This is a genomic window from Halocalculus aciditolerans (assembly GCF_014647475.1).
GTDB lineage: Archaea > Halobacteriota > Halobacteria > Halobacteriales > Halobacteriaceae > Halocalculus > Halocalculus aciditolerans.
In genome coordinates, this window is sequence record NZ_BMPG01000003.1 from 1 (window position 1) to 57,671 (window position 57,671).

Annotated in this window: 52 protein-coding genes, 2 pseudogenes and 1 CRISPR repeat array (1 of these 55 running past the window's edge); of the genes and pseudogenes, 31 read left to right on the plus strand and 23 right to left on the minus strand. The window is 64.2% G+C overall.

Annotated elements, in window-relative coordinates; translation table 11 throughout:
• Positions 1–584: 584 nt before the first annotated feature.
• From IEY26_RS11115 to IEY26_RS11125, 3 genes are all read left to right on the plus strand, one after another.
• The gene (locus tag IEY26_RS11115; protein ID WP_188978960.1) at positions 585–1,442 is read left to right on the plus strand and encodes a hypothetical protein; all 858 of its coding nucleotides are present in this window, start codon (positions 585–587) and stop codon (positions 1,440–1,442) included.
• Between the two features lie 520 nt (positions 1,443–1,962).
• Positions 1,963–2,839: a CRISPR direct-repeat array (repeat unit 30 nt; unit sequence GTTACAGACGAACCCTTGATGGGTTGAAGC).
• Positions 2,840–3,307: 468 nt separating this feature from the next.
• Positions 3,308–5,374 (plus strand): hypothetical protein, encoded by a 2,067-nt coding sequence (locus IEY26_RS11120; RefSeq protein WP_188978962.1) that lies wholly within the window; start codon positions 3,308–3,310, stop codon positions 5,372–5,374.
• A 126-nt stretch (positions 5,375–5,500) separates the two neighbouring features.
• On the plus strand, positions 5,501–7,543 hold the full coding sequence (locus tag IEY26_RS11125) for a hypothetical protein (protein ID WP_188978964.1): 2,043 nt from the start codon (positions 5,501–5,503) through the stop codon (positions 7,541–7,543).
• On the opposite strand, the gene IEY26_RS11130 is transcribed toward IEY26_RS11125, so the two are convergent.
• A complete protein-coding gene (locus tag IEY26_RS11130) occupies positions 7,540–8,001 on the minus strand; it encodes a universal stress protein (protein ID WP_188978966.1) in 462 nt (153 codons plus the stop codon). The genes IEY26_RS11125 and IEY26_RS11130 overlap by 4 nt on opposite strands.
• A gap of 159 nt (positions 8,002–8,160) precedes the next feature.
• Between IEY26_RS11130 and IEY26_RS11135 the strand changes: the two are divergent.
• Positions 8,161–9,662, plus strand: a pseudogene (locus IEY26_RS11135) (TrkH family potassium uptake protein).
• A 105-nt stretch (positions 9,663–9,767) separates the two neighbouring features.
• Here the strand turns inward: IEY26_RS11135 and IEY26_RS11140 are convergent.
• The gene (locus IEY26_RS11140) at positions 9,768–9,992 is read right to left on the minus strand and encodes a hypothetical protein (protein ID WP_188978968.1); all 225 of its coding nucleotides are present in this window, start codon (positions 9,990–9,992) and stop codon (positions 9,768–9,770) included.
• Positions 9,993–10,369: 377 nt separating this feature from the next.
• Between IEY26_RS11140 and IEY26_RS11145 the strand changes: the two genes are divergently transcribed.
• From IEY26_RS11145 to IEY26_RS11155, 3 genes are read left to right on the plus strand one after another with little or no spacing between them, the layout of a single operon-like run.
• Positions 10,370–12,817, plus strand: a complete 2,448-nt coding sequence (locus tag IEY26_RS11145; RefSeq protein ID WP_188978970.1) for a ribonucleoside-diphosphate reductase subunit alpha — start codon at positions 10,370–10,372, stop codon at positions 12,815–12,817.
• Positions 12,814–13,803: a ribonucleotide-diphosphate reductase subunit beta gene (locus tag IEY26_RS11150; RefSeq protein ID WP_188978972.1), complete on the plus strand. Its 990-nt coding sequence runs from the start codon at positions 12,814–12,816 to the stop codon at positions 13,801–13,803. Before IEY26_RS11145 ends, IEY26_RS11150 begins: the two co-directional genes overlap by 4 nt.
• A gap of 51 nt (positions 13,804–13,854) precedes the next feature.
• Positions 13,855–14,637, plus strand: coding sequence for a hypothetical protein (locus IEY26_RS11155; RefSeq protein WP_188978974.1), 783 nt, complete (start codon positions 13,855–13,857; stop codon positions 14,635–14,637).
• Between the two features lie 21 nt (positions 14,638–14,658).
• Here the strand turns inward: IEY26_RS11155 and IEY26_RS11160 are convergent, their stop codons facing one another.
• On the minus strand, positions 14,659–15,135 hold the full coding sequence (locus tag IEY26_RS11160; RefSeq protein ID WP_188978976.1) for an acyl-CoA thioesterase: 477 nt from the start codon (positions 15,133–15,135) through the stop codon (positions 14,659–14,661).
• A gap of 63 nt (positions 15,136–15,198) precedes the next feature.
• On the minus strand, positions 15,199–17,235 hold the full coding sequence (locus tag IEY26_RS11165) for an ABC transporter ATP-binding protein (RefSeq protein ID WP_229774046.1): 2,037 nt from the start codon (positions 17,233–17,235) through the stop codon (positions 15,199–15,201).
• A 146-nt stretch (positions 17,236–17,381) separates the two neighbouring features.
• On the opposite strand from IEY26_RS11165, the gene IEY26_RS11170 reads away from it, so the two are divergent.
• Complete coding sequence (locus tag IEY26_RS11170; RefSeq protein WP_188978978.1) at positions 17,382–17,639, plus strand: hypothetical protein; 258 nt, start codon at positions 17,382–17,384, stop codon at positions 17,637–17,639.
• Here the strand turns inward: IEY26_RS11170 and IEY26_RS11175 are convergent.
• The 4 genes from IEY26_RS11175 to IEY26_RS11190 form a co-directional block, all read right to left on the minus strand.
• The gene (locus tag IEY26_RS11175) at positions 17,636–18,193 is read right to left on the minus strand and encodes a hypothetical protein (RefSeq protein WP_188978980.1); all 558 of its coding nucleotides are present in this window, start codon (positions 18,191–18,193) and stop codon (positions 17,636–17,638) included. The two genes, IEY26_RS11170 and IEY26_RS11175, sit on opposite strands and share 4 nt — an antisense overlap.
• Positions 18,194–18,654: 461 nt before the next feature.
• Positions 18,655–20,418 carry a sodium:solute symporter family protein gene (locus IEY26_RS11180; RefSeq protein ID WP_188978982.1) on the minus strand — a complete coding sequence of 588 codons (1,764 nt, stop codon included), beginning with the start codon at positions 20,416–20,418 and terminating at the stop codon, positions 18,655–18,657.
• Positions 20,419–20,697: 279 nt separating this feature from the next.
• Positions 20,698–21,798 carry a LeuA family protein gene (locus IEY26_RS11185; RefSeq protein ID WP_188978984.1) on the minus strand — a complete coding sequence of 367 codons (1,101 nt, stop codon included), beginning with the start codon at positions 21,796–21,798 and terminating at the stop codon, positions 20,698–20,700.
• The gene (locus IEY26_RS11190; protein WP_188978986.1) at positions 21,798–23,018 is read right to left on the minus strand and encodes a CaiB/BaiF CoA transferase family protein; all 1,221 of its coding nucleotides are present in this window, start codon (positions 23,016–23,018) and stop codon (positions 21,798–21,800) included. Before IEY26_RS11190 ends, IEY26_RS11185 begins: the two co-directional genes overlap by 1 nt.
• Positions 23,019–23,243: 225 nt before the next feature.
• Here IEY26_RS11190 and IEY26_RS11195 point away from each other — a divergent pair, with 225 nt between their 5' ends.
• A complete protein-coding gene (locus IEY26_RS11195) occupies positions 23,244–24,005 on the plus strand; it encodes an IclR family transcriptional regulator (protein ID WP_188978988.1) in 762 nt (253 codons plus the stop codon).
• Positions 24,006–24,560: 555 nt separating this feature from the next.
• Positions 24,561–24,926 carry a hypothetical protein gene (locus IEY26_RS11200; protein WP_188978991.1) on the plus strand — a complete coding sequence of 122 codons (366 nt, stop codon included), beginning with the start codon at positions 24,561–24,563 and terminating at the stop codon, positions 24,924–24,926.
• Here IEY26_RS11200 and IEY26_RS11205 read toward each other — a convergent pair.
• A complete protein-coding gene (locus IEY26_RS11205; RefSeq protein WP_188978993.1) occupies positions 24,923–25,297 on the minus strand; it encodes a hypothetical protein in 375 nt (124 codons plus the stop codon). The two genes, IEY26_RS11200 and IEY26_RS11205, sit on opposite strands and share 4 nt — an antisense overlap.
• Before the next feature lie 51 nt (positions 25,298–25,348).
• Complete coding sequence (locus IEY26_RS11210) at positions 25,349–26,497, minus strand: M20 family metallopeptidase (RefSeq protein WP_188978995.1); 1,149 nt, start codon at positions 26,495–26,497, stop codon at positions 25,349–25,351.
• A 115-nt stretch (positions 26,498–26,612) separates the two neighbouring features.
• Between IEY26_RS11210 and IEY26_RS11215 the strand changes: the two genes are divergently transcribed.
• The 3 genes from IEY26_RS11215 (at position 26,613) to IEY26_RS11225 (ending at position 30,443) form a co-directional block, all read left to right on the plus strand.
• Positions 26,613–27,563 carry an oxidoreductase gene (locus IEY26_RS11215; RefSeq protein WP_188978997.1) on the plus strand — a complete coding sequence of 317 codons (951 nt, stop codon included), beginning with the start codon at positions 26,613–26,615 and terminating at the stop codon, positions 27,561–27,563.
• A 198-nt stretch (positions 27,564–27,761) separates the two neighbouring features.
• On the plus strand, positions 27,762–28,664 hold the full coding sequence (locus IEY26_RS11220; RefSeq protein ID WP_229774047.1) for a UbiA family prenyltransferase: 903 nt from the start codon (positions 27,762–27,764) through the stop codon (positions 28,662–28,664).
• A gap of 120 nt (positions 28,665–28,784) precedes the next feature.
• Complete coding sequence (locus IEY26_RS11225; protein WP_229774048.1) at positions 28,785–30,443, plus strand: histidine kinase N-terminal 7TM domain-containing protein; 1,659 nt, start codon at positions 28,785–28,787, stop codon at positions 30,441–30,443.
• Between the two features lie 84 nt (positions 30,444–30,527).
• Here IEY26_RS11225 and IEY26_RS11230 read toward each other — a convergent pair whose 3' ends face one another.
• The 8 genes and pseudogenes from IEY26_RS11230 to IEY26_RS11265 form a co-directional block, all read right to left on the minus strand.
• A complete protein-coding gene (locus tag IEY26_RS11230; protein ID WP_188979002.1) occupies positions 30,528–31,721 on the minus strand; it encodes an MFS transporter in 1,194 nt (397 codons plus the stop codon).
• A gap of 54 nt (positions 31,722–31,775) precedes the next feature.
• Positions 31,776–32,945: an MFS transporter gene (locus IEY26_RS11235; protein ID WP_188979004.1), complete on the minus strand. Its 1,170-nt coding sequence runs from the start codon at positions 32,943–32,945 to the stop codon at positions 31,776–31,778.
• 50 nt (positions 32,946–32,995) lie between these two features.
• Entirely contained in the window at positions 32,996–34,006 is a 1,011-nt protein-coding gene (locus tag IEY26_RS11240) for an NADP-dependent oxidoreductase (protein ID WP_188979006.1), read from the minus strand.
• A 95-nt stretch (positions 34,007–34,101) separates the two neighbouring features.
• Positions 34,102–34,920, minus strand: coding sequence for a DICT sensory domain-containing protein (locus IEY26_RS11245; protein WP_188979008.1), 819 nt, complete (start codon positions 34,918–34,920; stop codon positions 34,102–34,104).
• A 73-nt stretch (positions 34,921–34,993) separates the two neighbouring features.
• Entirely contained in the window at positions 34,994–36,385 is a 1,392-nt protein-coding gene (locus IEY26_RS11250) for a PAS domain-containing protein (RefSeq protein WP_188979009.1), read from the minus strand.
• 202 nt (positions 36,386–36,587) lie between these two features.
• Positions 36,588–37,265 (minus strand): annotated as a pseudogene (locus IEY26_RS11255) (phosphoribosylamine--glycine ligase); the annotation flags it as partial.
• Positions 37,266–37,310: 45 nt separating this feature from the next.
• On the minus strand, positions 37,311–38,387 hold the full coding sequence (locus IEY26_RS11260) for a DUF4238 domain-containing protein (protein WP_188979010.1): 1,077 nt from the start codon (positions 38,385–38,387) through the stop codon (positions 37,311–37,313).
• Positions 38,388–38,507: 120 nt separating this feature from the next.
• On the minus strand, positions 38,508–39,695 hold the full coding sequence (locus IEY26_RS11265; RefSeq protein WP_188979011.1) for a site-specific integrase: 1,188 nt from the start codon (positions 39,693–39,695) through the stop codon (positions 38,508–38,510).
• Positions 39,696–39,811: 116 nt separating this feature from the next.
• On the opposite strand from IEY26_RS11265, the gene IEY26_RS11270 reads away from it, so the two are divergent.
• The 6 genes from IEY26_RS11270 (at position 39,812) to IEY26_RS11295 (ending at position 44,971) form a co-directional block, all read left to right on the plus strand.
• Positions 39,812–40,282 carry a CRISPR-associated ring nuclease gene (locus tag IEY26_RS11270; RefSeq protein WP_229774051.1) on the plus strand — a complete coding sequence of 157 codons (471 nt, stop codon included), beginning with the start codon at positions 39,812–39,814 and terminating at the stop codon, positions 40,280–40,282.
• Positions 40,282–41,319 (plus strand): hypothetical protein, encoded by a 1,038-nt coding sequence (locus IEY26_RS11275; RefSeq protein WP_188979012.1) that lies wholly within the window; start codon positions 40,282–40,284, stop codon positions 41,317–41,319. The genes IEY26_RS11270 and IEY26_RS11275 overlap by 1 nt, the downstream gene beginning before the upstream one ends.
• Before the next feature lie 67 nt (positions 41,320–41,386).
• The gene (locus IEY26_RS11280) at positions 41,387–42,136 is read left to right on the plus strand and encodes a hypothetical protein (RefSeq protein WP_188979013.1); all 750 of its coding nucleotides are present in this window, start codon (positions 41,387–41,389) and stop codon (positions 42,134–42,136) included.
• Positions 42,137–42,192: 56 nt separating this feature from the next.
• Positions 42,193–42,996, plus strand: a complete 804-nt coding sequence (locus tag IEY26_RS11285; protein ID WP_188979015.1) for a DUF429 domain-containing protein — start codon at positions 42,193–42,195, stop codon at positions 42,994–42,996.
• Between the two features lie 114 nt (positions 42,997–43,110).
• A complete protein-coding gene (locus IEY26_RS11290; protein ID WP_188979016.1) occupies positions 43,111–43,461 on the plus strand; it encodes a hypothetical protein in 351 nt (116 codons plus the stop codon).
• A gap of 775 nt (positions 43,462–44,236) precedes the next feature.
• A complete protein-coding gene (locus IEY26_RS11295; protein ID WP_188979017.1) occupies positions 44,237–44,971 on the plus strand; it encodes a hypothetical protein in 735 nt (244 codons plus the stop codon).
• Position 44,972: 1 nt separating this feature from the next.
• Here IEY26_RS11295 and IEY26_RS11300 read toward each other — a convergent pair whose 3' ends face one another.
• Entirely contained in the window at positions 44,973–45,197 is a 225-nt protein-coding gene (locus IEY26_RS11300) for a hypothetical protein (protein ID WP_188979018.1), read from the minus strand.
• A gap of 698 nt (positions 45,198–45,895) precedes the next feature.
• Here IEY26_RS11300 and IEY26_RS11305 point away from each other — a divergent pair.
• From IEY26_RS11305 to IEY26_RS11335, 7 genes are all read left to right on the plus strand, one after another.
• Positions 45,896–47,890, plus strand: coding sequence for a hypothetical protein (locus IEY26_RS11305; RefSeq protein WP_188979019.1), 1,995 nt, complete (start codon positions 45,896–45,898; stop codon positions 47,888–47,890).
• 111 nt (positions 47,891–48,001) lie between these two features.
• Positions 48,002–48,619: a tyrosine-type recombinase/integrase gene (locus tag IEY26_RS11310; protein WP_188979020.1), complete on the plus strand. Its 618-nt coding sequence runs from the start codon at positions 48,002–48,004 to the stop codon at positions 48,617–48,619.
• 134 nt (positions 48,620–48,753) lie between these two features.
• Complete coding sequence (locus tag IEY26_RS11315) at positions 48,754–49,323, plus strand: DUF7342 family protein (RefSeq protein WP_188979022.1); 570 nt, start codon at positions 48,754–48,756, stop codon at positions 49,321–49,323.
• Positions 49,316–49,753: a hypothetical protein gene (locus tag IEY26_RS11320; RefSeq protein ID WP_188979023.1), complete on the plus strand. Its 438-nt coding sequence runs from the start codon at positions 49,316–49,318 to the stop codon at positions 49,751–49,753. The genes IEY26_RS11315 and IEY26_RS11320 overlap by 8 nt, the downstream gene beginning before the upstream one ends.
• A gap of 107 nt (positions 49,754–49,860) precedes the next feature.
• Entirely contained in the window at positions 49,861–50,241 is a 381-nt protein-coding gene (locus IEY26_RS11325) for a hypothetical protein (protein ID WP_188979024.1), read from the plus strand.
• Positions 50,242–50,292: 51 nt separating this feature from the next.
• Entirely contained in the window at positions 50,293–50,562 is a 270-nt protein-coding gene (locus tag IEY26_RS11330) for a hypothetical protein (protein ID WP_188979025.1), read from the plus strand.
• A gap of 50 nt (positions 50,563–50,612) precedes the next feature.
• Complete coding sequence (locus IEY26_RS11335) at positions 50,613–51,656, plus strand: HNH endonuclease (RefSeq protein ID WP_188979026.1); 1,044 nt, start codon at positions 50,613–50,615, stop codon at positions 51,654–51,656.
• Between the two features lie 24 nt (positions 51,657–51,680).
• Here IEY26_RS11335 and IEY26_RS11340 read toward each other — a convergent pair whose 3' ends face one another.
• Together IEY26_RS11340 and IEY26_RS11345 are read right to left on the minus strand one after the other, a co-directional pair.
• Positions 51,681–52,190, minus strand: coding sequence for a PIN domain-containing protein (locus tag IEY26_RS11340; RefSeq protein WP_188979027.1), 510 nt, complete (start codon positions 52,188–52,190; stop codon positions 51,681–51,683).
• Complete coding sequence (locus IEY26_RS11345; protein WP_188979028.1) at positions 52,187–52,492, minus strand: ribbon-helix-helix domain-containing protein; 306 nt, start codon at positions 52,490–52,492, stop codon at positions 52,187–52,189. The genes IEY26_RS11340 and IEY26_RS11345 overlap by 4 nt, the downstream gene beginning before the upstream one ends.
• Before the next feature lie 306 nt (positions 52,493–52,798).
• On the opposite strand from IEY26_RS11345, the gene IEY26_RS11350 reads away from it, so the two are divergent.
• The 5 genes from IEY26_RS11350 (at position 52,799) to IEY26_RS11370 (ending at position 54,909) form a co-directional block, all read left to right on the plus strand.
• Positions 52,799–52,996 (plus strand): hypothetical protein, encoded by a 198-nt coding sequence (locus tag IEY26_RS11350; RefSeq protein WP_188979029.1) that lies wholly within the window; start codon positions 52,799–52,801, stop codon positions 52,994–52,996.
• Between the two features lie 10 nt (positions 52,997–53,006).
• Positions 53,007–53,543, plus strand: a complete 537-nt coding sequence (locus IEY26_RS11355) for a hypothetical protein (protein ID WP_188979031.1) — start codon at positions 53,007–53,009, stop codon at positions 53,541–53,543.
• A 175-nt stretch (positions 53,544–53,718) separates the two neighbouring features.
• Positions 53,719–53,931 carry a hypothetical protein gene (locus tag IEY26_RS11360; RefSeq protein ID WP_188979033.1) on the plus strand — a complete coding sequence of 71 codons (213 nt, stop codon included), beginning with the start codon at positions 53,719–53,721 and terminating at the stop codon, positions 53,929–53,931.
• A 71-nt stretch (positions 53,932–54,002) separates the two neighbouring features.
• The gene (locus IEY26_RS11365; protein ID WP_188979034.1) at positions 54,003–54,659 is read left to right on the plus strand and encodes a hypothetical protein; all 657 of its coding nucleotides are present in this window, start codon (positions 54,003–54,005) and stop codon (positions 54,657–54,659) included.
• 4 nt (positions 54,660–54,663) lie between these two features.
• Positions 54,664–54,909, plus strand: a complete 246-nt coding sequence (locus IEY26_RS11370) for a hypothetical protein (RefSeq protein WP_188979037.1) — start codon at positions 54,664–54,666, stop codon at positions 54,907–54,909.
• 205 nt (positions 54,910–55,114) lie between these two features.
• On the opposite strand, the gene IEY26_RS11375 is transcribed toward IEY26_RS11370, so the two are convergent.
• Positions 55,115–56,836 carry a HEAT repeat domain-containing protein gene (locus tag IEY26_RS11375; protein ID WP_188979038.1) on the minus strand — a complete coding sequence of 574 codons (1,722 nt, stop codon included), beginning with the start codon at positions 56,834–56,836 and terminating at the stop codon, positions 55,115–55,117.
• On the minus strand, positions 56,836–57,671 hold the 3' portion of the coding sequence (locus IEY26_RS11380) for an ADP-ribosylglycohydrolase family protein (protein ID WP_188979040.1). Its footprint extends 73 nt past the window's final position; only the last 836 of its 909 coding nucleotides appear in the window; the start codon falls outside the window, past its right edge; the stop codon is at positions 56,836–56,838. Before IEY26_RS11380 ends, IEY26_RS11375 begins: the two co-directional genes overlap by 1 nt.

Consider the following 57,671-nt stretch of genomic DNA (forward strand, 5'->3'; position numbering starts at 1 on the left):
TCGGACCTAGTAGTCGGAAGCGGCGGGCCTTAAGCCCATCGGCTTCCAAGGTCCGACTCGCCGAAGCGTGTTCGGCGCGACGTTCGCATCTCATCCGAGTACCAGGATACACTTAAGGACATCGTTCCAAGCTCGGTTAGACCGAGCCGGCGTCGACCCCAGCCGGAATGAGTGCGTCGGTAGCGCGGGAGTAGACCCGGCCACCTCATCGTTCGCAACTCATTCGAAGCGTGGGGAATACATAAGGCCTCCGAACCGGCCTCGTGAGAGGCGAGTCGGAGGGGATCCCCGGAATCGGATGCATGCGTCGGTAGCACGGGGTGACCCCGGCCACCTCATCGTTCGCATTTGTTCCGAGTGCCGGGCTACACTTAAGCCGCACGATGTGGATTTTCGGAGGGCCGGAGCGAGTGATACTTATTCGTCGACGTCTACGGCGGCAAGGTCGCGAGAGGAACAGATACAGTAGATAGACGTTCACACGACTGAATGGCGATATTCTGGACCTCTAGTGAGTTCCGAGACGAGTTCGTCGTGATCGATGGTTCAGAAAGCTTTCATAATTGCTGTGTCTCTCAGATAGCATGCGTCGTCGTCAGTTCCTCGCAACTGGGACAGCCCTCCTTTCGGTGTCGCTCGCCGGGTGTGCGCACCCGGCCGTCGTATTGGATATGGATGCGGCGTCGGCAGACGACATCGCGCGCGAGCGCGCGACACCTGTCGATTCGGGATCGGAAGCGTACACCGTCGTCGCCAAGGCGAGAACGAACGGTTCAGCGACCCGGAGCGGGCTGCGTGGCCTGTTTGACGACGGCGAGACGGTCCGAGTCAACGGGCAGTTCTACGACGTCGCGGAGACGCCGGTCGGGAGCAGCGAGGTGACAGTGTACGACGTCCTCGTGGATTTCAACCCTGAAAATTCGACGGCTGAGACGGGCGAGGTCCGCTACGAGGACCTGCCGCGGGTGGATCGAAACCACCTCGAGTCGGTCTTCGCGCACGACACTCACCAGGAGGGGGACGGATTCGACGTCGGCGTGGGCTACGGGCCCGCGGACGACCTCAAGGGTGAATCCGTGTTCGTCCCGACACAGCGATACGATATCCTGATTCGGGACGGGAACCGGTATCGGGTCAAGGTCGAGTCGGAGACAGCGTCGAAGACGACGTACGAGTACGAGGTGACGGAAGTAGCGTCGAGCGTCGAGGCGTATGCGGAGCAGCTCCGCGAACGATACCTGTTCGAACTCACGGAACTCACCGCGGAGGAGCGGTCGGTCGTCGAGGAAGCAATCGACGGTGGCTACTTCGACGATAGTGACGCGTTCCGCTCGGTCGTCGAGACGATTCGGTCCCACGACGGGTTAGACGTCAACGAGTCCTACGGCACGTGGCTCGTAGCGTACGAAAACACCGACTACGTCACGTACACGGAGTGGTGACAGCAGTTCGGGCGAGTCGGTTCGGAATCAAAGCCGACAACCCGACTCGGTAATGCGGTCGCAGTCCGGATTGACGACAGTGGGGACGACTCCCACCGGACGATATCGAGTCCGCTCACCCCAGACGAGATGAACGAACCCGTGCACGCTCGCCCGCCGCGCGACGCACACTACAAGCACGCCGCCGGTGGGACGACCGGCACGTCGAACCAGTCCACTGAACCCAATACGCCATTCGTCGACAGTCAAATCGGCCCGAGTACGTAGTCGAAACCGGTATGCGCAACCGGAACGAGGAGCAGCGGTACTCGCCGTGTTTCCCTCCGAATCCCACGACAACGTCGGACAAACCACCCAGAGCCGCGCACACTGCCGAACGGATTCCAGTCGACCGCGACGGATTCGACTCAGAAAACGACGCATCCGTCGACCCCCCGGGGAAACAGGGGTACCGACGGTCGACGGAAACACCCAAGTGAAAACCGGCTGTAGGAGCGTTGAGTGCCCAGAGCCGGGCACCGTTACAGACGAACCCTTGATGGGTTGAAGCCTCGGTGTGGCCGATGAGGAGCGCGGAGCCCTGCTTGTTACAGACGAACCCTTGATGGGTTGAAGCTACCGGGTATCGGGCCGCTGACGAGCACGCAAACGAGTTACAGACGAACCCTTGATGGGTTGAAGCCGCCCGTGAAGTGGCGCATCGGCGCACCGACCGAGTTACAGACGAACCCTTGATGGGTTGAAGCCCGTGGAAGGCCCGCCATGACACGACAAGAGTTAAGAGTTACAGACGAACCCTTGATGGGTTGAAGCCCGGTCTTTGTCACATCACTGCTGTCTCCCTCGTGTTACAGACGAACCCTTGATGGGTTGAAGCGCCTAAGTGCTCAGACGAGCGATTTTGTCGCAGGAGTTACAGACGAACCCTTGATGGGTTGAAGCCCGGTTCGCGCGGCCGCCGTCGCTGGCGTCGTCAAAGTTACAGACGAACCCTTGATGGGTTGAAGCGCGCAGATGCCGCTCGGCAAAAGTGACGGGAGCGTGTTACAGACGAACCCTTGATGGGTTGAAGCAACGTCTAATCCCATCGGGCCAAAGTACGTCGTCAGGTTACAGACGAACCCTTGATGGGTTGAAGCGACCGCCGCGGCATCGACGTCGATATCGACGTCTTGTTACAGACGAACCCTTGATGGGTTGAAGCCCGCTCTCGACCGGAATCTCCATCACCGCGGCCTCGTTACAGACGAACCCTTGATGGGTTGAAGCGATCTGATCCGCTCGGTAGCCGACTTTCGCCCCGCGTTACAGACGAACCCTTGATGGGTTGAATCCTTCTCGCCGCCCTTCCACGGAACGGTCTTGGTGTTACAGACGAACCCTTGATGGGTTGAAGCCCAGCAACAGCTACGTGAGTAGAAAGGAGAGGGGTGTGTCGAGTGACACGCCCGCCTCACTCAAACCAGTTAGTCGTGAGTCTCGAAGGGACTAATCCTTTTCGCGTTACAGACGAACCCTTGATGGGTTGAAGCGTCATCGATATCGTCGCCTTCGCCGGCCTCACCGTGTTACAGATGTCGTCTCGGATGAACTCGGTCGTTTTCGAACCTGCCACCGCCCGTCAGTGTACTTCCGAATCAAACGGGTCTACGAGGGGAGGAGTCAAGGTCTAGATCCGGGTGGTACGGTTAGCGGACGGTTTGGTTTCTTAGGAAGCAGACGGTCCCGGTCGGAGAAGGGACGGACTACAGACGGCGAGTTCTGACATCGGAGCGGAGCGGAAGTGGCGTCCGTCAGACACCGTCTAGCCGAACGGTGGGAGAGACAAGGATAAACGTCTCGGCGTCGATACATACTCCCAGTAGATGCCGACATGTGACGGCGGCGGGAAGAGGCCGGTGCGGTTCGAGCGCGCCGACGACGGCCTGGGCGTCGTCGTCACCGATACCGTCGAGGAGCGCTCGGTGACGGTGCACACCGACCAGCCGCCGTCGTTCGCGCCGTCGGACCCCGACTCCTTCGTCGCGCCGCTCGACGACGCCGTGACGTTCTACGCGAACGAGCTCAGCGTCGAGGGCGTGAGTTCGGTGTCGGTCTTCGACGAGCGCGGTGATCACGTCCGGGGGCTCGGAGCCGGCGGCGCGGCGTTCCCGCGCGGAACGTACTACCTGAACGTTCAGTCGGAAGTGCAACTGTACATTCGGGTGTTCGACACGGCGATAGAGACGCAAGGGGGGGATGCGGGGACTAGCCAATATATCGACGTCTCTGCCGGCGGGCCGACGCGCGTCGAGGTCGGCGCGCGGTCGCGCCACGAGCGCCCGGCGGCGACGATAACGGTGGGCGACGACCCGGAGGACGCGATGGCGGCCGTGAGCTATCTGGGGTCAGGAATGAAGGAGTGGAGCGCGGAGCGGTCGTGGCCGACGATTCGCGGCCACCCGCCCGCCATCGAGCGCGGCGGGGGGTTGCACGTCCCCGACGACCTCTCGAAGCCGGAGACCGGTGTGAGGGTGTGCGTCCCCAAGTCGCACGCGGCGGTGTACCGGGTCGCGCCGCTCGCATACTATCTCGGCGCGACCGTCGAACCTGCCGACGGCGCGGCGACCGTTCTCTGTCTCGAGAACGGCTACGAGGAGCGACTCGGAACGGGGAGAAGCGTGGAGCGTCGCGTCGACGACCTGCTCGCGCGGTGTCTCTTCCTCGACTCGCTCGTGCGTATCGGCGGCTACTACGAGTTCGAGCGCTACGAGTACGAGACGGTCGGCGGCCGCCTCCCGTTCTATCCGCCGGAGCTCTACGATGCGACGCTCAGCGAGCAGTTGATGGAGTACCTCGACGTTTCGTCGGGCGATATCGAGCCCTACCTGCCGGAGTGGCCGCTCACCGCCGTGCTCCGCGACGCCCCCGCGGACGTCGAACTCCTCCCGTATCTCGTGAACGACCTCGCCCGCGTGCACGTTACGCCGCACGGCGAGGCGACCGGGACCCCGAAATCGTCGGTCCCGCGGTCGATGATCGTGGGCGACAGCAGCACAGAATCGCCCGCGAGAACCGCCGCGCTCAGCGTCGACGCCTACGAGCGAGGGGTGGACGCCGTCATCGGGGAGCGAGCGGAGGTCGTGGTGGTTGCCGCGCCGGAGACCGTCGATCTCGTCGAGACCGTCTCGGCCGACCGCCTCGCCCAGAACCCCAGTGTCGCGTGCGTCGACGACAGAAGCCGAGCTGCCGTCGCCGACGCGCTCGAGCGCGACGCCGACGTCGTCCTCGTCGGCGTAGCCGCGTCGAACGGCACCGTCGCCTGCCGGGACGGCGGGCTCTCCCTCACCAGCCTCGACGTCGACGCGTCGACGGTGGTCTTCACCGACGGCGATGCTGTATCCGCTCGTCGAGCCGTCGACGCCGGCGCGCTCGACGCGGTCGCACTCGCGGGCGACTCCGAACGGGCCGGGCGTGTCGCCGGCTACCTCGCCGCCGGCTGCACGCACACCGACGCGGTCCGGGCCGCGGCCGCGGACGCGCCGTGGTGGCTCGCCGGCGACCCACAGCGAGTCGTCGCGTCCGACGACGAGCAGGTCTGGATGGAGCTCCGGGTCGACTCCGTCGCCCCGGACGAACACGACGTGACGTACACCCCGCTCCCGCGGAAACACCACCGGTTAGGGAGCGTCGTCTGGGTGCAGGACGACGCGATAGCGGACGTCCACAGCCTCGTCGGCGTCACCGTGTCACTGGACGCCCCCGTCAGCACCGAGACCGTCCTCGAACTCACAGCGGGCCCCGAATACCTCCTCACGCTCAACGGCGAGCGCATCCACGACCGCTCGCGCGTGACAGAAGCACTCGTGCGCGACTCCGCGGAGCGAGCGCTCGCCGAAACGGCACCGAACGACGACGGGCCTCGAGAGGAGTCCGAATGGCGGGCGGAGTGACGAGGAGACCGTGACCGCGAAGCGGACGACCGCACCCGAGCGCGCGGCCACATACCGCGATCCCCCACCCGTGCGACCGCACCACAGAAACCCGTAAACCATCCCAATGCCAAAGACACCTTCAGAATGACCAGCGGGCGACACGACACGGGGAACCCCATCACCTTCGCGCGCGCCGACGACGACCACGGCATCGTCGTCACCGACGAAATCGAAGACCACTCCCTCGCCATCCACACCGACGAACCCCCCGCCATCGCCCCCTCCGACCCCGACTCCTTCATCGCCCCCCTCGACGACGCCGTCACCTTCTACGCCAGCGAACTCGAAATCGACGAAGTCAGCTCGGTCTCCGTCTTCGACGAATACGGGAATCACCTCCGAGGAATCGGAGCCGAAACAGTGGAGTTCGAACGGGGAACGTACTATCTGAATATTCTGTCCCCGTTTGTCGGGTATATCAGGCTGTTCGAAACCGAGTTCGAGGTACGAGCTTCCAGCGGACCCGGAGGAGGGCTAGAAGTGACTGTCGCGTGTAGAGGCTCGACGCGAATCGAGGTCGGGGCGCGCTCCGAGCATTCCCAGCCAGCAGCGACGATCACCGTATCTGACGACCTACAAGACGTCGCAGAAGCCATCTCTCATCTCGGTTCTGGAATCAAAGAGTGGAGTTGCGAACGGTCGTGGCCGACCTTACGAGGGCACTCCCCAGCAGTCGAACGTGGGGCCGAGCTACACATTCCAGGTGAGGTCACTAAACCAGATACGGGAATCACAATCGAGGTCCCGAACTCACGGCTCGCCATGTATCGAGTCGCGACGCTCGCAACGTACGTAGGTGCAGAAGTCACGATAGGCGACCGCGACGAGACGACCCTTCGCCTCGAGAACGGGTACAGCGAGTCGCTCGGAGCTGGAGTCGGTGCCGAGTCGAAAATCGACGCCTTGCTCGGAAAGACGTTCTTCCTGGATTCGCTCGTACGCATCGGTGGCTACTACAACTTCGACCGATACGAATACGAGAAAGTCGGAAGCCACCTCCCGTTTTCACCACCCGAACTCTACGATGCTACTATCAGCGAGCAGTTGATGGAATACCTCGAAGTCTCTCTCAGCGATGTCGAGCGGTATCTCCCGGAATGGCCGCTGACCGCAGTTGTTCGCGACACCCCCGAAGACGTCGGTGTTCTACCGTACCTCGCAAACGACCTCGCACGAATCCACACGGTGAGAGGGGAGGACACGACGACCAAGGTTTCACCATCGATGAGTGTCGGATACACGGGCGCAGACGCTCCGGCCGGAATTGCTCAGATCCGTTCGGACTCGTATGAGCGAGGAATCGATGTGCCGATGTCGACCCAGGAGGAAGCGCGGTGCATCGTCATCGGCGCACCTGAAGCGCTGGCCTCGTCGACCGCGGTAGCTGCGAGTCAAACACCGAACGACGTCGAGATATCGATAACGAGCGTTCCACCGAGCCGAGAGGAGGTTCGGTCCGCACTCGAGAGTGTCGCCGACTGCGCCGTCGTCGGTGTTCCGGCGAACGAGGGTATTCTCACCTGCAGTAACGGTTCCCTCTCTCTCAGTGAAGTCGCCATCGAAGTATCGACGGTTCTCCTCACGAATAGCGGCCGTGAGACAGCGTCACGGGCTGTCGATGCCGGCGCACTCAACGCCGTCGCAGTTGGGGGTGACGACGCTGGCACGGGAAGGATTGCCGGGTACCTGCTCGGTGGCTGTACGCTGGCCGATTCGACGAAGCAAGCCGCCATCGAACCACAGTGGTGGTTAGTCGGAAACCCGACTCGAGCAACTATCGTTGGACCCGCCGGACCACCTGGCCGAATCGAAGTCGAATCCGTAACGCCGGACTCGCATCGAGTTGCAGAGAACTTCCGTTACGAAGGCGCACACAGATTTGGCGGGGCCGTACTGGACCGGAATAAGTCACTCCCGGACAAACACTTCCTCATCGGCACAACTATCGACCTGGATATTCCGGTAGAGACGGAGGTGATCACCAAGATGGCCGAGAAACCGGGGACTCTCCTCACGCTCAACGGTGAGCGGATTCACGATCTGTCGCGGGTGACCGAGGAGTTCGTGCGGGCGTCGGCGAGGGAGGCGGTGGCGGAGCGGACCGAGGCGGAGCGGGAGTCGCGTTAGTCGCGGCGGTGTTCGTCGAGGCGGACGGTGAGGACGGGGACGTGGGCTTGGCGGAGGACGCGTTCGGTGGTGCTGCCGAGGGCGGCGCGTTCGGGGCCGCTGCGGCCGTGGGTGGCCATGACGATGAGGTCGATGTCGTTCTCGTCGGCGTAGGCGAGGATTTCGTCGTGGGGGATGCCGGTGCGGACGGCGGTGACGGCGTCGACGTCGGCGCGTTTGGCTGCGCCTTCGATGGATTTCACGGCGGTGTCGGCGTCGACGCGGATGTCGGATTGGACGTCGGGCCAGACGGCGTCTCGGACGATGCTGCGGACGCGGGTGTCGACGACGTAGAGCGCGTGGATACGGGCGTCGTGTTGGGTGGCGAGTTCGATGGCTTGGTCGAGGTAGGGCTGGGTGCCGCCGCTGCCGTCGGTGGGGACGAGGATGTCGTCGTAGGAGAGGTCGGTGTCGGGCACACTGTAGAGTATGCGCGGACGGGGAGTTAGGGTTTTGCGTGACGGTGTCACGGAGCGGCGAAGCCAGTAGGAATAAGCCGCGTGCTCGCGGGCGATAGGGTAGTGAACGTATCGGGAGAGAACGGAGGGGGCGGCCGGGGACGGCCGGTTGGGTCGTAGATGTCGCTCCGCGTGGATTGGCGGGTGAGCGTGGCGCTGATGGGAATGGTCGTGAAGTGGCTGTGGGTGCCGTTGTGTCTGCCGCTGGCGCTCGCGCTCTACGACGGGACGGCGGTGGTGCCGTTCGCGGTGCCGATGGTGGGGGCGGCGGTCGCGGGAGCGGGGTTGGAGCGACTGACCGGGAAGCGCGAGTTGGAGGTGCGAGAGGCGTTCTTGATGGTGGCGTTGACGTGGTTGAGCGTGGCGGTGGTGGGGGCGGTGCCGTTCGTGCTGGCGGGCGTGGGGACGATTGCTGAGCCGGTGAACGCGCTGTTCGAGAGCATGAGCGGGGTGACGACGACGGGGGCGACGGTGCTCGTGGATTTCGACGCGCACTCGCGGGCGGTGTTGTTGTGGCGGTCGACGCTCCAGTGGCTGGGCGGGCTGGGGATCCTGGTGTTGGCGACGGCGGTGTTGAGTCAGCTCTCGGTCGGCGGGGCGCAGTTGATGGAGACGGAGACGCAGACGCAGGACGTCACGCGGTTGACGCCGAAGATCTCGGAGACGGCGGCGTTGCTGTGGAAGCTCTACATCGGGTTGACGGCGCTGCAGGTGGGCGTGCTCTACGCGCTGCATCTGGTCGGGTTCGCGCCGTCGATGACGGCGTTCGACGCGGTGGCGCACGCGTTCACGACGATTTCGACGAGCGGGTTCTCGCCGCGCGGGGCGAGCATCGCGGCGTTCTCGCCGGCGGTGCAGTGGGTCATCATCCCCTTCATGGTGACGGGGGCGACGAGTTTCATTCTGCTCTACGCGGTGACGCGGGGCGAGTTCTCGCGGCTCCGGGAGAGCGAGGAGTTCCGGTTCTACCTCGGGGTGCTCGCGCTCTTCACGCTGGCTATCGCGGGGATTCGCGTGCTGAACGCGCCGCCGGGAGCGGAGATAGGGGTCGAGGCGACGGCGCGGCACACGCTCTTCCAGGTGGTGTCGATAGTGACGACGACGGGGTACGCGAGCACGGACTTCAATCTCTGGACGCCGGGGGCGAAGCACCTGCTCTTCCTCTGTATGTTCATCGGCGGGATGGCGGGGAGCACGACGTGTTCGATCAAGGCGTTCCGGTGGCTCGTCGTGTTGAAGACGTTCCGTCGCGACCTCCTGGTGTCGGCGTCGCCGAGCGTCGTGAAGCCGGTTCGGCTGACGGGGAGCGTCGTCGACGAGGACACGATTCGCGACATCTACTCGTACACGCTCGTCGGGCTGGTGTGTTTCGCGGCGGGTCGATTTTCGTCGTCGTGGACACGTCTCGGTCGGGGCTCGTGGTGTCGGAGTTCGAGGCGATGAGCGCGACGGCGTCGACGTTCTTCAACATCGGCCCGGCGTTCGGGCTGGCGGGCCCGCTCGCGAGCTACGAGCCGTTCCCGCGCTCGACGAAGGTCGCGATGACGCTCATGATGTGGGTGGGGCGCATCGAAATCATCCCGGTGCTCGTGTTGTTGACGCCGTCGTACTGGCGAGGGTGAGAGAGCACGGTCGAGTCGGCTCTTGGCGACGGAATCGGGAGCGTGTAGCAAGAGGGCGTCAGTCGGGGATGGGGAAGGCGTCAGTCAGCGGAGCACGTGCGGCCGTCAGTTGGGCGTGTGGTCGCGGCCGGCGACGAGGGCGAGGACGTTGGCGGCGAAGAGAGGGACGAGCGTCAGCGGGTCGGTCGTACCGGTGAGGGTGAGGGCGAGAACGGCGAACGGGAGAGCGACCGCGCTCCAGAACGCGATGGCGCGGACTGGGCGGAGTGCGACGCGGGCGGTGCGGCTCGCGTAGCGGTCGAGGACGGTCGTGGGTTGGCGGGTCGACATCTGGCGTGTGCCTCCACTTCTGTCCAGGGACCGCGACCCCATATACCCGACAGGCCCTTGAGGTGTTTTCACGGCGAGAAAGCGCGTGAACTCGGCGAGTGAGACGTTTCGAGAGATATTTAGACGCTTTACCGAGCGTTTTGCGGTCTTCTCGTGGCTGGTGCGGGTGTGGCCGTCGATTCGGGCGCGGGTTCGGTGGGGAGGGGACGCCCACGCCGTTAATCAACTAGCGTTGAACTACTGCAACTGTGGTTGGCAACTTTTATGGGTGGGCGGCGCGGACAGGAGTGTACACCCGCCGGGGCGTCGTCCCGGACGGACAGACGGTAGCGAGAGACACGAGCAGCACCGGCTATCGGAACGACGACTACGACACTATGAGCCACGCGACCACCGACAGCGACGCGACCGTCCGGCGACTGCTGGACGACGCACGAACAGCCACCGAGATCGAGATCGAAATCGACGAGCTCGTCGAGGACGCCGAGCGCGGTCTGCCGAGCGACCCGACGCGCGAGCAGCGCTACGAGGCCGCCATCGGCGCGGCGACGGCCCGCGCGGAACGCGGCCCCGCCTACGACGACCTCGCCGCCGCGCTCCACCGACGCCAGTACGAGGAGACGCACTTCGGCGAGCCGCTCTCCGGCTTCGACCGCGATAAGGCGTATCGAGCGGCGTTCGTCGAGAACCTCCGCGAAGCCGACGAACACGGCCTCCTCGACGAGCGCATGCTCGACACCTTCGACCTCGACGCGCTCGCCGACGAGCTGGAACCGGAGCGCGACCACGACTTCGGCTACATGGCGCTCGACACCCTCCACCAGCGCTACTACCTCCGCGAGGGGCCGGACAGCGAGCCCTTAGAGCTCCCGCAGGCCTTCTGGATGCGGGTCGCGATGGGGCTCGCGCTCGAAGAGGACGACCCGCAAGCGCGCGCGGTCGAGTTCTACGGCGTCCTCTCCCGCTTCGAGTTCACGCCCTCGACGCCGACGCTCTTCCACGCGGGCACCGCCCACCCTCAGCTCTCCTCGTGCTACCTCACGACGATGGAGGACGACCTGGAGGGAATCTTCGACGGCTACAAGGGCCACGCGAAGCTCTCGAAGTGGAGCGGCGGCCTCGGGAACGACTGGACGAACGTCCGCGCCGCCGGCAGCCGCATCGAATCCACCGGCGTCGAGTCGACGGGCGTCGTCCCCTTCCTCCGTATCTCGAACGACGTCACGTCCGCCATCAATCGCTCCGGGAAGCGCCGCGGGGCCGCCGCCGCCTATCTCGCCCCGTGGCATCTCGACTACCCGGACTTCCTCGACCTCAAGCGGAACACGGGCGACGAGCGCCGCCGCACGCCGGACATGAACACCGCGGCGTGGATCCCCGACCTCTTCATGGAACGCGTCGAAGAAGGCGGCGAGTGGACGCTCTTCTCGCCGAACGAGGTGCCGGAGCTCCACGAGACCTACGGCGAGGAGTTCCGCGAGCAGTACGAGAAGTACGAGGAGAAGGCGGAGAACGGCGAACTCCGGCAGTACGAGACGCGCGACGCCGAGGCACTCTGGCGGCAGACGCTCACGCGGCTCTTCGAGACCGGCCACCCGTGGATTACGTTCAAGGACCCGTCCAACATCCGGTCGCCGCAGGACCACGAGGGCGTCGTCCACTCGTCCAATCTCTGCACGGAAATCACGCTGAACACGAGCGAGGACGAAACCGCAGTGTGCAACCTCGGGAGCGTGAACTTCGAGACGCACGTCTCTGATTCCGAGCTCGACCGCGAGCGCCTCGCGGAGACCATCGAGACGGCGATGCGGATGCTCGACAACGTCGTCGACCTCTGCTTCTACCCCACCGAAAAGGCCGAGCGCTCGAACATGCGCCATCGGCCCGTCGGCCTCGGCGTGATGGGGTTCCACGCGGCCCTGATGGCCTGCGGGATTCCGATGCGGAGCGAAGACGCCGTCGAGAAGGCGAACCGGTGGCAGGAGTTCGTCTCCTACCACGCCATCCTCGAATCCTCGAAGCTCGCGAAAGAGCGGGGGACGTACGACTCCTACGAGGGGTCGAAGTGGGACCGCGGACTCCTCCCGCAGGACACCGTCGACGTGCTGGAAGAAGAGCGGGGTCGGGAGATTCCGACGGACCGCTCGGAGTCGATGGACTGGTTCGTCGTGCGCGAGCACGTCGCCGAGCACGGGATGCGGAACTCGAACACGATGGCGGTCGCGCCGACGGCGACCGTCTCCACCATCAACGGCACGACGCCGAGCATCGAGCCGGTGTACGCGAACCTCTACGTGAAGTCGAACATGAGCGGCGATTTCACGATTCGGAACGACTACCTCGTCGACGACCTCGAAGAGCGCGGTCTCTGGGACGAGGACCTCCGCGACCGCCTGAAGTACCACGACGGCTCCGTGCAGGAGATCGACCGCGTTCCCGACGACCTCCAGGAGCTCTACCGGGGGGCGTTCGAAATCGACCCGCGCCACCAGCTCCGCCTCACGGCCCACCGGGGGACGTGGATCGACCAGTCGATTTCACATAACGTCTTCTTCCCGAGCACGGACGGGAGCCTGCTCGACGACGTCTACCGCGAAGCCTGGAAGCTCGGCGTGAAGACGACCTACTACCTGCGGACGCTCGGCGCGTCTCAGTTCGAGAAGTCCACTCTCGACATGCACGAGTACGGGAAAACCCAACATCGGGGCGACGACGCGGGAGACGGAAGCGGCGAGACCGCGGCCGACGGCGGCGAGCCGAAGGGCGAGAGCGGGGGGGACGAGCTCTGCCGGGTCGAAGACCCGACCTGTGAGGCCTGTCAATGATTCTGGATCACGACGCCGAACACGACCCGAACAAGATACTGCCCATCGACTACGACTGGGCGCGCGAGTATTACGAGGCGGGCGTGGCGAACAACTGGGTGCCCGCCGAAGTGCCGATGGGGGACGACGTCCGCCAGTGGCAGGGCGACGAGCTCAGCGACGCGGAGCGCCAGCTCGTCGAGTGGAACCTCGGGTTCTTCTCGACGGCGGAGTCCCTCACGGCGAACAACATCGTGCTCGCGCTCTACGAGTACATCACCGCGCCCGAGTGCCGGCAGTACCTCCTGCGGCAGGCCTACGAGGAGGCGATTCACACGGACACGTTCATCTACTGCTGCGATAGCCTGGGGTTCGAGCCGGACTACCTCTACGGGATGTACGACCGCATTCCGAGCATCGAGGCGAAAGACGAGTTCGTCGTCGACCTCACGCAGACCGTCGACGACGACGATTTCACCATCGAGACGGACGACGACCTCCGCGAGTTCCTCCGCGACCTCGTCGGGTTCTACGTCATCATGGAGGGCGTGTTCTTCTACGCGGGCTTCGCGATGATGCTCGGCCTAAAAAGACAAGGAAAGATGGCGGGCGTGGGCCAGCAGTTCGAGTACATCATGCGCGACGAATCCCTCCACGTCGGGTTCGGCGTGGACGTCATCAATCAGATCCGCGAGGAGCACCCGGGCGTCTGGACGGACGAGTTCGAGCAGGAGATCACGGACCTCGTTACGGAGGCCGTGGAGTTAGAGCAGATTTACGCGCGGGAGGCCTGCCCGGACGGTCTCGTCGGGATGAGCGCGGACGGCTTCGCGGACTACGTCGAGTACGTCGCGGACCGCCGCCTCGGCCAGCTCGGCATCGACGAGGCCTACGGGACGGGTAATCCGTTCCCGTGGATGAGCGAGCAGGCCGACCTGAACAAGGAGAAGAACTTCTTCGAGACGCAGGTGACGGAGTACCAGCAGGGCGGCCAGCTCGACTGGTAAGCGCTCGAAAAAGTCCGAACGTTTACGCGGTTCCGCGATGACGGACCGGACGTGCCCGCCCTGAAATACGTCCTCGCTGGCGTGTTCGCCCTCCTCCTCGTCGGCGCGGCCGTCGGCGTCGCCGACCCGTTCTACGCGCCGCCGACCGCCGAGCCCGTCGACGCGAGCGACGCACCCCGCGACATGGCTGTGGACGCCCTCGACGCGACCGCGCACGGCGACTACCGCGTCGACTGGGCCGTCTCCTGCGACGACCGTGACTGGTACGAGCGCGACGGTCAGTGCGTCTTCCAGCGCTACCACGTCGAGCACAGCGAGCGCGAGTACATCGCGGACAACGGCGCGCCGTTCGGCGGCGTCGGTCCCGACGTCTACGCCAGCGAAGCCGGGTACGCCGCGTACAACGCGTCGAGCGGCGAGCACGTCGCGTCGAGCGCGGTCCTCCTCTGGGACAATCGCGTGTTCAACAAGAGCCGAATCGCCGACGCCGTCGTCGCGCTGAACGCCACGGTCACGGAAACCCGAGGGAACGGGACGGTCGTCCTCACGGTGGAGAACGACCGCCTCGTCTACGGCATCGCGTCGAACGCCCTCCCGAACCCGGAGCGACCGCCGGACGGCTTCGAGGGCGCGCTCACGCTCCGCGTCGACGCCGAGACGGGGTGGCTCCAGCGCGTCACGACGACCACCCGCTACCCGACGGAGAACGCCACCGGCTCGACGACGTACTACTACGACCGCTGGGGGAACACGACCGTCGAGCGGCCATCTGGGGCGGACCGCGCGCCGCTCGCGTGGCTGCGCGACGCCATCAACTGGGAGTACCGACCGTAGCGGCGGTGAGATGCAGACGTGTCAGGGGGCGGCGGCGAGGGCGCGGCGGCGGTCGAGGGCTTCTTCGCGGAGGGCGGTCTGGTCGTCGGTGGGGCAGGCGAGGTCGGGGACGCTCGTGGGGTGTTCGTCGGCGTCGAGCGCGACGAAAGTGAAGAGGGAGGCGGCGGCTTCGTGGCGTTCGTTTTCGGCGGGGCGTTCGGCGTGGACGGTGACGAGGACGTCCATGCTGGTGTCGCCGGTGTCGAAGACGTAGGCGGTGACGGCGACGACGTCTCCGAGGTCGATGGGGCCGCGGAAGTCGACGTGGTCCATGGAGGCGGTGACGACCTGTTCGCGGGCGAAGCGGCGGGCGGCGATAGCGCCGGTGATGTCCATCCAGTGGAGGACGGTGCCGCCGAGGGCGCGGCCGAGGTTGTTCGTGTGGTTGGGCATGAGGATGCGCGTCGTTTCGGTGTAGGAGTCGGCGAGAGTCGTCGTGTCGTGGTCGCTAGTCGCCATTGGTCGAGGGCAGGCGCTCGCACCCGATAAAACCACTAGAGTTGAATTAAGTAAAGTGAACTTTTATGATTCGTCGGCGTCGCCGTCCCTCGTTTCCGCGAGGTGGCGGCGGGCGCGTTCGACGAAGTCCGGGGTGAGCGCGTCGAGTTCGCCCACTTGTACTTTCCAGAGGTTCGCGTAGAGGCCGTCGGCGTCGAGGAGCGCCTCGTGCGTGCCGTCCTCCACCACGCGGCCGTCGTCGAGGACGAGCACGCGGTCGGCCTGCCGCACGGTCGAGAGCCGGTGAGCGATGACGAACGCCGTGCGGTCCTCGACGAGGTCGGCGAGCGAGCGCTGGATGAGCGCCTCCGTCTCGGTGTCCACGTGACTCGTCGCCTCGTCGAGCACGAGAATCTCGGGGTCTTTCAGGATGGCGCGCGCGAGCGCGACGCGCTGGCGCTGCCCGCCCGAGAGCTTCACCCCCCTCTCGCCGACCATCGTGTCGTAGCCGTCCGGGAGGTTCTCGACGAAGATGTCCGCCTGCGCCGCCTCAGCCGCCGCCTCCACCTCGGCGCGCGTCGCGTCGAACGACCCGTACCGGATGTTTTCCGCCACCGTTCCGAAGAACAAGAAGGGGTCCTGATTCACGTATCCGACTTGCTCGCGGAGGCTCGCGAGGGTCACGTCCCGGACGTCCTGCCCGTCGACGCGAACACTCCCCGCGTCCGGGTCGTAGAGCCGATTGAGGAGTTTGAGGAGGGTGGATTTGCCCGCGCCCGTCGGCCCGACGACGCCGACCGTGCTGCCGCCCGCGACGTCGAAGGAGACGTCGCGGAGGACGGGCCGCGCCGACTCGTCCTCCCCAGTACTGTCCCGTCTGTCGCTCCGGGACGCATCGGGACGAGCCGACGCGTCAGCCGGCGAGGTATCCCCGCGATACGCGAAGTCGACGCCGTCGTATTCGACGCGGCCGTCGTCGACGTCGAGCGGTTCGGCGTCGGGGGCGTCGGTCACCGCGGGTTCGCGGGCGAGGATCTCGTCGACGCGGCGCGCCGCGGCGTTCGCGCGGCCGTAGTCGTCGACGACGCCGCCGAACTGGATGACCGGCCAGATGAACTGCTGGGCGTAGATGGTGAAGGTCACGAACTCGCCGGGAGAGAGCGACCCGGAGAGGCCGAACGGCGGGCCGCTGACGACCCAGTAGCCGCCGAGGAGGAAGACCGTCGCGAACCCGAGACCGGAGATGAGGTTGATGCCCGGGAAGAACGCGACCTGGACCTTGACGGCGCGGAGCGTCGCGTCGAGGTAGTCGCGCGCCGCCTCCCGCACCCGCCCGGCCTCGTGGGCCTCCGCGTGCTCGGTCTTCACCGTCTCGATGCCCGCGACGTTGTTCTCCAGGCGCGCGTTCAGGTCGCCGACGCGCTCGCGCACGCCGAAATACCGCGGTTCGATGACGCGGAGGAAACCGGCCGTGAACGCGCCGAGGACGAGCACCGGGACCATCGTTACCACGGTCAGCGGCGCGTTCAGGAGGAAGAGCACCGAGCCGATGCCGAAGAAGACCGCGAGCACCTCCAGCGACGAGGAGAGGCCGTCTTCGAGGAAGGCCTCGAGCTGGTCGACGTCGTTGTTCAGGACGGCCATGATGTCGCCCGTGCGGCGGCGCGCGAAGAACGCGAGGTCGAGGTCTTGGAGCGCCTCGTAGGCGTCCGTGCGCAGGCCGTACTGGACGGTCTGTGCGAACACCGTCCACGCCCACGCCTGCACCCACGAGAACAGCGCGCCGAACACCGTCGCGGCGGCGAGCAGGCCGACGACGAGTTCGACCTGCGCCCACGCGTCCGTCGGCGTCGCCGCCGCCGGCAGGAGCGGTATCGAGAACACGCGCTGTTCGAGGAAGATCGCGTCCACCGCCAGCCCGACGAGGTACGCGGGCACGAGACTCAGGAGCCGCGCCGCCACCGTCCCCGCAACGCCGGCGGCCGCCCACCCGGCGTTCGCCCGTCCGTACTCGCGGTAGAGCCCCCACATCGGGTTCGCCGTCTCGGCGGTCGCGTCCGCGTCGCTCCCGTCCGAACCCGCATCGCTTCCGACCGCGTCCCCCGCGTCGTCCGCGCTCATCTATCCCGTACTGCGTGGAGGACGCGTTTCACTATGGGGGTTCCAGCGATTCCCCGACGCGACTCTCGGGAGGGGGATAGAGACGTCCGGAGAGCGCAATACCCCTCCCGAGGAACGCTCTTGGGTGTCGCGTCCGAATCACGGGTATGGGACACGCAGTTGTGCTCACCTGTCCGCGCTGTGGCGCTGAACGAGCGGTCGAGGCCGACGGGACCGCGAGCGCGAAAGCGGGACTGCTCCAGGTCGCCACCGACCACCTCGACGACCACGCCATCCGGGAGACCAAGGCGGCGCTCACGAAGCACGCGATGGTCGGTCGCGCCGACGAGCGCGAGGTCGACGACGCGCGCTTCGGAGAGTGGCTGCCCGGCGACGCGGCGGCGGACACACCGCAGACGGCCTAATCGAGGAAGTTCCCGAGGAGGCGGTCGCCGACGGCGAGAACGATCAGGGCACCGAGGAAGTCGAAGAGCAGGTCGAACGCCGTATCCCGGGTGCCGTAGGGGACGAGAATGGGTTCGACGCCGAAGCGGTCGGCGACGGCGTGAATCGCGAACTCGATGAGTTCCCAGCCGACGCCGACGACGGCGACCGCGCCGATAACGCGTGGTCGTGGGTCCCGCCCGCGGCGGCGCGCCACGACGTGCACGATACCCGCCAGCAGCGTCGCGGAATGCGTGTGCGTCACGTGGTCCCACCACCAGACGTCGTCGTACGGGCCGAGCATCCCCGCCGAGTGCGTCAACATCGCCGCGTCGGCGTACACGCGCTGCCACGGCCGAAACTCGACGCCGAACACCCGCTCGAAGAGCCCGGGGAGGAACGTCGCCGCGAACGCCAGCGCGGCGTTCACGACAGCGCCCGGGCTCCGACGGCGCGCCCCCAGCGCCAACACCCCGAGGATACCGAACCGAATACCGCGTTCGACCTCACGGGCCGCGTCCTCTCTCGACGTCACGTATCACTCGAACGGAGAACTCCCGCCGAGAAATACCTTCGCGACGTATCACCACGAACGCCACAGCCGAAGACCGACGGTGAAGCGTCGACGACGAGCGAGCGAATAGTAGTCAGTTTACTGGGTATTAGTTCTAACAGTCTGTTTCAGTATGATTCTCGGTGAGAGGAGGCGATTCACACGCCTCTGATCGAGAGTGTACTCTTCATAGGCCTCAGTTCGGCTGTATCGGATTCTTCCTCCGTCGTCGTCAAGTGGTTATCGGCGTCGGTCAATAGCGAGAGCGAACGCTGCTGTTCGGGTTTCTAGGTCGGTTTAGCGCCGTTTTCGGTGTGCCTTCGAGGTCGAGACGTAGAAATATAGTTATATAGATAGAACAGTCGTATATACTATCTGTCTATCTGTAGTTTGTGTAGTTACCGGGTGGGAGAGGGGGGACGAGGTGGAGGCGGTGGTGAGGGTCAGTCGTCGCTGGAGGCGGCGGCGGTCGTTCGCGTCCCGTCGACGTCGCCGCGTTCGCGCCAGATGAGGGTGCCGAAGACGACGAAGAGCGTTTCGAGGATGACTGCGCCGAGGATGACCCAGACCCAGATGGGGAGGCCGAAGGCGGCCTGTGCGTTCCAGGATTCGGGGGCGTACCAGGGGACGAGGAGCGCGAGGACGACGGCGAGGCCGACCCAGAAGACTTTGCGCTGGGCGGGGAGGACGTACTCGGCTTCCTGGGGTTCGCCGGGGAACTCGATGGAGTTGTACTCCAGGATGTCGCGGGCGCGTTCGGTCTCGGCGTCGCGGCCGGAGGCGTAGCTCCAGCCGACGAAGACGGCGGAGTTGAGGACGAGGCCGACGATGCCGGCGCTCAGGTCGAAGGGGATGGAGACGCCGGCGGCGTAGAGGCCGACGGCGGTCGCGCAGCCGACGAACATGCCGGCGAGCGCGGGCGTGCTCTTCACGCGGGCGGAGTAGAGGCCGAAGAGGAAGACCGGGGTGGCCTGGAGGAGGAATTCGAACTTGAGCTTCGTCCAGCTCCAGATGGTGCTGTCGGGCGTGAAGGCGATGGCGAGGGCGAGCGCGAGGAAGACGGCGAGGAAGGCGCGGCTCATCCAGATGACGCGAGCGTCGGAGGCGTCGGGGTTGACGAAGCGCTTGTAGGTGTCTTTCGCGACGGCCATGGAGAGGACCATGACGGCCGCGCCGGCGGTAGAGAGCGTCGCCATGATGACGCCGAGGGAGATGAGGGAGGGGAGGAGTTTCCCGCCGGCGGTGTTGACGTACGCGCCGAGGAGGTAGGGGACGAGCTGGTCGGCTTGGACGCCGGAGAGCCCGGGGAAGATGCCCGCGCCGAAGAGGCCGAGCCCCCAGAGGGTGATGGCGGCGAAGAAGAAGATGGGGGCCTGGAGGCGGAAGGTCGTCTTGAGGTCGGCGGCGTTGTCGATGCCGAGGTAGAACTGCTGGATGTGGAGGTAGGTGGGGAGGCCGAGGAGGACGAGGATGACGATGCTGTACCAGCCGCCCATCGTCGACGTCGAGGGGAGCGTGAGTTTCGACGGCGCGGTCTGCCAGATGGTCGTGATCTGCGCGGAGAACCCGCCGAGGGTGCCGACGAGGACGAGCATGAGGAAGAGCGCGAAGAGCATGAGCGCGCCCTGGACGGCGGCGGAGAGCGCGGTGCCGCGGAACCCGCCGAGGCCGACGTAGGCGAGGATGACGAGGCCGAAGATGACGATGACGGCCTGATAGGGGACGAGGCCGCCGGACGCGACCTCGCCGAGGTAGCCCATCGCGAAGAACTGCTCGGTGAACTGGATGAACGTCCCCCAGATCATGAAGAGGAGCGCGACGAAGGCGACCCGGGAGTCGAAGCGGTGTTCGAGGTAGTCGATGGGCGAGGTGTAGTTCCACTTCTGGCCGAGGTTGACGAGCGGCGGCGCGATGATGAGCGCGCCGATGACGCCGGCGACCATGAACTGGGGGTAGGCGAGGAACCACGCGCCCGAGCGGTAGGTCGCGGCGGAGTATCCGAGGAAGGAGTTCCCGCTGTAGGAGTCGGCGAAGATGGAGAGCGAGATGACGATGAACCCGAGCGACTTGCTCGCGGAGAAGAAGTCGTCGAGGTCAGCGCCGACGCTCTTCCGGTAGGAGTACCAGCCGATGCCGAGCATCACCGCGAGCGCGACGGCGGTGAGCGCGACGATGTACCAGCCGAGGGAGACGGTCTGTGGTTCCATAACTAGCTCTCTCTGTGCGTCGCTGTCGGTTCCGTGGCTATCGAGCCCGTGGGGTGTGCCATTCCGTATCCCTCATCATCGTTCTGGGATAAAAACGCTGTGGTGTACTGCCACACGACGCGGTACCACGGACCGCGGGAGCGGTCAAAGCGGAACGCGCAGAGGAAGACGGCGAGCGCGGCCAGAGCGGGGCAGCACGGCGAAAGCGGTGAGAGCGGAGCAGCGCGAGGAGTCCGAAGCGCGAGGAGGCCGGGGGAGAACGAGAGTCGGGCGGTGGGGTTATTGGTCGTCGAGGAGGTCGCGGGCGTCGGCTTCGGGGAGGGGGTTGCCGCGTGCTTCGGCGGCGTCGCGGATGCGGTCGAGCGCGGCGGCGACGGCGTCCTCGGTGGGGTCGACGCCGGCGTCGCGGAGGAGGGCGCGGACGGCACCGCGGCCGGTGTCGGTGCCGAATCGGAGGTCGCGGGTCGCGCCGTAAGTGGCGGGGTCGAAGGGTTCGTAGGTGCCGGGGTCGTCGAGCATGGCGGCGGTGTGCATGCCGCTCTCGTGGCGGTAGGCGCGCTCGCCGAGGACGGGTTTCGCGGGCGGGATGTCGACGCCGAGGGCGTCGTGGACGGCGCGTCCGGCGGGGGCGAGTTCGTCGAGGGCGAGCGCGAGGTCGTCGCCGCGTTCGCGGAGGAGGACGGCGACTTCTTCGAGGGGGGCGTTCCCGGCGCGTTCGCCGATACCGCCGACGGTGGCGTCGACGCGGGTCGCGCCGGCGTCGACGCCGGCGGCGGCGTTCGCGGTGGCGACGCCCATGTCGTCGTGGGTGTGGACGGCGACCGCGGCGTCGTGGCCGACGGCGTCGGCGACGACACCGACGGTCTCCTCGACGCAGGAGGGCGTGCCCGCGCCGGTGGTGTCGGCGAGGGTGACGTGGGACGCGCCGGCGTCGACGGCGGCGCGCGCGACGTCGGGGAGGAAGTCGTGGTCGGCGCGCATCGCGTCCATCAGCGTCACGCCGACGTGGACGCCGCCGTCGAGCGCGCGTGCGACGTTCTCGACGAGCATCTCGCGGGCTTCCGCGCGCGTCTTTCCGAGGGCGTGTTCGAGCTGGCGGTCGGAGGTGCTGACGATGACTTCGACCTCGTCGGGGTCGACGGCGAGCGCGGCGTCGACGTCGCCGGGGACGGCGCGGGCGAGCGCGGCGGTGCGGAGGCCGCGGTCGTCGGCGTGCCGGAACCACTCCTCGCGGGCGTGCGCTCGCGGGAAGGAGACTTCGACGCAGTCGACGCCGAGGTCGGCGAGCCGGTCGAGGACGCGGCGGCCCGCGTCGGCCGAGATCTCCAGGCCGGGGACCTGCGAGCCCTCGCGGAGCGTGAGGTCCTTGAACGCGACCATCAGTCGTCCCCTCCTTCGGCGGCGAGCGTCTCCTGCTCTTCGTCCGAGAGGAGCCAGTCGCGGAGGATTTCTTCCGTGTGTTCGCCGATGTCGGGCGGGTCGCGGTACTGTTCGGGGCCGAAGCGCTCGCCGGAGACGGGGGCCATGACGGTCTGTTCGGGGACGGACTCGCCGTCGTGGGTGGCGTGGAAGCGCGCGAGGGAGCCGGCGGCGTCGAGGCCGGGGTCGTCGGCGAGGTCGGAGGGGTCGTTGACGGGTGCGGCGGGCACGCCGGCGTCGGCGAGCGCGTCGAAGAGCGCCGCGCGGTCGCCGCCGCGGAGGCGCTCTTGGACCGTTTCGAGGAGCGCCTGTTTGTTCGCTCGGCGGTCGGCGGCGGTGGCGAACCGCTCGTCGTCGCGGAGCCCGCGGAGGTCGGCGGCGTCGCAGAACGCCTCCCAGTGGCGGTCGTTCGTCACGCCGACGAAGAGCCAGCCGGCGTCCGTCTCGAAGACGTCGTAGAGCCCCCAGCTCGGGTGGGACGCGCCGAGGGGTTCGGGGTCGTCGCCGAATCGGTCGGCGTAGGTGAGCCAGTACCCCATCCAGTGGGCGGCGGATTCGAAGAGCGTGCCGTCGACGCGCTGGCCCTCGCCGGTGCGGTCGCGCTCGCGGAGGGCGACCATGACGCCGAGGACGCCGTAGATGGCCGCGCCCATGTCGGCGATGGAGGTGCCGACGCGGACGGGCTGGCGGCCGGGTTCGCCGGTGACGCTCATCAACCCGGACATCGCTTCGGCGACGACGTCCATGCCGGCGTAGTCGCCGTACGGGCCCTCTTGAAAGCCCTTGATGGAGAGGTAGATGAGTTCGGGGTTGCGCTCGCGGAGCGTCTCCGCGCCGATACCGAGGCGTTCGGGCGTGCCGCGGCCGAGGTTCTCGACGAAGACGTCTGCGGCGTCGACGAGGTCGTAGAGCGCGTCGATGTCGTCGTCGTCCTTGAGGTCGAGGGCGATGGAGCGCTTGTTGCGGTTGATGGCGTCGAAGATGGCGTCGCCGGTGTCGCCGGACGACCGGATGGAGTCGCCGCCGTCGGGGCGTTCGATCTTGACGACTTCCGCGCCGAGGTCGGCGAGGACGGACGCCGCGAACGGCCCGGCGACGATGTTTCCGAGTTCGAGGACGCGGAGGTCGCTGAGCGGGCCGTTCCGCTCCGCTCCCGCCGCTGGCTGGCGTGAGTCAGTCACACCCCCGTCTCGGGGAGCGCCGGGCATAAACGCTCGGGAACCACACCACGTCGGCCCGAACATCCCCATCGTTCACGATGAGTGAACGCATAGGGGGGGGCGACGGAGCGGCACTCTGTGTGAACGCTACTCATTCTCGGTACCGGTGGCGCGCCGTCGCCGCGGCGCGCGGCAGACAGTTCACTCATAGTGGACTTTATGTGGTGTCACGCGCGAGTGCGTGGCATGGAATCAGGGTCGAATCGAACGGTCGGAGCGGTGGAGACGGCGTTCGCGGTCGTGCGGGAGCTCGAAGCGCGGGGGCCGTGCGGCGTGACGGCGCTCGCGGACGCGATGGACCTCCCGAAGAGCACGGTGCACAAACACCTCGCGACGCTCGTCGACGAGGGGTACGTGCGACGGCGCGACGGCCGGTACCGCGTCGGCTTCAAGTTCCTCCAGCACGGCGGCGTCGTCCGCGACCGCTGCCGGCTCTACACGTTCGGCCGGCCGAAGGTCGAATCGCTCGTCGACGACGTGAGCGAGATGGTCATCCTCTCCATCCGCGAGGGCGACCGCGGCGTCTTCCTCTTCCGGTCGAACGACCGCTACAACCTCAAGGAGTCGCTGCCGATGGGCGCGCGCTTCAACCTCCACTCGAACGGCGCGGGGAAGGCGATGCTCGCCGCGTCGAGCGACGCGTTCGTCCGCGACCTCGCCGACGCCGGCCTCCCCGCGGAAACTCCGGAGACCATCACTGACCCGGACGTCCTCTTCGCGGAAGTCGAGCGCGTGCGAGAAGCCGGCTACGCGCTCAACCACGGCGAGCGAGACAGCGGCGTGCAGGCCGTCAGCGCGCCCATCCGGGACGCCGCGACCGGCGACGTCGGCGCGATCAGCATCTCCGTCCCGAGCGGCTCGCCCGCCGTCGACCACCTCGACGGAGAGTACGCCGAAGCCGTCCAGCGCGCCGCCAGCGAACTCACTCTCCAGCTCGAACACAGCTGAGTCGTCCACGATGGGTGAACGGAATCCGGCAGAAGCCGGCCCGTCAATTACGCGAGTAGGCCTGTAAAGGAGTAGTGAGTGAGGCGAGCTCTCACCGAGTTCGCGAAACGCCCGGCAGTGAAGAATCCTCTACTGAGCAGAATACTCTGATTTGTGACCTTAACGCCGGTCAGGAGATGGCACTCCGCCTGTTTCTCGCGCCTTATACGCCTTCAGTCGTCGAGAAGCGGCGATTCGCCCGGCGTATCGAAAGAGCGCCAGATGCGTCGAGTTTCCCTTTTATAGCCGCCTACAGTCGGTTTCTTCCGGTTTCCTCCGTATAGAGTCCGACGTTGAACTCTCCGGTCAGGATTCACTTCCTATCACATGTCGTTCTTGTTCCGCTGGGCGTCCTCGGGGCGGTCGGCGCTCGCGCTCGTGGCCCCGCGTGACCGGCGTGTCGGCCGCTCAGATGAGAGATAGTGTCAGCGGGTGGTCGCCGGAGTGCTCCGTACTCGGGCGGCGAGTCGCGGCGGGGTTCGAAAGACCGACCTTCGCGGGCGGCGAAGACCGGGTATGGATCTGTCGTCACTGCCGTCGCGGCCGCTCGCGGGGAGCGAGGTCGCGGCGCTCGGGGAGTCGGACGCGTTCGTCGCGGTGCGGCCGGTGGACCGCTTCGAGTTCGAGGCCGTGGAGGAGACGCTCGTCGTCGGCGTCGTGCTCGTCACGGAGCGCGGCGCGCGAGCGGCGCACTTCTCGCCGGCCGACGGCTGGCGCGTCGTCTACCGCGAGGACGTCGAGGGCGTCGAGGGCCTCGCGGACGTCTCGGAGGCGACAATCGGGGAGGCGCAGCGCGAGCTCCGCTCGCTGACGGACGAACTGGAGAGCGAGCGCGGGTTCGGGAGCCGGCTCGTCGACGCCTACGAGAGCGAGCAGAATTAGAAGGGGAGGGCGTCGCGGACGCGGGCGAGGACGGAGCGGTCGTCGAGCGTGCTGGGGTCGGCGAGGCCGAGTTCGACGGCGAGCGCGTCGAGTTCGTCGTCGCCGAAGCGGTGGTCGTCGCGGGCGTCGGCGAGCCACGCGCGCCACTCGTCGGCCGTTTTGACGCCGGCGGAGTCGTCCCACTGGTCGGCGAGCGCGTCAGTATTAGTAAAGGGGATGTCCATGCCGCTGTCGCCCCAGTAGAGCGGGGAGAGGAGGAAGTCGTACTCGTCGTGATCGAGGGGGCGGAACCGGTAGGGGTAGCCGTCGTAGGCGAAGACGTCGTCGGGCGTCACGGTCTCCCCCGTCGGCAGGTCGAGCGTCGCAGTCACGGCTCGTTCTTGGGGCCGAACGCACTTGAGGGATGCGCGAACCGGGATGAGTCAGTCGAGGAGGTCGGCGGCGACGCCGCGGAGGACGTCGTAGCCGGTTTCGAGGTCGTCGAGGGCGACGTGTTCGTCGTAGGTGTGGGCCTGCGCGAGGTTCCCCGGCCCCCACGTGACCGCCTCGACGTCGGCGTCGTTGACGAGGTTGCGGACGTCGGTCGCGGCCTCGATGCCCCACGGGTCGGGGCGGCGGCCGGTCGCGGCGGCCACGCGGTCGCGGACGAGTTCGGCGAGGGCGCAGTCGACGGGGACGCGTGCGGGCTCGTAGCGCTGTATCTCCGCGACGGAGACGGGGACGTCGAGGTCGGCGGCGAGGTCGTCGACCTCCGCGCGGACAGTCGAAATGGATTCGCCGGGGAGGACGCGGCGGTCGAGGACGACCGTCGCGTTTTCGGGGAGGACGCCGAGGTTGCCGTCGAGGCCGGCGGCGTACCGCGTGATGTTGGCGTACGCCGTCCCGACGAGGTCGTCCGCGCGCTCGCGGAGGGCCGCGTCGTAGGTCTCGATGGCGTCGACGAGCGCGCGAGCGGCGAGCACGGCGTTCCGGCCCTGGTCGGGGCGGCTGGCGTGCGAGGGGTCGCCGTGGACGGTGAGTTCGTAGCAGACGAGGCCTTTCGCGCTCGTGGCGACGCGGAAGTCCGTGGGTTCGAGGACGAGGCCGTAGTCGCCGGTGTAGCCGGCGTCGAGGAGGGATTCCGTGCCGGGTTCGCCGGTCTCTTCGCCCATCGCGGCGTGGAAGACGACGCTGCCGCCGCGGGTGTCGGCGTCGATGGCGTCGCGGAGGTCGCGGAGCGCGAGCATCGCGAGCGCGAGGTTGCCCTTCATGTCGGCGCTCCCGCGGCCGTAGAGCCGACCGTCCTCGACGACGCCGGCGTAGGGGTCGTGCGTCCACTCGGCCTCGTCGCCGGCGGGAACGACGTCGAGGTGGCCGTTCAGCACGAGCGTCGGTCCGTCGGGGTCGCCGACGCGCGCGCCGACGCTCGGCCGGCCGGGGTCGCCGACCAGTTCGGCGTCGATGTCCTCGCTCTCGAGCCAGTCGCGGACGAACCGCGCGCACTCGCCCTCCTCGCCGGGCGGGTTCTCGGAGTCCAGTCGGACGAGGTCGCGGGCGAGCGCGACGAGTTCCTCCCGAGCGTCGGTGTCCATACGGAGAGCATGAGGCGAGGCGGACGTAACTCCACGGATACCGCGCGGGTGGGGAGAAGCGGCAAACACCGGAGGGACACCGCGACCTATGCCGCTCGCGGCCGAGGAGTGAGGTATGTCGGACAGGGATGGGTGGACGCCGGCGGCGATGGCGTCGCAGTCGGGGCGAACAGTCGTCGTGACGGGCGCGAACAGCGGCCTCGGCTTCGAGGCGACGGAGGTGTTCGCCGCGAAGGGCGCGCACGTCGTGATGGCGTGCCGGAGCGCGGAGCGCGGCGCGGACGCGAGGCGGGAGATCGAGCGCGGTCTTCCGGGGGCGTCGCTCACGGTGCGCGAACTCGACCTCGGCGACCTCGACTCGGTCGCGTCGTTCGCCGAGTGGTTCGAGTCGACGTACGACGCGCTGCACGTGCTCTGTAACAACGCGGGCGTGATGGCGATTCCGCGCTCGGAGACGACGGACGGGTTCGAGACGCAGTTCGGCGTGAACCACCTCGGGCACTTCGCGCTCACCGCGCGCCTCCTCCCCTCGTTGAAGCGGACGACGGGAGAGGCGCGCGTCGTGACGCAGTCGAGCGCGCTCCACGAGAACGGCGAAATCGACTTCGACGACCTGCAGGGCGAGGCGTCCTACGATAAGTGGGCGGCGTACGGGCGGTCGAAGCTCGCGAACCTCCTCTTCGCGTACGAGCTCGACCGGCGGCTGCGCGCGGCGTCGGCGAGCGTGACGAGCGTCGCCTGCCACCCGGGCTACGCGTCGACGAACCTCCAGCGCCGCGGCCCCGAGGCGGAGGGGAGTCGCGTCCGCGCGCTCCTGATGCGGGCCGCGAACGCCGTGCTCGCGCAGAGCGCGGAGCGGGGCGCGTGGCCGCTGCTCTACGCCGCGACGGACCCGGACATCGACGGCGGCGAGTACGTCGGGCCGGGCGGCTTCCGGAACATGCGCGGCCGCCCCGACGTCCAGGCGTCGAGCGAGCGCTCCGAGGACGAGGCGACCGCCCGCCGCCTCTGGTCGGTCTCCGAGGCCCTCACCGGCGTCGCCGTCGACCTCCCCGATCCGGACTAGATACCGACGTTTCCCCTCGCGACCGGGGGACGAACCCACCGCAGGGAACGTCGAATGATTGATGTGTCCATAAGTATTCTATTCCGACAATTAACGTAGGTGAAAGATAATGAGTGGGTACGCGGCTTCCGAACCGGCGCTGATACGGAAGGCGTGTAACTGACAATGTCTAGTGAAAGCCGACGCCTGTCCGCAACCGTGGACGGGCCGACCCCGTCCGAGTCCAGCATCGCAACCACCCTCTTCGCGACCGGGAAACGCGCGAAAGACGCGTTCGTCTACAGCTCCGCGTACCTCGCCGTCATCACGATGATCGAGGTCGCGCTCGCCTCCGTCGCGCTCTCCGTCCCCTTCACGCCCGCCGTCGCCGTCGGCGGCCTCGTCACGTTCGCCATCTACGCCCACGACCGCGTCGCCGACGCCGACACCGACGCCGTCTCGAACCCAGACCAGGCCGCGTTCGTCCGCCGCCACCAGAACGTCCTCTACAACCTCGCGTCCGCCGCCTACGGCCTCGCCGTCGCCGTCTCCATCCTCGGCGGCCCGCTCGCCCTCGCCACCACGCTCATGCCCGGCGTCTTCGCGCTCCTCTACTCCACGGACGTCCTCGGCGGCCTCGGCACGCCCGTGAAACGCCTCAAGGACGTCCTCCTCGTCAACACCGTCGTCGTCTCCCTCGCGTGGGCCGTCCTCCTCACCTTCCTCCCGCTCGCGTTCGCCGACGCCGCCTTCAGCCCTGCCGTCGCCGTCGTCTTCGCCTACTTCTTCCTCGCCACCTTCGTCAACGTCGAAATCCCGAACGTCCGCGACATCGAGGGCGACATCGCCATCGGCGTCCGCACCCTCCCCACCGTCCTCGGCGTCTCCCGCACCCGTAAGCTCCTCTACGCCGTCAACCTCGTCATGGCCGGCCTCGTCGCGTTCGCGCTCGTCTCCGGCTTCTTCGTCACCGGCATCGTCGCCGCGTTCCTCGTCAGCCTCGCCTACACCATCGGCGTCACCGCGTTCCTCGGCCGAACGACCGACGACGGCCGCCTCACCGCGTACGCCGAGTTCAAATCTATCGTCGCCGCCGCTGCCCTCGTCGTCGTCGCTCTCTGAACACGCGACGACGAATTAGACGATACATCCGTTATAGACCAGCAGACACGTCATCTGAGTGAACGGAATTCGGATGTCCCGGCGGATGTTTCATATACACCCAGCCGATTGTAACGAGTATTGCCCCCCGGGATACTGCTACTCGTCGCGCTCTTCGCCTCCATCGCCGTCGGGACGACGGCGACGTTTCTCGCGTGGCGCGAGCGGCCGGAGCCGGGCGCGCTCCCCCTCGCCGGACTCCTCGCCGGGCAGAGCTGGTGGTCCACCTGCCTCGTCTTCCAAGTGCAGGCCGCGACGCTCGACGCGAAGCTCCTCTGGCTCCACCTCTCCTGGGTCGGTATCGCCGCTATCCCCGTCGCGTGGCTCCTCTTCGCCCTCGAATACACCGGCCACGACGAGTACACCAGCCCGCGGGTCGTCGCCCTCGTCTCCGTCGTTCCCGCCGTCACCGCCGTACTCGCGCTGACCGGGAACTACCACACCCTCCTCTACACGGACGTCTCCGTCGTCCAGCAGGGCGAGCTCACCCGGCTCGCGCGCACCCCGGGCGTCTGGTACTGGGTCGCCGGCGGCTACACCTACATCCTCGGCCTGCTCGGCGTCATCCCCCTCCTCGGACTCGTGACGAGCGACGCGACGACGTTCCGCGGGCAGAGCGCCGCGCTCCTCGTCGGCCTCGTCGTCCCGTGGGCGACGAACGCCCTCTACCTCGCCGGCGTCCTCCCCACCGGCGGCCTCGACCCGACGCCCATCGCCTTCGCCATCTCCGGCGTCACCTACCTCGGCGCGCTCACGCGCTTTCGCCTCCTCGGCACCAGCCCCGCGCCGAACAAACGCGCGCGCCGCGTCGTCTTCGACCGCATGCAGGCCGGCGCAATCGTCGTCGACAACCACGACTACGTCGTCGACATGAACGACAGCGCCGCCGCGCTGCTCGGCGTGAATCCCCGGGAGGCGCTCGGCACGCCCGCCGCGGCGCTCCTCGCAGACTACGACCGCATCCCGGAGCGGGGCTCCCTCCAGGGCTACCTCACCATCGACGGGCAGGCCTACGACGTCACCGTCACCAGCATCGAGAACGCCCGGGGGAGCGGCATCGGCCGCGTCGTCACCTTCCACGACGTCAGCCAGTACCTCCGACAGCAGGAGCGCCTGAAAGTCCTCAACCGCGCGCTCCGCCACAACGTCCGCACGGAGACGAACCTCATCCACGGCTACGTCGACCGCCTCGACGGCGACCCCGAGGACCGACAGACCGTCAAAGACCACGTGTTCCGCATCGCCGAGATCAGCGACAAGGCGCGCGAAGCCATCGACGTCTTCGACGAGGCGCGCGACGGCCGCGACGCCGCCAGCCTCGACGCGCTCCTCGCGAGCGCCGTGGCGACCGTCCGCGACGACCACCCGGACGTCGCAGTCGAGTACGAGACGCCGGACGACGACGCGCCGGTCGCCGTCATCCTCGATACGGCGTTCACGAACGTCGTCGAGAACGCCGCGGAGCACAACACGAGCGACCACCCGTGCGTCCGTGTCACCGCCGAGTGCGACGGCGACTGGGTGCACGTCCGCGTCGCCGACAACGGCCCCGGCATCGACGACTACGAGCGCGCCGTCCTCGAAGAGGGCGACGAGACGCCGCTCCGCCACGGCAGCGGCCTCGGCCTCTGGATCGCGAAGTGGGGCATCGACATCGCCGGCGGCGACGTCGCGTTCACCGAAGGCGACGACGGCGGCGCAGTCGTGACAATCGACGTGCCCGTGATGGAGCGCCCGTGACGGAGCGTCCGTGCGGAGCGCGGTTAGCCGGCGCGTGTGAACCAGTACGCGTACGCGGGCGGACGAGAGGTCGACGACAGCGAATTAGTCGAGGTCGAGTCGCCAGAACGCGGGGAGGGCGACGAGAACGATGCCGGCTTCGAGGGCTGCGGCGGCGAGGAACGCGGGGCCGTAGCCGGCGGCGGCGGTGACGGCGCTGCCGACGAGGAAGCCGGCGAGGAAGCCGAGGTTGCCGAAGACGTTGAAGCCGCCCATGGCGACGCCGCGGTCGGTCTCGCCGGCGAGGTCGGAGACGAGCGCCATCGTGGCGGGGGAGACGAGCGCGCCGAAGACGCCGAGGACGACCATCGCCGCGCCGGCGAGGAAGAGCGTGGGGGCGAGGTAGACGGCGAGGACGGCCGCGCCGTAGCAGAGCGAGCCGGCGGCGACGAGGGGTTTCCGGCCGATGCGGTCGGAGAGCACGCCGAGGGGGTATTGGAGGAGTGCGAACGGCGCGAAGAAGAGGCCGAGCATGAGGCCCGCGCCGCCGGCGTCGAGGGCGAAGGTGTCGCGGAAGTAGACGGTTCCGACGAGCGCGAAGAAGCCGGCGGTGAGGCGGTCCATGAAGCCGAACGCGTAGGGGAAGCCGAGCGCGGGCGTCTCGCGGAGGCGGCGCGCGGCGTCGCGGAGGCCGGCGGCGGTGCGGTCGGGCGCGCGGTCGTCGACGCGCACCGCGAGGAGGCCGGCGCAGAGGAGCGCGCCGCCCGCGACCCAGAGCGGGACGGCCGGACCGATTTCGGTGAGCTGGCCGCCCACGGGCGCGCCGAGCGCGGTGCCGAGGCCGATGGCGATGCCGGCCGCGCCCATGTTCTTCCCGTGGCCGCCGCCGAGGTCCATGAGCATCGTCATCGCGAGCGAGAACGCGGCGATAGTGAACGCGCCCTGGAGGAAGCGGACGACGAGCACCGTCGCGAAAGCGGTGTCGCCGCGGACGCCGAGCGCGGCGAGGACGAGGTAGCCGAGCGCACCCCCGACTGCGCCCGCGGCGATGTAGGGCGCGCGCCGGCCGGTGCGGTCGCTGAGCGCGCCCCAGACGCCGGCGAAGAGCACGAACCCGAGGAATTCGGCGGCGAGGAACCACGTGCTCGGGTCGAGGTCGCCCGCGCCGCCGAGCGCGGTGACGAGGTCCGTGACGCCCGGGTAGAGGAGGACTTGCGCGAAGAGAACGACGAAGACGACGAGCGCGAGTCGCGCGCGGTCGCGGGCCGCCGCGGGTGACTCGGTGGCCGTCGCGGTCATCACTCGGAGGTATCGCGCCGCGAGGATTAGGTGTTGTGGAACGCGGAGTCGGGGTTAGTCGGCGCTGGCGTGTCGCGCGTCCCGGGCGAGGAGGCAGAGGGCGAGCGCGACGAGGACGAGGAGGAGGCTCCAGCCGACTCGCCAGCCGGCGGCGGTGGCGAGCGCGCCGACGGCGACGCTGCCGGACGCGCCGAGGACGCCGTAGGCCGAGCGGACCGCGCCGTAGCCGCTCGTCCGGCCGTCCTCGCCGAGCGCGGCCATGACTTTCGCGCCGACGACGCCGCCCCAGGTCATCCCGAGGCCGACGAGGACGACGCCGGCGAGGAGGGCGAGCGGCGTGGCGGCGAGCACGGTGACGGCGACGCCGACGCCGAGGAGCACGACGGTCGCGGCGAGGACGCGGTCGGTGCCGACGGTATCGGCGAGGCGGCCGGCGACGGGCATGCCGAGAATCCAGACGGCGAACGCGAGGCTGAACCGGGCGTTCGCGGCGGCCGGCGAGAGGCCGTGGGCGGCCTGAAGGTACGCGGGGAGGAAGGAGGTGATGGACTGAAAGCAGAAGGCGAGGCAGGCGGCGAAGAGGACGACGCGGCGGACGCGCGGGTCGAAGAACACGCGGCCGAGGGCGGCGCGGAGTTCGGCGCGGCCGGAGGACGCGGGGGACGCGGCCGTCTCGCTCGGCGCGGGGAGGGCGAGGCGGCAGCCCACGGCGGCGGCGAGCGCGAGGGCGACGCCGAGGAGCGGCGTGGCGCGCCACCCCCAGGCGGCCGTGACGGCGGTGACGGCGAGCGGGACGACGACGCCGGCGGCGTCGCCGCCGGAGATGTGGAGGCCGAGCGCGCTCCCGACGTTCTCGTTCGTCTCGGCGAGGAGCGCGGCCGCTGCGGGGAAGTAGAGCCCGGGGCCGACGCCGAGCGCGACGACGGCCGCGCCGAACGCGAGCGCGGACGGCGCGGCGGCGAGCAGGCCGGACGCGACGGCGGTGACGAGGAGGCCGGAGACGACGAGCGTCCGCGCGCCGTGCCGCGCGGCGAGCACGCCGGCGGGGAGTTGGACGAGCGCGTACGAGAGCCACATCCCCGTGAGGGCGAGGCCGAGCGCGCCCGGCGTCGTCTCGAACGCCGCCACGGCTTCGGGGACGAGCGGGCTGACGAGGAGGCGCGCGGCCATCGCCGCGAAGAACGCCCCCATCAGCGTGAGGAGGACGCGCCGACCCTGGTTCACGCGTCTACTCGAACGGGGCGAGCGCTAAAAGCCCGCGGAAACGGCGAGCGCTACTCGGAGACCTTGACGACCTGTTTGCCGATGTTGTCGCCGGCGAAGAGCCCGAGGAAGGCGTCGGGGGCGTTTTCGAGGCCGTCGACGATGCTCTCGCGGTGGTGGAGTTCGCCGGTGGCGACCCACTCGCCGAGCTGTTCGCTCGCCTGCCCGAATCGGGTGGCGTAGTCGCCGACGAGGAGGCCCTGGACTTTCGCGCGCGGCGCGATGAGCTGCGGGAGTTTCCGCGGCCCCGTGGGGACGCCTTCGTCGTTGTAGTGGGCGATCTGCCCGCAGACGGCGACGCGGGCGTCCACGTTGAGCTCGGTGAAGACGGCGTCCGTGATGGGGCCGCCGACGTTGTCGAAGTAGACGTCGACGCCGCCGGGCGCGGCGTCGTCGAGCGCCGCGCGATAGTCGTCAACGTCCTTGTAGTTTATCGCGGCGTCGAATCCGAGGTCCTCGGTGAGCCAGTCGGTCTTCTCGTCGCTCCCCGCGAAGCCGACGACGCGACAGCCGTTGAGCGACGCGATCTGGCCGACGACGGAGCCGACCGCGCCCGCCGCGCCGGAGACGACGACCGTGTCGCCGGGCTTCGGTTCGCCGACGTCGAGCAGGCCGAAGTACGCCGTGCGGCCCGGCATCCCGAGCACGCCGAGGTAGGCGGGGAGGCCGCCGACGTCGGGGTCGACGGGCGCGGTGTCGTCCGCGTCGAGCACGCAGTAGTCCGCCCACGCGCCGTTCCCGGTGACGAAGTCGCCCTCGTCGTAGCGCTCGCTCTCGGACTCGACGACCTCGCCGACGACGCCGCCCTCGAGCGTGTCGCCGACGTCCCACGGCTCCGCGTAGGATTCGACGTCCCGCATCCGCCCGCGCATGTAGGGGTCGACGGAGAGGTAACGCACGCGCACCAGCACGTCGCCGGGGTCGGGCTCGGGAACCTCGCTCTCGCGGAGTTCGAAGCAGTCCAGGTCCGGTTCGCCCTCGGGGCGCTCGACGAAGTACCACTCGCGGTTCGAATCTCGCATACCCCCGCTTCACGCGCCCGCCCCCATAACGTTCCGCCTCCGGCACGCACCTCCCGAACCTGATGAACTCCCTCGACGTTTACGCGGCGTCGCCGTCAGAGTTCGCGCATGATGTACCGCTCGACGTCGGCGGCGAGGTCCGCGTCGAACGTCCAGAAGCCGTCCCAGAGCCCCGGGTCGTCCTCCAGCGCGAGGAGCGCGACCGGGCCGACCGCCGCGCCGTCCGGTGACGGGACGGAGGCGTCGCGCTGTCCCGCCGCGCTCGCGGACGCGTCAGGTTCCTCGTCCGGGCGGAACACCACGAACCACGAGTCAGTGAAGTCCCGCGAGTACCCGCCGTGCATCGTGACGTCGAACGACTCGGGCGGCACCCAGTCCGGCACGCCGTACACGTGGGTGTCGACCGGGGAGTCCGCGAGCGTCTGATAGACGCGACGCGTCCCGACTTCGTCTTCGAGGCGGGAGAGCGACTGGAAGGACGCCCGGATGCGGCCGCCCGCCGCGCGCCAGGCGACCTGCTCGATGTACCGCGAAATCGCGATGAGGAGGAGTTTCTCCTTGTGGGACTGCGGGTACGCTCGCAGGGAGAACCGGACGTCGTCGAGGTGCGTGAGCACCGCCGGGAGGTCCAGCGTCTCGATGCCCTGCGTCCCCGTGCGGTAGAGGTCGGAGTTCACGAAGAGGATGGTCCGCTGGAGCGCCTCGAACGGCGACGTCGCCACCACTTCGTCGTCCTCCACGAGGAGCACGAGGTCGTCCTCGGCGTCGGGGACGTCTCGCTCCTCGATGTCCACCGACTGGTGCTCGAACGTCGACTGCATCATCTGCGCGAGGGCGTCCGGCCCCGTGCGGTTCACGACGACCAGCGACCGCTCGGCGTCGGGCACGCGGTCGAGGAACCGCGCTAGCGACATCCGGCACCTCCGCGTCCGGCGAGCGAGCGGCCGCGAACGCGACCCGGACGAAACGACGCGGTATCGGCTCCCGTCATACGCGCTGGAGTTCGATGCGGACCACCGCGCCGCGCGGCTCGTTGTCCTCCACCCAGACACGGCCGCCGAACTGGTCGACGAGCTGGTCGACGAGGTAGAGCCCGAGCCCGGTCCCCGAGCTGTCGAGGCCCTGCTCGCCGTACTCGAACACCTCGCGTTTCTGCGCGTCCGAAATCCCGGGGCCGTTGTCCGCGACCGACACCGTGCACGTCTCCTCGTCGACGGCGACGCCGACGTCGATGCGGACCTCGTCGGAGTCGTTGTGGAACACGGCGTTGTCGAGGACGTTCGTGAACACCGAGGAGAGCAGCGGCGTCCCCAGCACGCGGACCGCCGGCATCTCCTCCGGCCCCTCGACGACGAGGTCGTCCGCCTGATACTCGAACGTCGACCGCACCTGGTCGATCTCTTCGAGGAGGACCGCGCCGAGCGAGATCGGTTCGAGCGTCGGGTCCTCGTCGCCCATAATCTCCGTGAGGTCGCGGACGTCCTCCGTGAGCGCGGCGGTGTGCGCGGCGGCGTCGAGCACGCGCGTGAGTATCTCGCGCTGGTCGGCCGACAGCCCGTCGCGTAACTCCCGCCCCCACCCCTGCACGACCGTCATGTCGTTCCGGATGTCGTGGCGGATGATCTGGTTGAGGAGCGCGTACTGGTCGCGTTCCGAGTTGAGCGCTTCCTCGGCGCGTTTCCGCGCGGTCACGTCCTGCTGGAACCCGACCCAGTTCGTCACCTCGCCGGTCGCGTCGCGGAGCGGCGCGATGGTGACGGCGTTCCAGAACTCCTCGCCGTCGGCGCGCTCGTTCCGGAGTTCGACCGTCGTCCCCTCGTTCGCGCGAATCGCCTCCCGGAACTCGGCGACCGCGTCCGGGTCCGTGTCCGCGGACTGGAGGAACCGGCAGTTCCGCCCGAGCGTGTTCACGACGTCGTAGCCGGTGATGCGCTCGAACGCGGCGTTCGCGTAGACGAGTGGGTTGCCCGGCCGCGTGTAGTCCGAAATCGTGATGCCGACCGGCGCTTCGTCCATCGCCCGCGTCTTCAGCGGCGTCACCGTCGGAGACTCCTCGCCGACGGCGGTCAGCGTCGCGAACAGCTCGCCGTCGTGGGTGAACGGGCCGACGCGCAGCCGGTGTGAGTACGCGTCGCTGCTCGCCTGATACGGGAGCGTCAACACGACGTCGAGGTCCGACGCCGCCGTCGGCGAGCGGTCCGCGTCGAGGAGCGTCTGCAGGTACGTCGACGCCGTTCGCGTCACCGAGGGGTCGATGCCCGTCTCTTCGAGGAACGCGCGCCACGCGTCGTTCGCCGTGACGGTCGCGCCGTGCGCGTCGACGACCGCGATGCCGTCCGCGAGCGACTCGAACGCCGGCGTGGTGTACTCACCGGTCATCGTTCGGCGTGTCCGGTCGGGAACATGCTCGCGTAGGCTATACGCAGAGAGTTATTTCAATCTACCTGCGAAACCGACCGCACGACGCCTCCACGAGACATCCGGCCGAGACGAACTCACACGCCCACGGTGAAGGAGCTACAGAAAGTCGACACGAACCGGCATCGAATCGACAGCGAGGGCGACGGGGGAGCGCCGAGCGTCAGTCCCCGCCCGGGCCGAGGTAGCCCCACGCCTGCAGGCGGTCGCCGTCGCCGTCGACCCAGCGCTCACCGATGTCGTCGCGGTAGTACATGTTCGGCATCACGATGTCGTCGATACGGCCGTACGCTTCCTCGCGGGCGGCCTGCATGGTGTCGCCCTTGCCGGTCACGACGATGGGCATCCCGTTGTTGCCGGCGACCCGCCACTGACCGTCGACCTTCTTCGCGTCCTCTAAGTGAATCCCCTCTCGGTCCTCGCTCTCGAAGACGACCGCGGCGTTCCGGGAGTTCTCGTCGTAGGTCTTGTCGTCGTCGAACGGGAACGGCGGGAGCACGATGCGAACGCCGATCTGGTAGCCGTTGTGGACCTTGAGCTCGGGGTCCTTCCCGTTCGCGAGGTCGGAGAAGAACGCGCCCGTGCTCGACTCGAACGACTCCTCCTGGAGCGCGATGGTCGGGTAGCCGAAACGCGGCGTGAACTCCAGCGGATAGATGCCGTTCTCGTTCACGATGCAGTTGATGTCGATGCTGCCGACGTAGCCCTCGTCGGCGAGCCACCCCTCGAGCTTCCCGAGCGTCTCCTCGAAGAGCTCGTTGTGGCCCGCCCAGAACATCGACGTCCCCATCTCGCCCGTCGACGGCCCGATGTTCCCCGGGAAGAGCTTCTTGTGCTCGTATTCGCCCGATCTATTATAGAACGCCGGTCGGTCCGTTGTTAGAAATTAGACAAGACCTCCAAATTGCTCCTCCCAGAATTCTTCTTGTTCCTCAAGAGCACCCTCGACTCTTTCTCGCTGGTATTCGACATTCGATTCTTTCTCGACAAATGGTAATTCAGGACAAAACCGGGGAGCCGATATCTGAGTGTACACCCCGATACCTTCCTCCGTCCGAACCGTTCCTCGGTCGTCTCGGTTTGTGTCTGCGACCTCTTCGAGCTGCTCCCACAGACAATCCATCTCCTCTTGTCGTCCTTCTGTACCATAGAAGACATTATTGTCACAATTAACAATCTGTAGCTTATTCAACTCATTAATTATCGCTGTATCATAAATCTCCCGCACCCCTTCCGAACTACATTCGATTTCATAACATTCCGGATCATGAAGTAGGAGATAATGGTGGCTGGTGAGTGGACAGTAGATCTGGAGTCCTCTGCTCTGCAATCCGATTTCCTGTGGATGGCCTTCCCCGAGAAAATAGGGATTGTGGCGAACAACAGGGTGGTCACTTGTCACCAGCTCGGTGCCTGTTTTATTCACAAGCAATGTCCCCCAAAGATCTGCTAGAAGTGGTGCGCAATGTAGCTGGTAGAGCATTGGGAGCAGTTGCGGACTCTGTTCATGCTCTAACCATACGTTCCCCTCTCTAACCTCTTCCAGAAGTTCCGGATCTAGCTCTCCAGCTTCAATACCCGCTCTGACAAACGTCTCAAACATTACTTCACCATCCTGTTCGATCTCCTCTTTCGAGAGAGCAGTACGTGCCTCCTGAAATGTCAGAAATTGAAGCACTCGGAGCCAATCGGGTTTCAATTCCTTCTCTGTCTGGAATTGGGATACAGACTGAATTGCTAGCAGTTCTCCCAGCCCCTTTGACAGTTCACTTTCAATCGATCCTATTTCCTTCTCAACGTCTGTCTCGTCACTATAGAAATAGTCGCGGGCACAAACCCTCGATATCGGCTCTGTGAATTCTCTGTTCGCCTGCATATTGTACAGCCAGATATTCTGACTATCATCAGAGAAATTCCTCAGGTAGAAGCGGGGAACATAATGTTGGTTCTTGTACTCAACCATATGCTGGTAGCCATCACAACCGGTTCACAAAAATCCGTCCGCTACCAACTTGTGCCAGTATCTCAAAAATGGACCACGTTCTCAAAACAACTCAGAATAATTGAAGCGATTAGTCATGTGTCACTGCATCTTCCCCTCATCAACATTGATACGAGTGCAGTTCGGGATGTGGTCGGAGTAGTCCGATATCGATGAACCACACCATTCGCAGGTTTGTTCTCGCTGGATTGCTGCTTCCTTGTCTATCGTCTGGCGGCAGTGGATGCAGTGGTTCATCTCTCGTGGGGTTTGTTGGTGACATCGAGGGCATTCAACCGGAGCGGTAGCGTCGGGTTCTTCCTCCTCGTCGATCTCTAAGCCGTGGACACGAGCGACTTCTCGGCTGGTATCGTCCGCGAAGACTGAGACGTATCGGGAGGCGACGTCGCTTCCGCGAGTCCACCCGTGGTGATCCTCAATATGTGCCTGATTCAATCCGCGTGAGGCTAAGTGAGACGCGCTAGATTTGCGGAGGTTCGTGAACGTGACCGGTTTGTCCACTCCGGCTCGGTCGGCAGCGTCTTTCACAGCTGTCCGTAGCGCGTTATAACTGGGGGCCTCCGGCTCGGTCAGTTTACTCCAGAGCGGTACCTCAGGGTCGGTGCTAGGATGGGCGGCAAGCCATCGTTGGAGAAATGGGACGCTTGGGATGAGTGGGACGGTTCGCTGCCCCATCTTCCCCTGAACGGTGATTTGGTAGCCGTGTTCGTAGTCGGTGACGTCCCCAATCGTGAGAGCGCGAAGCTCACCGGAGCGCGCACCAGCGTCCCATCCTACCGCGATGAGAGCTGCGTCACGATGGTTACGGGTAGCTTGGATTAGTGGAAGCACGTCCTCCTTCCACTGAAGCATATTGCTTGGTTCCGGAGCCGGGTCGTACGTACTCGGAGTATTCGACGGAATCCATTCAATCGATTCGGGTGGATCGTCTCCATTTTGATCGGTGGCTCGTCGCCCGAATTGCTTCAGTGCGACTCGATAGTCACGATTGGTCTCAGCGTTGTCGTACGTACGGTGAATCCAGCGGACGATCTCCTTTGCAGCTTCCTCACTCTCAAGCGCCTCTACCGGACTACCACCGTGCTCGGCCATTCGCACGTTGTGTCGCAAGAGTTTGAGATGTCGTTGATTCCCGACTTGACTGGGTATGAGGAAGAGTTCGTTACTGAACTCCAGGAGAGCCTCCTGATTTGCTTCATCCAACTCGCGTTCCCCATTGCGAATCTTCTCACGAAGTGTTTCGATTTGATCGTCAGCGTTTTTCGTCATGGACGAACCACAAGAGACTCATGGGAGACAGCGGGCGAATTTTCTGAAATCAGCATGTGACGGTTGAGATTCAGTCACGCGAACACTATTGATAGTGGAGTGACTCTTGTGTAGCAATGGCTCGGATCTGGGTGACCAACGGTACTCCTACTATGCCCGGAATTCTGAATCCGGTGACCGCAGCTTGTGACCGAGGGTACGTCCCGGACGAGGTCTGGGTTCTGTCGAACCCCGGTGTCGCTGAGTACGTCGCTAAAGCCACCGACCGATTCGAAGTAATCGTTGATGCCTATGGTGGTGATACTGATGTCTCTGTTCACGACTTAGACGACGAGACTGATTTCCCCGACATAATCGAGTTCTACCGGTCTACTATCGAAGCTGCTCGGGAGACTGGTGATACGATTGCTGTTGATGTCACGCCCGGTCGGAAGTTCATGTCTGCCATCGCGTTTCAGGCGGGTTTCAAATTCGACGCTGACCACGTCTTCTATTTCCACCGGAAAGCAGGGGGCTACTACGGGCAGTTTTACGCCGAAATCCCGCGAACGGCCACTGACCTAATCGATTTCAAGGAGGTTCTATAATGCAGATCGAACGCCAACGGCTGATGGTTCTCCTCAACGCCCTCTACGATCAGGGCGTCGAATCAATTCGCGTCAAACATCCCTGTGAAGATATTGGCGAGCTCGTCCAGATAAAATTGGAGAACGATGGGCGAGCGACGGTCCGGTTCACGCAGGGGACAATGACGTACCAGGACAACCGTGAAACGATTCCTGCTAAGCATGGTGAACCTGCTTACAACGACCTTCCAGATGCTGAAACATACACCCGGACGATGGTTGCCAGCGGCCATGTCCCACTTAGCAACCACGACGCCGTCGAGGAATTCATCCAACGGCACGGTTACGCAGATCTCGAAGCCGGTCACGACCCTGTCGTGCTCGGATTAGACGCAAACATCATCTCGTGGCGACTGCCAGAAATCCTCGGGATCGACAGTGAAACGGGAGAAACCGACGACCGTGATCGACGACCAACCAACGGATACGCCCTCGCAACAGGCGTCAAAGAAGAATTAGACTGGCATTTCAAGCAATACAACACTCACGAGTTGACGCAGGCCTTCGGTGAGGAATTCGCTCGTCTGGATAATCAGCCCGCCGGAGCCAACCGAGAAGGATTCCTCGGCCTGTACGAATACCGCCGTCTCCGAACCAACCGGACAGCCGATATCGTCGAGTGTGACACCGGAGACGAAGCCATCATCAAGGCCTACCACGAGTTCAACCAGAACAGTCGGAAGCAAGCCATACTCCTCAGCAACGATTACGGATTCGTCGACAGGAGCATCGACGCCGGCGTTCCAGCACAACACATCGAGTACCCAATTGACCTCCCACGGAAAACGACAGGCTCGTGGACCGAAGCAGCTGAATTACTCTATTATCTCGCAATCCTATTCGGCGTCATTCGACTCCCGAAAGTGACAATATACGGAGTTTGGAACGGGAAGGATGGACGTCACTGGCAACACGAACAGGTCGATCTCGACTGCCGAAGCCCCAAAATCGAACCACACCTAGAGCGAGACCTCACCATCCTCGACGCAACGAGCTAGCATGCCCTCGAAACGCCCTCGAACCCCTGAGGTCGAAGTCTCTGAGGATCCGGAGTCCGGCTTCGTAGTGAACATCTACGATGGGAAGCACCTGATTCAGGTTAGCCCGCACGACAATGGGTACCAACTGAGTTTGTCATCAAAGACAGGGATGGGGGATGCAGCGTACCTCCGGACCTATGATCGTCAAGAGCGGTATCGACGGCGACTTGAAGCAGAATATGAGAGGATCGATGCTGACGCTGTGTTCGCGGTGTTAGAGGAACACTTCACCAATGAAGAGTACCGCATTGTGAATCTCAAGGACGGCCCGAAAACCTTCGCTGATCGTGGTGCGCATCTCTATGTCGAGACCGGAGAGACAATCCCGACACTGACCAGTGAGAAGGACTATCGGAACGATCAGTGGAAGGCGGACACGACATACCGCCTAACGATTTGGCCAACGCACGATCTGTGGATTGAAGTCAGAGACACCGATAGCGGTGATTTGATTGATGACTATCGGCCCCACAGCCGGTTGGAAGATATCCGGAAGGAGGAGAAGGACGACCACGAACGGGAACGAGGGCCGACGTCCGTGCCAGGTGTCCATGCGCCCGTCGTCGCTGGCACGTTAGACAATGCACCCGTCGTCCATACCCACGTGGACTGCGCTCATTTGGATCAATTGAATGAGACGCGGTTCAATCCTGTTGGCGAAAAGCCCCCGCAACTTCCTGCTGATGAACTCGGCGAATTGCCGTTACGCTGGTGTTCCTCATGTAGGTATCGTGAACCCACGCCTGAGAAGATTCGACAACAGTACGGTCCCTGAACTGCTGACTGAGTACCCCCGTGTATTTTGCCGTTGTAGTGGGACGGCGAGTTGTAGTGACGAGGGAACCCACCCATTTCGTCGGGGTTGATTGGGCATCTGGCGCATGGGTCACGGTCGTGTACTCCAGTAAGTCGGACAGACCCGATATCGACGTGTTCGATACGATTCGGGAAGTGTGGGACGAATACGGAGAGGCGAGTCATCGCATCGTTGTGGACGTCCCAATCGGTCTCTGCGAATCATTTGACGCCGACGACTGCCCTTGTGAGGTGGCTGACGGCGAGATTTTCCGAGCGTGTGACTCCCTTGCCAGGTCAGTCATTGGTGATCGGTATCGGTCGGTGTTCACATCGCCTGCTCGACAGGCAGCGCGAATGGCCGCGGATGGAGACGCGGGTCACGCTGAGATAACGGAGAAGAACAAAGATCTCACGGGGAAGGGGCTTACCCAGCAGGCTGCTGGTATTGCCAGTGGGATTGTTGCTACTGAGGACCTCCTATTGGGCGATGGGGACTCGGACGTATTGGTCGAAGGCCATCCAGAAGTGTGCTTTCGGGCATTCAATGGGAAGCCCCTGGAGCACAGCAAGAAAACTGCTCCAGGTGTCGATGAAAGACTATCTGCGATAAGTAGTGTACAGGAGTATACCCCCGATGACTGGCGCGTCCTCGCTAAAGACCTGCGAACGGAAGATCGGAGAGTTCAGTTGGACGACCTTCTTGACGCGCTTGTTCTGGCTCTCACAGCGTTTGCCAAGGATGACGAGTACAAACAACTACCACCGGATCCACCGACCGACGCGAACGGATTACCGATGCAAATGGTCTACCGAAGCAGAACTGACCTAGTTGAGTGAAACACCCCCAGCTCTGCTCCTCGTCAGTCATACAGCGGCAAGGAAAACTTCTAGGCGAAATGAGGTCGTCTTGGAGAAACATTCTATGTACGACTGAGCCAATGACTTGACAAGATGCCTGGGTTCGAACATGGATATGAACGAGGTGTCGGGATGATAGCTCAAACTGTTGTTGTAGCACTTCTGATCGGCAAGCTCGTTCCTGTTCTCGTTGAGGCTGGCTACCTCCCCTCTGGACTATTCTGGTGGATTATCCCCACTTCAATCGTGAGTGTCGTGATGACTGTCGATGCATCCCGATTCTGGTCCTTCGGATACCTAGCAGGTGTCTGTATCGGAATTTTCGTTGCACTTCCAATCTTCATCAAAGCGGGGCTCCTCGGCCCACTAGATCTACTAACCTATGGTGGTCTCGCAGTTGCTGCAGTCGCTCTGCGAGTGAAGATCCACAGTTCAAGCCTTTAAACCAGATCCACTGGTCGCTATCTTCCGATGGGTTAGAAGTCTGTAGGTGGAAGGAGGTCACAGAGCACAGGCGCTTGACTGAGAAGCGCGTCAAAGAGCTGTTCAGTATGTCGGTATAGCGCATGGTGCTCATCAACCGTATAAGTCGCGTCCTCGGCGTCCGTACGAGATAGGAACCCATTGTCGAGAAGCAGAGCCAAAACGGTATCTAATGCACGTCCTGATCGGCCGGACTCGACTTCGAGTGTGTGACGAGGGAATCGGGAACGGAAACCACGCGTACAGCAGCTCAACACGTGGGCGCGTCGGTCAGTGAACAACTCGTTCAGTGCAGAACGGTGGGTTCGCGTCCAGTAATCATCGAGCTTAATGTAGGTCTGGACGATTGGAGACAGTTCGTTAAGACTGCCGTTGACGTGAACGATCCCAAGGTCGTTGAGTGCGTGCAGGTCCTGTGTGTCGAGAGACTCACCCAGCGGATGGAGAACGGTCTGGAACGCCTCGTGATACCGTGATGTAAGGAACTCGCCAGCGACGACATGCGCATTGCCGATATTCCTGGTCGGATGGATTGCCTCGTGGTGATCGGGATCACGGTGATCCACGTGGGTTCGAGGATAGGTCATGAGCCACTTCCCACAACGCGGTATCAGGTATTAACATTCCGAGCGCACAGAACTGCGTCTGATTTCGCTGGGAGTCCCAACAGCGCCTATCCTAGATACAAAAATACGAACTGATTCAAGTATAGTTCGTGACTATGCAATAGTGAGCTATGCCGGAGGCACTGGTCAAAGGGGAGACTCACTCCTCGAAGAAGGACAAGCAGGCTCTACTTAATCTGGATTTTACAGAGTACGATGCGGTATTCCGCGAGGGCTATGACAAGGATTACTTCCAGCGAGATATCGACTCTCTCTACGCCTTATTCGCTATCGGACATCTTGTCTATGGTGCGACGTACAGCCGCCTGTACCACTCCGGTGATGAGTTTAAACGACAAGCAAAGCGGCAGGGTCTCCCGGTCCACGACCGGATCGACGCGGCTGTCTACGAAACCTATGAAATGGTACCACGGTGGCAACGTGGCGGACTCTTCCTCATCTCACCGCTGTTTGCAGGACTAATACTGGGTTTCGTTGTCCAGCCTGTGGATTGGGTGCTGTCCCGAGTAGCGCCTGGAATCCTGGGAGAACTGGCTTTTGCCGGTGTGGTTCTCACACTCCTGTGTTTCGGGTTTGTGTGGGCGCTCGCGTACTTCCTTCTTATCGAAAATCGAGCGATGTATGAACGAGACGAGGTGATGGCGCGTGAAATTGTACAGATCGTGGAGACAAACGGGTACGAATCGGTTCTCATCTCGTGCGGCGGAAATCACCGATCCGGAATCAGCTCGTACCTCCGCGAAGAGAGATGGGAGGTGAAAGAAGAGGCCACAGATAGTCTCCTTGGGAAGCTACTGCACTTTCTGTCGATCAAACGTCTCCGTCAGAAGTGGTCCGACCAGTAAGTCACTCATCAGGGTCATTGTGATCCAGAAGCACGAATCCATCTTCAACACGGATCACTACTTCGTCGGTCTCTTTTGGATCGATCCCTTGCTGTTCAAGCTCTTCTGCGGTCAGGAAGATGGGAACGCCGACAGCGCCCCGTTCGCCGGTTCGGTTTACCTTCGCTCGACGGAGATGCTCACTGCTTGTTGACTCCTCGATAGTCGCATCAATATGGCGGGTCATCGGGAGTCACCCCCTGGGATGGTGTTGGCTATTCTTGTTTCAGTCATGGTTCGTTTGTTCATCATTCTCAACTCGGTAATTCGGGGTAATTCGCATCCACTTTTAAAACCTTGTACTGAACTACTCAGCGGCGATTATCTGCTCAATCTGAGACGCGTGCCTACGGGAGCGAAAACGGGCCTCTGGGTGAACTGACCCAGTGGCATGACTTCCTCATCGGCACCTCAATTGTGTGCGTAGGACCACCGACACCTGGCTGATGTCGATGAAACATTGAGAACCGATACACGCTGGGGTGATCTCTGTTGCAGTGGAGTTCTCACCCACAAACATCTTGGGACTCCCACGACACCAATATTCTGCGGTCAGTTTTAACCAAACATCTTGGAAATTCCGCGCAATCCAAACAAGGTAATTTAGTAAATCCGACGATTCTACTTCTGTCTTTACGAAACGTATTCGCTGGTGAGACGGCTTTAGACACCTATTGTCGCTCCATCTGTCAAATCCAATACTAGACAGACGGAATATGTTTTAGAGTGGGTTTCCGGTATAACCTATTGAGGAGCGGCTATTCGGCCTATTCAAAAAGAGTACTATTGTAGGTTGGAAAATCGGCCAGAGACAAAATTTCCAACGCGACTCAGTCTGAGGGCAATTCCTTATCCGTGACTGCAGACTAGTTCTATGCAGCACTCATGCCCGACGGCACCCCAGTTTCGCACACCGATTATGAAAGACCCTCACAGGCACGTGGACGCGGTGAGTACTCTACTCTCATAACGTATGATGAGCATCGACAGAAAACTGGATTTGGATCGGTCGCATCTCGTTTCGACAGCGGCATTGAACTCACTCATCCCGCGCCGGACATTGAGGCACTTCGACAGACTACTCATCTAACTGGTCAACTCCATCAGTACAACCGTGACCGATCAGATCGTGAGTGGCCCTACGCAAACGATGGCACGACGCTATACGATCTCACCGTTCTCGATGTTATGGAGAAAGCGCTTGCTGTCGAGGATCTCTCGCCTGATTCTCTTGATGTTCCGACACGGAGATTCAAAGTTGTCTTTCTCAAGAACGCCCGTCAACCCGCGACGCATAAAGGATTCTACGAATACATCCTTGATTCCGACCCTGTACTCACTGAACTCGGTTACTCTGGGGCGTCGGATCTGCCAGGATATGAAACGCTCCGTGTCGCCTCGGAAGACAAACTACCGAGCGAACTGAGCGATGTGGAGCAGAACGCGTTTGATGCGGCTGTCATTCGCGCGGTGTATGCCGTGTATCGAAACGGGATTGCGGTTCCGGCAACAGTGGGCGACGCGTACGGATTCGAGGCAGTAACTCCACCATTGTCTGAGAGGTCGGTTCGTCGTACAGACAAGAAAACGGCGCTTCGGAATTGGGTTCGGTTACTGTTCGAGGAAACGACCCACCCACTCACGTTCCATCGGTCCCGACCCCGTACTGACTTTCAGCAGTACATAGGGGTCTTCGCTGCTTCTGCGCTATACGGCTGCGGTGTACAGGCCGTCGCGGACGTCGCGGACTACAACTACCCGCGAGACAACATCCCGAAGGGCAGCGGTATTGGGAAGTACATTAGAAGCGACGCTCTCCCACTGAATGACCCTCAGGCTGCTTTAGCAAACACAGAGAATCAAACGATTACGGCACAGTTCGATGCAGTTCACCGTGCGACACTCCAACTTGCAGACAAACGCGGATTCTTCGCAGAACCACGCTCGTTAGCAGTTGATCTATACCGTATCGAATGGACCGGGGTCGAGAACGATGTTACGATCAACCGGCCCCCGAAGTCAGAGAACGACACCCGCTCCGAATGGACGTATGCAGTTCTCGGGATTATTGACACAGAGGCTCGATTCACACTTGGCACGCGGTGGTTGCCGGATAAATCGAAGTACCCGAGTGCCGTCACTGAACTCACACCGGTTGTAGTCGATTTCGTTGACGTTGAAGCGTTGTACGCCGACAGTGAGATGGTCTCAGGGGCATTGATCGATGCGTTCCGTAAGATCGCGGGCTCAAATTGGGCGGTACGTGCTCCGAACCACACCGTGATTAAGCAGCTGAAGAGCTTCACGCCCGAAAATCATACTGGGTACGTTCCAGCGGTAGCCTGGAAGACATCGCCGAAACCCGCTGCTGTTTCATACTCGTACGATAGCAGCAACCCTTCGCTCATTGAGTTCACTGCCCGGGACTTGAAACAAGCCGACCCGGGAGACATCGAAGACCAAACGAATATCTTCGACTTCACGGGGACTGAAGCGTCCGCAGAGGATCTCCCAGCAACACTTACGGAGCAGTTTGATGATCCTGCATCGCTGTCTGGGGTCGGTGATACTTCAACTCACGCCGCGTACTTGACTGACCGCTCGTTACCTGAACGTTCTGGCGGTGGAATTCACTTCCCGTACTATCAGCGCTGGGCGATTGAGGAGACAATGAATCAGATATCGAATGATTTCATGCCCATGATCAACAGCAGCAACGAGAAACTTCGCCTCTACGGCGTGAATATCTCGATCCTCTTGCAAAACTGGCACACGCTTATCAACCGCGCCCCATCCCCGGAACTCGCGCTTCGACTCGACGTCACACATCAGGAACTACTGCGGGCCATTGAGGATGTCGCGTTCAGCGACCCTGCTTAGTACCTGTATGACGACGGCGTTCTGACTGCCGCTCAACTTTGGAATCTTCTTGTAAACTCCAAAGTTCAAAGGGGGTTGACCCACTATTGCTTATAAGAGAGGTACGTCAGAATGAGTGACTACGCAAATTCCCAAGTTCGCGCGAAAGTATGGGTGGTCCCAGACCAAGTCGAGACACTCCGCTCGACTTGTTATGCTATCGGAGCCGACTATCTGCAGCAACGCAACGAGGCCATCGTGACGACGATGTACGATACTGGACTCCGGGTCGGGGAACTCGTCCAGCTCAATGTCGAACTTCTTCGAAACAATAACTCAGAACTCTACCTTCCAACGGAGATCCAGAAAGACTACCCGAACGAAAACTCACCACCACCTGTAACGCTTGAACTTGCGGAGGATACTGCACGACTGCTCTCTGCGTATCTCACCAATCGTTGGAAAGACACGCCAGCACTCTTCCCCGCTCGCTCTTCTGATCGGATCTCCGAACAAGGTGTCCGAGATATGATCCACAAAATTGCGAACGAAGCAGAGATTCGCCCATTCAAAATCGACGGGAGCAGAGGTACCCCTGACGACGTCACGCCACACGCACTGCGTCACGGTGTCGCCTACCGAATGATGAACACCGAAGATGGGCACACTCTCTACGATGTCCGCAATCGACTCCGTCACCGAAGTATCCAGACTACTGAACGAATCTACGACCACATGCTGAAGGTGTAACTACGACCCCGAACCTGATCTGCCGGTTCGGAACCGAGCTGCACGTTTCAACAGCCACCTGAAGCAGAAATAATTCAGCGTACAACAGATATATGTCTCTTCGGGTGGTACGGGCCGGTGAGAGGGCCTCACGAATGGACATCACGGACATCCCAGACGACGCGTACGCTGGCGACGAAGCACCGCCAGACATCGAGGAACTGGAGTCGCCCGAATCGCTGCTCAAGGGCGGACCGATCCGCGAGCGACTTCTCGACGTCGTCACCGGACTTCGAACCCCCACGAAGGTATCCGCCATCGCGGACCTCGCTGACTGCGATACCGAGACGGCCCGCGACTACCTGGAGTGGTTCGACGAGATGGGACTGGTCCACCGCCACGATGGCCGCCCAGTCCGCTACGTGCGCAACGACGCGTACTTCCAGTGGCGACGCATCGACCGCATCCGCGAAGATTACTCTGAACAAGAGATCGTCGAGGCGCTTTCAGACGCCATCGACCAGATCGAGGACTACAGAGACCAATTCGACGCAGACGACCCCGGGGACGTCTCACTCATCGAAGCCAGCCAGGACATGCCCACTGAAGACGCGTGGGCGGCGCTCTCCGAGTGGAAAACACTCGAACGCAGAGCGACCCTCCTCGATGCGGCGCGGCGCGACCACCCAACCGCTGGGAGCACACCTGGCCACATCGATGCCTGACACCCCGGACGACCCGTCCGGTACGGGCCCTATCGATGCGGAGCTTCTCGACCGAATTGCCGCGCACCTCACTCGAAGCGCTCGCTTCAACGATATCCAAGCACGCCCCCCGTATGCGCCGAATTCTGTCGTTGCGGACTACGACCTCGGGTATTTCCCTGGCGGCGTGACGCGCGCGTATCTTCGGCTCCGATGGTTCGAGACAGACGACTTCAGCATCCACTACTCCGAGCAATACCAGACGGGCGCGTCGTGGGAGTGCCGTTGGGATCGTCATCCGAACGACCACAACACCCGCGAACACTTCCACCCACCACCGGATGCAGTGACACCTGGCGACGACGCGGACTACCCCTCTGAGTGGCGGGACATACTCGCCACCGTCCTCACCCGTCTCGACGAACGGATCGAAGCGTTTTGGGACGAGTAACGGCCCAGCACAGCCGGTTAGTGTGTGGTTCTACGGAACACTGCCTGGCCGAATACGACTCGGATCAGGGAAACTGATTACTGGTATCCTGCTGTACCGACGTATCGATGCCCCAGATATTCGATTTCTACTGTTCGAATCCGGACTGTGGGTTCGAGATGCCGTCCGGCTGGGGGTACTACATGTACGCGGTTGCGGACGACGGCGAACGCGTCCACTGCCCACATCCCGGTGAGATGAGGCGAGCGCGAGAAGTGATTGGCGAGGACGCCTCCCAGAAGGAGATTGACCGTCGCACCGGATTCAATACGCAGTGCTTCTGTATCCACTGTGCAACGCAGGTAGACTTGGACTTGGATCGGGATGAGAAAGCGTGCCCGGAGTGCCAGTCGAACGCGGTCAAAACCATTGATGAACTCGTCGACGAGCAATGCCCGGTCTGTGAAGATGAAACGGTCGTCGCCGAAGACACCGGCGCGATAGCATAGCTGTCGAGCCGTGATTAACTAGTCCAGCGCAGCAATCCGAACAGAGAAACGATGAGAGTCACCGGCAACACAATCTACGAACACGACGAACACGGGGAAGTGCTCGTCATCGACGTTCACCACGTCTTCGACGAGTACGACCTCGAAACCGGACGCGGGGAACTTCATTCGCGCGTCGTTCGATACGCCCCGAGCTGGGACGACTACGGACCGATGCCGGGAAGCATCCAAGTAACATCAACGGCCGACTTCCGAGAGCAGTTAGGTGAACAAGTCAGAACATTCGAACCGCTCGAACCGCAGGCTGAAACAGACGAGTAGCGCGTATCACGCAGGCATTTATTGACTGACAGACGTAATGACGGAGTATCATGCAACACGGGTTTCGGGTTGGGCAACAATACCGCGACACCGGGAGCTACCGGAACCCGGACGACCAGTTCCTCCGGTGGATTCGCGGCCCGCTCGACAGCGGCATCAAGAACACCGGCGGTATCCGCGACCTTGGCGCCGACCGCTCCGACACACCCGCGGCGCTCGTCCTCGTCTCCAACGACAGCGGGATCTCCCAGCACGACGACCCGTGGGAGGACACGCTCGCCGTCAACGCCGGCTACGTGAGTTACTGGGGCGACGCGAAGGCCGACAACCCCTACGACGAGTCCGCGCAGAACCGGAAGATCAAGCACGCCTTCGACGACGCGGCGGCCGGTCGCCGCGAGGACGTCCCGCCCGTGCTCGTCTTCCGGAAGCCGGAGTCCGGCGTCGTCGAGTTCTGCGGGCTCTGCGTCCCCGACCACCTCGAAGTCCGCGCGTACCGCGCCGACGACGGTACCCAGATCCCGAACTACCGGTTCCACTTCTCGATCCTCAATACGGAGGCTGTCCCGGTCACGTGGTTGCACGAGCGCGCCCGGCAGAACGACGACAGCGCGGCCCCGGACGTCTGGCAGCAGTGGGTCCAGACCGGCGAACTCGCGCAGTGGCCGACCGGCGAGCCCCTCGACGCACAGGGACGGATTCGTCGGTACGAGACGGCCGAGACCGTCGTGAGCGACGCCTTTCGAGAGGCGACGTTCGAACGCTACGGGCACGCGTGCACGATTACGGGCATCCACGACGACTCACTCCTCGACCTCGCGCACGTCCTCCCGCGCAGTCAGCGCCCAGACCTCGCAGAACACCCCGAGAACGTCTTCGTCCTGAACGCGCTGCACCATCGGGCGTTCGACGCCGCGCTCTTCACCATCGACAGCGACTACCGCGTCCGCACCAGCCCGTCCTTCGACCCCGCCCACCCGTTCCTCCGCGAGACCATCGTCGAACGCGAGGGCGAACGGATCGCGCTCCCACCCGACGCGCGCGTTCGAGACGCGTTCCTCGACGAACTCAACGCCGGCCTGTCTTGGCTCTAGGATCGACGCCCGTGGAGGGGAAGGCTACTCACGTGGGTCTGATCTGGTCTCGAAGAGTCGCTGCGCGTACCGGTAGATGGGGGCACCGAGCCAGTCGCGCTGGTCGGCAATCGTTTCGAGTGCGTCCGCGGCCACGTCCTCGCGCAAGACGTCGCGCTCGACGAGCGCGCGGAGAACGACCGGGGAGAGCGCGACGTCAGCCGTGACGAGCTGCTGGAGCTCAGGCAGTGCACGGAAGTCGTCCGTGACGAGGAACGCGGCGTCGCGCTCGCGGACCGTCCCGATGCAACTCGCCTCACCGGCGTCGATCTGACTCGTCTCCGGCCCGTGCTCGTCCGGGTCGATGACCGTGTACTGGTCACGGAGGCCGAGCGTCGTGGTGGCTCCCTGTGCGTGGACGTCGTCGTAGTCGGCGGTCGTATCGAGCTCGTCGAGAACGGTCGCGGTCGTCAACACGTCGAACGCCTCGCAGGCCGGTTCGAGCGCGTCGCCGATGGCGAGAGAGATGAACGCGCTCGTGTCGAGAACGATCATTCGTCGGCAGCGAGTTTCGATGCGAGCTCGTCACCGCGGTCAAGGACGTCCCTGGACGCGCGGACGGCTTCGGCGTCTTGGCGACCGACGACGTCGGCGAGGGCGTCGAAGCTGATCTCGTCGTCGAGGTAGAGTTCCACGACGGCTTCCCGGAACCGGTCGTCGGATTCCTTCTCCGCGAGGTACTCGCGGAGCGCTTCGATGAGCACGTCCGTTCGGTTTTTCTGCGTGACCTCCGCCGCGACGTCCGCCTGTGTGAGGAGCTCTTCGGGGATCCGGAAGTTCACGCGCTTCGTGCTCATGATCGTATGTACGTTGTACGTACGTTCGCAAAAGCGTGGTGGTCACGACGATTGGACACACGTTGCGTAGCGCGTAGAGCCTCAGGTTGTCCGTCTCCCAGTTGCAGAGTGGAACGCCGGCAGACGGGTATCTGAATGACACGTCCTCCCGTGCTCGGTACACGAACGTGCCTCAGCGTCCCCGCTCATCGGGCCACTTCGAGTACGCGAAGTCCAAAAAACGCGGCTCTGACACGCGAAGTCGCCGAATCCGCATAGAACAATCGCCCTCGATTATACTCCCCCGGAACATGGGGTCTGACAGCTATGTCGGATGAACTTGGCGAGGCGATTGGAGCGATCCTCGGGCTCGGGCTCGGTGGCGTCCTCCTCCTCAAGATGGCGACGCAACTCAACAGTACCGGGCCGGTGAACTTCACGTTCTGGGGGAGTATCTTTCTTCTAGGAGCAGTACTGGGAGCCGTATTATTGGTGTACGGTCTTATCGGTTCAGTAACGCGGTGAACTAGAGAGAATGTCCCTTATAGACCGACTCGACAAGAGCGACGACGATTCACTCCCGGACGAGGCGATTCTGAACGTGATGCGTCGCGGGGACGAGAAGGTCCTCACGACCGCAGAAATAGCCCGTGAACTCCCCATCACACAGGATTGGACCGGGAAACGGCTCAATAAGCTTGAAACCAACGGACGGGTTCACTCGAAGTCTGCGGGGCAGGGAAGGGTATGGTGGCTAGACGAGGCCGAACCGGCCTCTCACGTGGCGGAGCATATCGGCGACCTCATGTGGTACGCTTCGACCGCCGACCAGTCCGCGGGAAACATCTGGATTATGAGCGTGGGAATGTTCATCGTCTCCGGACTCCTTCTCATCCCGATCCTCCTGCTCGGCCTCTTTCCGGCCCTTTCAGCGATTCCCTTCACTACGACTGATTTCGCCACGGGTGCGATGCTCGGAGCCGTTGGTGGCGCGCTCTTCCTGATCGGGGGAAGTATCCTCAAACTAGCGTCCCTCTGGCTCACGCGGCGATACACGACTGTGTTGGAGTGAGTGTCAACGGGATCGCAGTCCTATCGTATCTAGTCGCGCTCCCAGCCGATACGCGCGTCCGGGATGCGTGCCTCGACGAACTAAACGCCGGCCTCTCGCGGCTGTGACAGACCGTCAAGTTCTAAGAGTGCACGTCGGCCAAATCATTATACTCGAATCTAGCGAACTGTGCTACATGAGCGTGAACGATGACGCGGCGGTTCGAGGCGTCGTACCGACCATAACCGGAGTAGTGACTGCGCTCGTGGCGATCCTCTGGCTATTCGGCACGGGCGGTCTCAGCGACTACTCGATCAGCGCCACGCTCATGCTCTACGTCGCCGTCGCAGCAGTAGTCACTGCCATCGGAATCGGAACCGAACAAGTCACTGAATGGTTGTCGATTTAACGACCCTCTGGCACGACAAAGCACTTAGCGGGTCAGCCTGTCGACGCGAGATAGACGAGGTCGTGACGAGTATGTCGGAACCCGAAATCAGTGAAGACGAAGCGCTACTGTTCCTCTACCTGTTAGAGAAGGTCGAGGCCGACGTGGAACGCGCGTTCGAGGAGGCGTCGGAGAGCGCGTTCGGCGACGAGAACGGGACGTTCGACGAGGAGCGCTGGGGCGCGTCGGCCGGGCAGGTGTACACCGAAGCGTCGCGGCGGAAACTCCGCCAGTTCGTCACGCACGCGCATCTCGACGCCGTCGATGACCTCGACGCGCGCCTCGCCGCGATTCGTGGACCCGCAGACGCCGAACGGGTAGACGTGGCGAGCGACGAGTCAGCGGCGCTCGAACGCGCGCTCGACGGGCTGATCGCAGCGGTGGACTACGCGGAAGACATCGGGGAGAACGAACTGTCACGGCGGATCGCGTCGTGCTACCAGGCCCTTGGGGAGGCCGCCCCGGCGGATCACTGGGAGGATTCGCCGACGTGCTCGGTGTGCGGTGCGGCGAACCCGAGGTACTTCTTCGGTCGCGTTGAGCTCCCTGACCCTGAGTCGGACGGTTCGTACGAGGACACCGGCGAGCGCGTGGACGGGCATCGCGTCACGCGGTGGACTGGCGACTACGTCACGTACGACTACTGGGAATGCGCGGATTGCTACGAGTCAGAGAAGCCGAAGCAGTAGCGACATGGCCCTCACTCACGATGACATCGAGACGATTCGCCTGTACGAACGGTACGACCGCGGCGAACTCACCGAGCGCGAGGCTCGCAACGCACTCGGGAACGAGATTATCGACGGTCTCGCGGAAGAAGCGGCGGCGTTCCGCGCGGCGACGAAACGCGATACAGCCGAGCTACTCGTGGACGGTGAAGCGTTACAGAATTCCGGTGAGACCGAGCGCCCCGATCAGGATCATTCCGAGTCCGGCTAACAGAATCCCGACCTGCCGCAGTCCGACGCGAGCCGTGAGGCGGTGGGTCATATCTTCGTTGTAGCGTCGCGCCGCACTTAACCCCGCTAGTAGAACGGGCGTAATAACCACGGGGGAGGGGGTGCGTCGAGAAAGTCACCCCCCTGTTCGGCCGGCGGCGTCTACAGGCGAACGCGGCGAGTGCTTTCGACACCCGACCGCTGTCTCACCGCAGTCGGGAAATCGCCCACCCAGCTCGGTCGCGCACTGTCTCGTCCAGATCGTTCTCTCGCACGTCCTCAAGGTCCTCGATAGGCACGCTCACGTTCGCATTCCCGATCAGCGTACACACGTTTGCCCGGACGTCCGGACTCGGATCCTGCAACGCAGCCGTTAACCGCTCCTGTTGTGCGCGAATCGCGGCAGGATCTGCTTCACCTGCTCGCTGGAGTGCAATCGACGCGTTCACTCGTGCCTGAATATTGGTATCCTCCAACCGCGCGGCGATCTGGTCAGCGTACTCGATCACGACCGCCGGATGCTCCTGTGCGAGGTCACCGAGCAACCCGACCGCATTATTCCGAACGCGTTTCGCGTCAGCGTCCAGTACCGCCACGAGCTCGTCCACGATGGGTTCCGCGGCGTCCGGATAGTTCGACGCGATCTTCCCGAGCGCCGCTAACGCATTCGTCTGCGCCGTCTCGCCCTCGCTCTGCATCGCCTCAATCAATGTGTCGATGGCCGGCATCACTTCCTCAGGATACGTTTCTGCGATGCAGGACAACGCGTACACCGCGTAACTCTGCGTCGCGTCTGTCTCGGCCGTCGCCGCCGCTTCTAAGGCCGGAACGGCGTCGAGAACGCTCGCCGGGTCAGCTTCCGCCAGTTCCATCAAGCAGTGCGTCGCGGCTGCCTGGTACATCGAATCCTCGCTCGCGTAGGCTGCCAGGTCTCCCACGTGGCCGTTCAGCACTGCTGGGTCGTCCGTCGCGGCTTCGTGAAGTGCTTGGAGCGCCGCTCGGTCGAGTGCTGACGGCTCGTCAGCTAAAAGCGCGAACGTGGTATCTACAGCGAGCGCTCGAACGTCGTCACAGTGCTCTACCGCGATCATCGCTAGTCGGAGCGCTGCACGACGATCCACGCTCGTGGAGTCCGCTACCGCATCGGACAGCATCGTCCGGAGCGTGTCCTCGTCCACTGACGAGAGATCGTCTTGGAGTTGCTCTCGAACCGCCGCGAACGCGGCGCCCGAGAACGGCTCGGCGAGCCGGTCGTACGGCACTGGATGTAACCGCTCGATCTCCGGGAGCCGAACGGAGAACCGCTCGTCGTTCCCGGCTGTCTCGAACCAGAACGCTGGCGGCCCTTTCAGCGGCGTCATCGACGGGCGGTCCGGTTCGAAATGCGTGACCAGATGCGTCTTCTGTTCGCCGTTCGTCCGGTGTGTGAGCTCGAATACGTACCCGTCGGCAAGGACATCTCGAACTGCGTCACCGGATTCAAACCCGCCGTCCGGACTCAGATCAGTCGAGGGTGGTGCTGATACTCCGAGTTCGCCTTGTCGGACGTGCTCGACGAAGTCCCACGCGTGATAGTGGTCCCAGCCCTTGACGTGACTCAAATCGAGGTCGTCGACGACCACGTAGCCGTCGGCGTCCGGGAACAACTCCGCGAGGATTCGGAGGCGCTCCTCGCGCTCGGGCCACCACGCGTACCGCCCGTATTCGTTTTTCTCGCCGAGCGCGTCGATGTGGCCGTCACGCCGCCGGATCGACTCGACCGTCCCCGGGATCTCCGCCTCCTCGACGAGATCCTGGTTCCCGATGGCCCACACCTCGTGGTCGGCCTCGTGCGCCCAGTACCGCACCCACTCAATCGGCACCGTTTCTTGACGTGGATGCGGGCTCACGTCCACCGTCCAGTCCCGGTCGAATGCCAAGACGTACATCACGCCACCTCCACGAGTCGCTCGGTCAGCGCGTCGATTTCCCCGGTTTCGTCGATAGCGGTGAGCCATCGCTCCGGGAGCTGTGCCGCCCCGAACCGCGCGCCCGCAACCGCGCCCGCAATCGCGCCAATCGTATCCGTATCACCACCACGGTTCACCGCGGTCACAATCGCTTCCTCGGCGCTCTCCGCGACCAACCCATCGTGGAGCGCCGTCTGGAGCGAGTGCACGACATACCCCGACGTCTCTAGGGTGTCGGGCGTCTCGCCACGAGCGAGCGGTCGGAGTGCGCCAATGAGTTCGTCCGGCGCGTTCGTCTCGACGTCGTCGAGCGCCTCTCGGAGTGGCTCGTCTGCGTCGTCGAGGAGCCCGGCGATGGTGAGGTTCAGCACAGCGCAGCCGTACGTGCAACGCGGATCGGCATGTGTGATCTGGGAGGACTGCCGACTCACTTCGGTGAGTCGCTCCCAATCCGTCGCGTACGGGACGGCGAGCGGCGCACACCGCATCACGCTCCCGTTCCCCGCGTTCTGTCCTTCGAGACTGTCCTCCCACACCTGCTGGCCCGCTTCATCCCATGCGTCACCGTGTTTGAGGCGGCTGAGCGACCGCATCGTCATCCGCCCGATATCGAACGGGTCGCTGTCGTACCACGCGACGAACCGCTCCGCAACATCCGCCGGATCGAATCCCTGGCGTTCGACGAGACTACGAGCGATACAGAGCGCCTGCTCGGTGTCGTCCGTAATCGTGCCGGCCGGCTGATTCCACGTGCCGTGCCCGACCATCTCGTCGAGCCGACCGTACTCGGCCGCGATAGCCGACGCCGACCCGA

Coding starts and splice junctions, on each gene's coding strand:
- IEY26_RS11115 (WP_188978960.1), top strand. CDS start 585: ATGCGTCGTCGTCAGTTCCTCGCAACTGGGACAGCCCTCCTTTCGGTG.
- IEY26_RS11120 (WP_188978962.1), top strand. CDS start 3,308: ATGCCGACATGTGACGGCGGCGGGAAGAGGCCGGTGCGGTTCGAGCGC.
- IEY26_RS11125 (WP_188978964.1), top strand. CDS start 5,501: ATGACCAGCGGGCGACACGACACGGGGAACCCCATCACCTTCGCGCGC.
- IEY26_RS11140 (WP_188978968.1), bottom strand. CDS start 9,992: ATGTCGACCCGCCAACCCACGACCGTCCTCGACCGCTACGCGAGCCGC.
- IEY26_RS11145 (WP_188978970.1), top strand. CDS start 10,370: ATGAGCCACGCGACCACCGACAGCGACGCGACCGTCCGGCGACTGCTG.
- IEY26_RS11150 (WP_188978972.1), top strand. CDS start 12,814: ATGATTCTGGATCACGACGCCGAACACGACCCGAACAAGATACTGCCC.
- IEY26_RS11160 (WP_188978976.1), bottom strand. CDS start 15,135: ATGGCGACTAGCGACCACGACACGACGACTCTCGCCGACTCCTACACC.
- IEY26_RS11165 (WP_229774046.1), bottom strand. CDS start 17,235: ATGAGCGCGGACGACGCGGGGGACGCGGTCGGAAGCGATGCGGGTTCG.
- IEY26_RS11170 (WP_188978978.1), top strand. CDS start 17,382: ATGGGACACGCAGTTGTGCTCACCTGTCCGCGCTGTGGCGCTGAACGA.
- IEY26_RS11180 (WP_188978982.1), bottom strand. CDS start 20,418: ATGGAACCACAGACCGTCTCCCTCGGCTGGTACATCGTCGCGCTCACC.
- IEY26_RS11185 (WP_188978984.1), bottom strand. CDS start 21,798: ATGGTCGCGTTCAAGGACCTCACGCTCCGCGAGGGCTCGCAGGTCCCC.
- IEY26_RS11195 (WP_188978988.1), top strand. CDS start 23,244: ATGGAATCAGGGTCGAATCGAACGGTCGGAGCGGTGGAGACGGCGTTC.
- IEY26_RS11200 (WP_188978991.1), top strand. CDS start 24,561: ATGGATCTGTCGTCACTGCCGTCGCGGCCGCTCGCGGGGAGCGAGGTC.
- IEY26_RS11210 (WP_188978995.1), bottom strand. CDS start 26,497: ATGGACACCGACGCTCGGGAGGAACTCGTCGCGCTCGCCCGCGACCTC.
- IEY26_RS11215 (WP_188978997.1), top strand. CDS start 26,613: ATGTCGGACAGGGATGGGTGGACGCCGGCGGCGATGGCGTCGCAGTCG.
- IEY26_RS11230 (WP_188979002.1), bottom strand. CDS start 31,721: ATGACCGCGACGGCCACCGAGTCACCCGCGGCGGCCCGCGACCGCGCG.
- IEY26_RS11240 (WP_188979006.1), bottom strand. CDS start 34,006: ATGCGAGATTCGAACCGCGAGTGGTACTTCGTCGAGCGCCCCGAGGGC.
- IEY26_RS11245 (WP_188979008.1), bottom strand. CDS start 34,920: ATGTCGCTAGCGCGGTTCCTCGACCGCGTGCCCGACGCCGAGCGGTCG.
- IEY26_RS11250 (WP_188979009.1), bottom strand. CDS start 36,385: ATGACCGGTGAGTACACCACGCCGGCGTTCGAGTCGCTCGCGGACGGC.
- IEY26_RS11260 (WP_188979010.1), bottom strand. CDS start 38,387: ATGGTTGAGTACAAGAACCAACATTATGTTCCCCGCTTCTACCTGAGG.
- IEY26_RS11265 (WP_188979011.1), bottom strand. CDS start 39,695: ATGACGAAAAACGCTGACGATCAAATCGAAACACTTCGTGAGAAGATT.
- IEY26_RS11270 (WP_229774051.1), top strand. CDS start 39,812: ATGGCTCGGATCTGGGTGACCAACGGTACTCCTACTATGCCCGGAATT.
- IEY26_RS11275 (WP_188979012.1), top strand. CDS start 40,282: ATGCAGATCGAACGCCAACGGCTGATGGTTCTCCTCAACGCCCTCTAC.
- IEY26_RS11290 (WP_188979016.1), top strand. CDS start 43,111: ATGCCTGGGTTCGAACATGGATATGAACGAGGTGTCGGGATGATAGCT.
- IEY26_RS11295 (WP_188979017.1), top strand. CDS start 44,237: ATGCCGGAGGCACTGGTCAAAGGGGAGACTCACTCCTCGAAGAAGGAC.
- IEY26_RS11300 (WP_188979018.1), bottom strand. CDS start 45,197: ATGACCCGCCATATTGATGCGACTATCGAGGAGTCAACAAGCAGTGAG.
- IEY26_RS11305 (WP_188979019.1), top strand. CDS start 45,896: ATGCCCGACGGCACCCCAGTTTCGCACACCGATTATGAAAGACCCTCA.
- IEY26_RS11310 (WP_188979020.1), top strand. CDS start 48,002: ATGAGTGACTACGCAAATTCCCAAGTTCGCGCGAAAGTATGGGTGGTC.
- IEY26_RS11315 (WP_188979022.1), top strand. CDS start 48,754: ATGGACATCACGGACATCCCAGACGACGCGTACGCTGGCGACGAAGCA.
- IEY26_RS11320 (WP_188979023.1), top strand. CDS start 49,316: ATGCCTGACACCCCGGACGACCCGTCCGGTACGGGCCCTATCGATGCG.
- IEY26_RS11325 (WP_188979024.1), top strand. CDS start 49,861: ATGCCCCAGATATTCGATTTCTACTGTTCGAATCCGGACTGTGGGTTC.
- IEY26_RS11330 (WP_188979025.1), top strand. CDS start 50,293: ATGAGAGTCACCGGCAACACAATCTACGAACACGACGAACACGGGGAA.
- IEY26_RS11335 (WP_188979026.1), top strand. CDS start 50,613: ATGCAACACGGGTTTCGGGTTGGGCAACAATACCGCGACACCGGGAGC.
- IEY26_RS11340 (WP_188979027.1), bottom strand. CDS start 52,190: ATGATCGTTCTCGACACGAGCGCGTTCATCTCTCTCGCCATCGGCGAC.
- IEY26_RS11345 (WP_188979028.1), bottom strand. CDS start 52,492: ATGAGCACGAAGCGCGTGAACTTCCGGATCCCCGAAGAGCTCCTCACA.
- IEY26_RS11350 (WP_188979029.1), top strand. CDS start 52,799: ATGTCGGATGAACTTGGCGAGGCGATTGGAGCGATCCTCGGGCTCGGG.
- IEY26_RS11355 (WP_188979031.1), top strand. CDS start 53,007: ATGTCCCTTATAGACCGACTCGACAAGAGCGACGACGATTCACTCCCG.
- IEY26_RS11360 (WP_188979033.1), top strand. CDS start 53,719: ATGAGCGTGAACGATGACGCGGCGGTTCGAGGCGTCGTACCGACCATA.
- IEY26_RS11365 (WP_188979034.1), top strand. CDS start 54,003: ATGTCGGAACCCGAAATCAGTGAAGACGAAGCGCTACTGTTCCTCTAC.
- IEY26_RS11370 (WP_188979037.1), top strand. CDS start 54,664: ATGGCCCTCACTCACGATGACATCGAGACGATTCGCCTGTACGAACGG.
- IEY26_RS11375 (WP_188979038.1), bottom strand. CDS start 56,836: ATGTACGTCTTGGCATTCGACCGGGACTGGACGGTGGACGTGAGCCCG.